A 57,671-nucleotide genomic window follows, 5' to 3' on the forward strand; every position below is an offset into this window, starting at 1 on the left:
GATCCATGAGTTCACAGAAGTAGTTCTCCGCACCGAAAATGTCGCGGAACTCCGATGCTGCTTCCAGGGCCTCACGGTACTGGCCAAGCCGCAGCCGGGTCTGGACTTCCCCGGACGGGCAGCCAGTAGTGGCGATCAGGCCTTCCGAGTACGTGTTCAGCAGCTCCCGGTCCAGCCGCGGCCACTTGCCGAAGACGGCGTCCAGGGATGCGATGGATGAGGCCCTGAAGAGATTGCGCATGCCGGCGTTGTTGTAGCTCAGCAGCGTCATGTGCGTGTAGGAGCCACCGCCGGAGATGTCATCCTTGCGCTGGTGTTCCTCGCCCCAGCGGACACGGCTCCTGTCGGTCCGTGCGGTGCCGGGCGTGACGTAGGCTTCGACGCCGATTATGGGCTTAATGCCTTGGTCCGTGGCACGTTTCCAAAAGTCGAAGGCGCCGAACAGGTACCCGTGGTCTGTGGTGGCGAGTGCCGGCATGCCAAGGCGTTCGGTCTCGTCGAAAAGCTCCCCCAGACGGGCTGCGCCGTCCAACATGGAGTATTCGGTGTGGTTGTGCAGGTGGACGAACGAGGCATTGCTGGAAGTCACCGCACTATTCTATGCGGCGGCCGGCCACTGAGTGGTCAGGCTTGCCCGGACTCGAGTACCTCCAGGGCAAAGGCGAGGTCCTGCGGGTAGTCGCTGGTGACGGTGACGCGCTCCCCCGTGACCGGATGATCGAAACCGAGCTGCCGGGCATGCAGCCATTGGCGCGTCAGCCCGAGGTTTGCCGCAAGCCGCGGGTCAGCACCGTACGTCAGGTCACCTGCGCAGGGGTGCCGCAAGGCGGAGAAGTGCACGCGGATCTGGTGCGTCCGCCCGGTCTCCAGGTGCACCTCAACGAGTGTCGCTTTGCCGAAGGCTTCCAGGACCTCATAGTGCGTGATTGAGGGCCTCCCGTCCTCGATGACGGCAAAGCGCCAGTCGTGCCCCGGATGCCGTCCGATGGGCGCGTCGATGGTACCTTCGAGCGGGTCGGGCAGGCCCTGGACCACGGCGTGGTAGACCTTGTCCACGCTGCGCTCCTTGAAGGCACGCTTCAGGACCGTGTAGGCCCTTTCGGTCTTGGCCACCACCATCACGCCGGACGTGCCGACGTCGAGCCTGTGCACGATGCCAGCCCGCTCCGGCGAGCCGGAGGTGGAGATACGGTAGCCGGCTCCGGCCAGGCCGCCGACGACGGTGGGTCCCACCCAGCCCGGAGACGGATGCGCGGCGACTCCCACCGGTTTGTCCACGACCACAAAGTCGTCATCGTCCAGCAGGATCTTCAGGCCTTCCACAACTTCCTCCACCACTTCGAGCGGGTCCCGCCGTTCAGGAACCGTGACGTCCAGGACGTCACCAGCCACCAGGCGCGCGGACTTACCCACTTTTTTTCCCCGGTTGACGACGTTGCCTTGGGCAATGAGCGTCGCCGCCAGGGAACGCGAAATCCCCATCAGGGCGGCGAGGCCCGCATCGGCCCGTACTCCGCCGAGGTCATCCGCGACTACAACCCGCTCAGGCATCGCCGGGCTTCTCCCGGGTGCCGGCGTGCCGTGCCCCGTCGATGGAGACACCCCGCAGCGTCAGGATGCAGATGATAGCAACCGCGGAAACCACGGCTGAATCGGCGATATTGAAGATGGCGAAGTTCGGCAGCTGGATGAAATCCACAACATGACCCATGCCGAACGACGGCTCGCGGAATAACCGGTCCGTCAGATTCCCCAGGGCCCCTCCCAGCAGGAGGCCAAGTGCCAGCGCCCACCAGGCAGAGCCCAGCCTGCGCACCTGGAACAGGATGGCAGCCGAGACGCCGGCCATGATGATGGAGAACACCCAGGTCACGTTCTCCCCGATCGAGAAAGCGGCCCCGGAGTTGCGGATGAAGTACCAATGCAGGAGGGGCGGCAGGACAGGGATGCGTTCGCCCTCCACCATGCTGGACGTGACCCAGAGCTTGGTGAGCTGGTCCAGCACATAGGCGAACACCGCAAATCCTGCAAAGAGGGAGAGCAGCACGGCCCGTCGGGGTCGCGGCGATGAGGGAGCGGGAGGTGCGGCGTCAGCGGCAAGTTCGTCAGTCATGGTGCTTTCATTGGGAAACCGATGTCAATCACAAAAGCCGGCGGCCGAGGAATCCCCAGCCACCGGCTTTCAGAATACGTGCTTGACACTCTAGTTTGGTTCGGCCTTGCTAGTTGGCTTCACTGACTTCCGGCGCAGCCACGGAACCGCGGGCATCAAGATCACGCAGCTGGCCCTCGATGTAGGCCTTCAGGCGTGAACGGTAGTCGCGTTCGAAGCCGCGCAGCTGCTCGACCTTGCGTTCCAGGACGGAGCGCTGCTGCTCGAGGGCACCCAGGATCTTGCGGGACTTCTCCTGGGCATCGTTGACCAGGCTGCTGGCTTCGATCTGGGCCTCGGCGATGATCTTGTCCTTTTGGGACTGACCCTCAGCCACGTGGCGGTCATGCATCTGCTGCGCCATGGCAAGGAGCCCGGCAGCGGATTCTGCAGAGGCGGTGCTGGAAGCCGGAACAGCAGCCGGAATGGTAGCCACAGGCGCGGCCTGCTCGGCTTCCTTCTTCTTGCTCGCTTCAGCTGCCTTGGCTTCGGCCTCGGCCTTGGCCCGGGCCTCGTCCTTGTCCGCCTTGACGGGCGCGGGGACCTTCTCGACGACCGGAGCCGCTGCCGCGGAGCTGGCAGGTACGGCGGAGCCGGCTTCTGCAAGCTTCTTGCGGAGCTCGTCGTTCTCCTGGTTCAGGCGCCGGAGCTCAACGACGATTTCGTCCAGGAAGTCATCAACTTCATCCTGGTCGTAGCCTTCGCGGAACTTGGTCGGCTGAAAGCGCTTGTTGACAACGTCTTCTGGCGTCAAAGCCATCTGGTCACCTCACTGGTCTAGTTAGTCAGTAGGCCTTCCGGCCGTCCAAACTACCGTACCTAAATATGGACTGGTTCCTCTAATTCAACACTGTGGTGTCAACCAGAGATTTCTTCGCCTTGCAGGCTTCCAGGTCCGTGCGGATCTGTGCCTGCGCTGCTAGGTCTAATCGAAAATTACGCGAAACTCCTGGTAAACGCCATCGCCACGCTCACGGCGATGAACAAAATCAGGAAGCCCAGGTCCAGCGAGATGCCGCCCAGCCTTAGCGGCGGGATCAGCCTCCGCAGGACCTTGAGCGGCGGATCGGTGATGGAGTACACGGTGTGGGCGGTCACCAGGGCAGCGCCCCGCGGGCGCCATTCCCTGGCAAACATCTGGACCCAGTCAAAGACCAGGCGGATGATCAGCGCCACGAAGAACAGCAGGAGGGCGAGATAGACAAGTCCGAAGACTATTCCCATGACTTAACTCATATCTCCATGATCATTCCGGATACCGCAGTGTCCTGCCAACGTTTCTTATCTATTTCAGCACAGATGCCAGACAGGTGTTCCTGCCTGGCACCAGGGGTAAGCCTTGTGACTAGCTTTGGTTGAAGAAGCTGGCCTGCGTCTCGCTGACCTTCTTGTCGTCGCCAATGACCTCAATGTACGACGGCGACAGGAGGAAAACCTTGTTGGTGACGCGCTCGATGCTCCCCCGAAGCCCGAAAACAAGCCCGGCGGAGAAGTCCACCAGGCGTTTTGCGTCCGCCTCGCCCATGTCCGTGACGTTCATGATCACGGGGATGCCATCCCGGAAGCTTTCGCCGATGAGCTTGGCGTCGTTGTAGGAGCGCGGATGGATCGTTGTGATCTGCCGGAGCCCGCTGGTCTCTTCGCGGCTCGACGCCGCACGCTTAATGGGGGTCACTGGTGCGCGGTATTCCTCTTCAGGGGCGTACGAGGTGTCGCGGCCGACATCGCGGACGGGTGCGGGTGCACGGCGTTCCTCGCGGTCAACTTCCATAGAATCGTCCTCGTCCCTACGTGTGGTGTGATGCTCGGACTCGTAGTGTTCATCGCCATCGGCGAGCCCAAGATAGATCATTGTCTTGCGCAGAGCGCCGGCCATGGTCGACTCCTAATCGTGTCCAACGGCGGGCCACGCTATGACTTGACAGCATCGGAAGTCCCCGCCATTCACTTCCAATAGTTTGACGCTACCCCACGGCAGGACGCGATCCGAGAATATCCGAACCGATTCGCAGGTGTGTCGCCCCGAACCGGATGGCCGCTTCAAGGTCCTGGCTCATGCCCGCCGAAATGGCCGTGGCAGAGGGATGGTCAGAGGCAAGCCGGGCGGAGATCACAGCCAATTTTTCGAACGAATCCTCCGGTCTGGCTCCAAGCGGAGCGACCGCCATGACGCCCGCCAGCACCAGCCCGTCGGCGGCGGCGAGCTGATCGGCCAGGACGGGGACTTCCGCCGGTGATGCCCCGCCCCGATGGGCCTCGGCGTCGTCGTCGAGACTGACCTGGATGAAGCAGTCCAGCGGTCCGCGGCCTGACGTCTCCTGTTCCCTGGCCACGGCGCGGGCCAGACTGTCAACGAGCTGCAGGCGGTCCACCGAATGGACTGCGTGGGCGTAGCGGACCACCGACTTGGCCTTCTTGCTTTGGAGCTGTCCCACGAAATGCCACCGGAGCCCGATCTCCGCCAGCTCCGCCGCTTTCGCCGAGGCTTCCTGGTCCCTGTTCTCCCCGACATCCAGAACGCCCAGGCCTGCCAGGCGCCGGATGTCCCCGGCCGGATGGAACTTGGTGACCACGATCAGCGTGGGCGGCTCCCCGGCCCTGCCCGCAGCGTCCATCGCGGATCCGATCCGGTCATGGACAGCAGCGAGGCGCTCTGACAGCTCGGCTACCCGGCCGGCGTCGTCCACTGCCCGGCTTGCCTCCATGCCGCCTTCATCCCTGTCATTCACATAGCTGTCGTTCATATGGCTGTCATTCATGCTGCCATACCAGCCCGGCGAACCGGCCTGTGCGGTTATTCCGGCGGTATGAAAAAAGGGACTCGTTCTCAAGGGTGCATGGTCCCGCATACTCAACCACGACGTCCGCCGCCTCCAGCTGGCTCCGCGCCCCGGCCGGAAGATCCAGCGCCGGCGTCCCCCACGTCGTGGTGGACAGCGTTGCCGGCACCGAGGCAGCCACAGTGGCCTGCAGCGCTGCCGGCACTTCGTAGCAGGAACCGCAGATCGATGGCCCAAGCCATGCCCGGATTCCGGACGCGCCGAGGGAGCGCATCCGGTCCACCACCGAAGGAATGATGGCATTGGCTATCCCCGGCCGTCCGGCGTGCACCGCGGCGAGGACAGGCCGGTCCGAGGCCTGGCCCACCAGCAGTACCGGAATGCAGTCAGCCACCATAACGGCCAGCGGCAGGCCTTTCGAAACCATGGCGTCGGCCTCGGGCGCAGGCATTCCGGCCTCCATCACGGCCACATGGGTGCCGTGCACCTGGTCCATGAATTGAAGGGAGCCGGGAGAGATGCCTGCTGACCGCTCCAGCCCCGCACGCCGGTGAATCACCTCAGCGGCGTTGTCCCCCACGTGCAGGGCCAGGTTTCCTGCGCCGGCGTCGGTGAATGCCACAGACACCCCGGGGAGGACTTCCGCCCGTGAGAAGAACAATCCGTGCCCTACTTCAGGAAGTCGGGAACATCCAGGTCATCGGCGTGGTGACCGGTGAGATCAGGCTCCACTACCGACGGCAGGTCGACGTCGAATCCCGAGTCTGCCGGAACGGCGGACTGACGCTGCTGGCCCCAGTTGCTAAGTCCTGACGCGCCGACTCCGGCGTGCACGGGCTGGACATTCATCTGGTGGCTGCCGCCCGGCGACGGTGCCTGGGCAGGGGCAGACGGAGCGGCAGGCCGCTGCGGCGCCACCTGGGGCTGTGACTGGTCCATGGACGGCGAGGTTGCCTTGACGTCGTCGAAACCGGCAGCGATGACCGTTACGCGGGCCTCGTCGCCGAGGGCGTCGTCAATGACGGCGCCGAAGATGATGTTGGCCTCGGGGTGGGCAACTTCCTGCACCAGGCGGGCCGCCTCGTTGATCTCGAACAGGCCAAGATCGGATCCGCCCTGGATGGAGAGCAGCACGCCGTGGGCGCCGTCGATGGAGGCTTCCAGCAGGGGTGAGGCGATGGCCAGCTCCGCAGCCTTGACGGCCCGGTCCTCGCCACGAGCGGAACCGATACCCATCAATGCCGAGCCCGCACCCTGCATGACGGATTTCACGTCGGCGAAGTCGAGGTTGATCAGGCCGGGAGTGGTGATGAGGTCCGTGATGCCCTGGACACCGGACAGCAGGACCTGGTCAGCGGAACGGAAGGCGTCCAGGACGGAGACGTTGCGGTCGCTGATCGAAAGGAGCCTGTCATTCGGGATGACGATCAGGGTGTCCACTTCGTCGCGGAGTGCGTCAATGCCAGCCTCGGCGGAGCCGGCGCGGCGGCGGCCTTCGAAGGTGAACGGCCGGGTGACGACGCCGATGGTGAGGGCGCCCAGGGAGCGGGCGATGCGCGCCACGACGGGGGCGCCGCCAGTACCCGTGCCGCCGCCTTCACCGGCCGTCACAAACACCATGTCTGCGCCGCGGATGACCTCTTCGATCTCGTCTGCGTGGTCCTCGGCAGCCTGCTTGCCCACCTCGGGGTTGGCTCCTGCGCCGAGTCCACGGGTCAGCTCGCGTCCGACGTCGAGCTTGACATCGGCATCACTCATCAGCAGTGCCTGGGCGTCGGTATTGATGGCGATGAATTCAACACCTCGAAGGCCGACCTCGATCATGCGGTTGACTGCGTTCACGCCACCGCCGCCGATGCCGACGACCTTGATGACGGCCAAGTAATTCTGCGGAGCTGCCACGTTACGTGTCCCTTGTTCGTGTTTGGTGCGAAAACTGATGGAGTCGGGCTTGAAGCTTGGAACCTTAACCTTCGAGTTGAAGGTTATAGTTATGTCAAGTAACTCATGTCTGTGACGCTATTTCCTCTGGTTCTGACATTCAATAACCGGGGCCGCGTGTCGTGGGAATACCGGGAAAATAAAGCATTTCATCGCGTCACGGGGTGCCGGGGAACGCTGACGTCGTACACCCGGACCGGGTTCTTCGGATCCGCGGGGACCTTCAGGAGTGCTTCCAGCACCCTGGCCTTCAGCTCCCGCTCCCCCGCGTTGCCCCAGACCACCGTCTGGCCGTCAATGAGCTTGAGTTCGACGGCGTCAACCGACTGGGCGGATGCGTTGGACAACTTGGCCAGGACTTCGGGCGGAAGCGCACCCAGGACCGCGGCTGTGGCCTGGAACAAGTCCTTGCCGATTGCCCCGGCTCCGCCGTCGATCACGGGCAGCGAAACCGATTCGGGATCGGTAATTGCGGCCAGCTGCACGCCGTCCACGTCCACCAGCTGATACTGCGCGCCCTGCTTGACCAGGGCCACCGGAACCCGTTCCCGGATCTTGACCACGAGCTCCGATGGCGGCCGTGCTTCCGTGGTAACTGACTTGACCTGGACCAGCGGTCCCAGGAGCCGGGAGACGTCGTCGTTGCTGACCTGCGGAAGGGGTTTGCCCTGTAGTGGTTTCAGCGCGGTCTGCACCTGCTCCGGGGTGAGGAGCTTGGTCCCCGAAACGGAAACCGTCGTAACGGCCAGGACGGGGGAAAAGACGGCGGCGGCCAGGAGCCCCGCGACGACAGCCAAGGTGACGCATGCCGTGATGAGGATGTTCCGTTTGAGGCGCCTGCCCTTGGGCTCGGGAAAGGCCAGCACATTGTCGCCAGCTGCCGGATTGCTGTCCCCGGACCGCCTGCCGGAACCCTTCGCCTTTTTCCGGCCGGAGGCTGGTGCAGCGGCGTCAGGTGCGCTCTTGGAGGCAGAGATGACGTCAGGCTCTTTTACCGGGGCGCCAGTGCCGCTTCCCGAGCCGCCACGCGAAGTGTAGGTCGGACGCCGCGGGCTAGCCATCCAGCGCCTCCACGATGCGCGGCCCGAAGGCGGTGACGTCGCCGGCGCCCACGGTCAGCACGATGTCACCGGCACCTGCCGCAGCTGCCAGTGCAGCCACCGCCTCGCCGCTTCCGACAAGGCGGCCGCCGGCATTCAGGTGCCGGGTAATGAGCTGGCTCGTGACGCCGGGAATGGGATCTTCGCGGGCCGGATAGATGTCCAGCACCAGGGCCGTGTCGGCCAGGTTCAGCGCCTCGGCGAACTCCCGCGCAAATTCCCTGGTGCGCGAGAACAGATGCGGCTGGAACAGCACGTGGACCTTGTGCTCCCCCGCTACGGAACGGGCCGCTGCCAAGGCTGCACGGACCTCGGTGGGATGGTGGGCGTAGTCGTCAAAGACGCGCACGCCGCGCGCAGCGCCTTTCAGTTCAAACCGCCTGGACGCACCGGAGAAGTGGGCCAGGGCCCGCGCGGCCGTCTCCGCATCTACTCCCAGCTCAAGGGCGACGGTGAAAGCGGCGGCGGCGTTCAGCGCGTTGTGCCGGCCCGGCACCTGCAGTTCGAGGCTGAACTGCCCCGCGGGTGACGTGACCGCCACGTCCCCCGGTCCGCCGTCGTGCAGCACCAGGTCCGAGCGGTCCGAGGTGCCGTACAGGACTACCCGGGTGTTGCCCCGCAGAAGGGTGCGTTCCGCGAGGGCGAGGGCGCCGGGATCGTCCGCGCAGGCGATCAGCACGCCGTCAGACGGAAGTAGCGCGGTGAACCGGTCAAAGGATTCGTAGACGGCTTCGGCGGTGCCGTAATGGTCCAGGTGGTCAGGTTCCACGTTGGTGACCACGGCCACTTTGGGCCGGTAGTTCAGGAACGACCCGTCGGATTCGTCCGCCTCCGCGACAAACACTCCGGAGGTCCCGTGGGCCGCGTTGACACCGAGGGCCGGCACATTGGCGCCGATGGCAAAGGAGGGGTCCAGCCCGGCGCCCTGGAGCAGGACGGTGATCATGGATGTGGTAGTGGACTTGCCGTGCGTGCCTGCGACCGTCACCACCAGGTCATCGCCCATCGTTGCCGCCAGCGCCTGCGAACGGTGCAGCACCGGCAGCCCGGCAGCACGTGCGGCGGCCAGCTCCGGGTTGTCCGCGCGGATTGCCGAACCGGCCACCACTGTCTGCGCGTCGCCAAGGTTCGCGGCGCTGTACCCTACGGCGATCCTCGCGCCCGCGTCCGCCAGATCCGCCATCACCGGCAGGTCCTTTGCGTCGGACCCGCTGACGGGAATCCCGCGCGCCACCATGATCCGGGCCACCGCGGACATGCCCACGCCGCCGATTCCGATGAAGTGGACGCGGCCAAGGGATTCCAGGCCGGGGACGCTGGCGGGAGTCATCGGGATACCGCTTCCAGTACAAGACCAGCCATGCGCTGATCGGCGTTTCTGATTCCAAGACGGTGTGAGCTGGCGGCCATGGCGGCCAGCCGACGGTTGTCGATGACCAGCGGGATGAGTTCGCTGCGGACCCAGTCAGGGGTGAAATCTCGGTCCTGGACGAGCAGGGCCCCGCCCGCATCCACCACTCCCGCAGCATTGAGTGCCTGTTCCCCGTTGCCGACCGGCAGCGGGACAAAGACCGCCGGCACGCCCACGGCTGCGACTTCACAAACCGTGGCGGCACCGGCCCGTGCGAGCAGCACATCCGCCGCGGCGTAGACCAGCTCCATGCCGTCGACATATTCAAGCTGGCGGTATCCGGGCAGCGCCAGGGCGCTTCCGTCGGGAGCCAGGACCGCCTTTCCGCGGCCTGTGATGTGGATTGTCTGGATCCCGGCCGCGGCCAGGTCCCCTACAGCCGCGGCCACGGTGCGGTTGATGCTCTGTGCGCCGGAGGATCCGCCAGTGACAATCAGTGTCGGCTTAATGGGATCAAGGCCCAGCGCCTTGCGTGCTGCCGTGCGGGCGGCAGCCCTGTCCAGTCCGGAAATTTCCGTGCGCATGGGCATTCCGACGTGCCGGGCATGACGGAGCCTGGTGGTATCAAAAGCGACGGCGACGTGCCGGGTCAGCAGGGACCCCACCCTGTTGGCCAGGCCGGGACGGGTGTTCGCCTCATGAATCACGATGGGGATGCGGCGGCGCCTGGCCGCGAGGTACATGGGCGTGCACACGTAGCCGCCTACCCCTACCAGGACGTCGGCGCCGGCGTCGTCCAGGATCCGGCCGGCCTGGCGCACCGCACCGGCGAGCCGGGAGGGCAGCCGCAACAGGTCCCGGGACGGCTTCCGGGGGAACGGAACACGCGGAATCGTGGCAAGTTCCACCCCCGCAGCGGGAACCAGCCTGGTCTCCATGCCCGACGGCGTGCCCACGGCAAGGAGGCTGGCCTCCGGTGCGGCTACGCGCAGTGCGGCGGCGATGGCCAGGAGCGGGCTGATGTGGCCGGCGGTACCGCCGCCCGCCAGGACAATGGACAGGTTTTTCGAAGTCATATGGTGCTAGGTACGCTTTCTGGCAGTCTGGTGGTGGCCTGTGGTTCCGCGGCCCTTGCGGGCACCGAATTTCAGCATCCGCTTTGGCCTGATGGCAGGGGCCATCTGCTCCCGGGCCAGCGACAGGACCACCCCGACGGCGCACAAAGACATGAGGAGTGCGGAACCGCCGTACGAAATGAAGGGCAGGGGGACGCCGATGACGGGCATCAGGCCCGTGACGACGGACATGTTGACCGTGGCCTGTCCAAGCAGCCACACCATGATGGTGCCGGCCAGCACCCGGTGGAAAATGAGCTCCTGAGCCACCACCACCCGGTAGATGGCCGCGCCCAGGATGGCGAACAGAATGAGGACCACGACGGTGCCCACCAGGCCAAGTTCCTCGCCGATGATGGCGAAGATGAAGTCGTTGTGGGCTTCCGGGATCCAGCTGTACTTCTGCCGGCTCTGTCCAAGGCCTACTCCGAACCAGCCGCCGGAGGCGAGTCCGTAGAGCCCGTTGGTGGCCTGGTAGTTGGCGTCGACACCGTCGGCGCAGGACTGCCCCGTCCACCATGATGTGATGCGGCACATCCGGTTTGAACTGGTGACTGCCATGACCGCTGTGCCGGCGGCGGCCACCAGGCCGGCGAATCCGAACAGGTAGAGCCGGACGCCGCCGAAGAAGAGTGCTGCGGCTGTGATCATCATGATGATCATCGCTGTGCCGAGGTCGTTCCCGAGCAGCACGAGTCCGATTACGGCCCCGGCCAGCGGGACTGCAGGGATCAGTGCGTGCTGCCAGCGCCGGAGCAGCTTTCCCTTGACCGCCAGGACGGTAGCCATCCACAGCGCCAATGCCAGCTTGGAGGCCTCTGAGGGCTGGAAGGTGATGCCGCCCAGGTCGATCCAGTTCTTGTTGCCGTTGACTTCAGTGCCCACGACCTGGACCAGGACCAGGAGGACCAGCGCGACGCCCAGAAGGGGCCAGGCCAGGCGCTTGAGCCAGACCACGTTGATGCGCGACAGAACGAACATGGTGAAGATTCCGATGGCGGCAAACATCCCCTGCTTCAGGGCATCGCCGTATGGCGATTTTCCTGCCGCGATGGATTCCACGCTTGAGGCGGAGAGCACCATCATGATGCCGATGGCGGTCAGCGCGAGGGTGGAGCCGAGGATGAGGTAGTAGGTGGACCCGTTCCGGGAGGTGCCGTTTCCTTCCAGCGCCGACCAGAAGCCGCGGTACCAGCCCCGGATGCGCGCCGGGGCTGTGGGTTTAGGCGCTGCGGGTTTTGCCGCCGTGGGCGTAGGCCGAGGGTGTGACGCTGGTTTCCCGGCGCGCGGATGTGCATCCCGCGGGCGGGTGGGCGTGCTGACCATTGTTACTCCTCGCCGCTCTGGGCCTGCCCTTCCACCAGCTCGCGGACAGCTTCGATAAAGGCGTCGCCTCGGTGAGCGTAGGAAGAGAACTGATCCATGGAAGCAGCTGCCGGAGCCATCAGCACAGTGTCCCCTGAAACGGCCAGCTGCGCCGCCGACGCAACGGCCCGGGACATCACGGCCTCCCCGGAATCCGGAGAGCTGCCCGCGATGGCTCCGCCCGTTGCGGCAGTCTGCATATTTTCAGTGTCGCCCGCCGGTGGTGCGATCACTGGCACATCCGGCGCGTGTCGCCTGAGGGCCTCGGCCAGCGGTGTTGTGTCACTGCCGATCAGCACCACTGCCTTGAGCCGCGCCGCATGATCCCGGACCAGTTCGTCGTAGCTGACACCCTTGGAGAGACCGCCGGCGATCCAGATCACGTTCTCGAAGGTCGCCAGTGAAGCGGACGCGGCGTGCGGGTTGGTGGCCTTGGAGTCGTTAACCCACAACACATCGTTCCTGCGTGCCACAGGCTGGATGCGGTGGTTTCCCGGTACGTAGGCCTGGATGCCTTGGCGCACCGCTTTGGGCTCCACGCCGTACGCCCTCACCAGGCCGGCGGCGGCAAGGGCGTTCGCCACCATATGCCGCGGGGCGAACGGCCCGAGGTCCGCCATCGAGGCGAGCTCGGCGGCGCTGTCCTTGCGCTCCTCGATGAAGGCGCGGTCCACCAGGAGGCCCTCCACCACACCCAGCATGCTGATGGCAGGGGTGAGCGTGGTGAAGCCGACGGCGCGGCAGCCCTCCACCACGTCGGCGTTCTCCACCATCCGCTCGGTCTCGATCTGCTCCGCGTTGTAGATGCAGGCCTTCTGCGTCCGCTCATAGACCTTGGCCTTGTCCGCCAGGTAGGACGCGTACGAGCCGTGCCAGTCCACGTGGTCTTCCGCCACGTTCAGGCAGACGCTGGCCACCGGCGACAGCGACTCGGACCAGTGGAGCTGGAAGCTGGACAGTTCAACGGCAAAAACGTCGTATTCGACCGGATCCCGGAGGGCATCGAGGATGGGCGTGCCGACGTTGCCCACGGCGATGGCCTTGAGGCCGGCCGCCTGCAACATCGCTTCGGTCAGGCCGACCGTCGTCGTTTTGCCGTTAGTCCCCGTAATGGTCAGCCAGTCGGCGGTCTTGCGCCCCGCCCGCTGTCGCAGGCGCCAGGCGAGTTCGACGTCGCCCCACACCGGGATGTGGGCACGTGCGGCGGCTGCCAGGAGCGCTTGGTCCGGTCGCCAGCCCGGCGACGTCACGATCAGCTCGGGCAGGGTGCCATCTATCCTCGGAATCCGGCTGACGGCGCCGGGCCCCAGGATGACGTCTTCCGCGCCGACGATCTTCAAGGTGTCGGCCTGGGCCTTCGCCGTTTCGCTCGTGGCGGCATCGACCACCACTACTCGGGCACCGAGTTCGATGAGGGTGTCTGCGGCGGCGAAGCCTGAAACCCCGATGCCTGTTACGACGACGCGCAATCCGGCCCAGTCGGAATCCCAGCTGACGAGGCCCTGAAGGCGTGCGGAAACAGTCACAGCAGCACAACCCATTCAGCGTAGAAGACACCAAGTCCCACGGCCACGAAGAGCCCGCCCAGGATCCAGAACCGCACCACCACGGTGACTTCGGCCCAGCCCTTGAGTTCGAAGTGATGCTGCAGCGGTGCCATCTTGAAGAAGCGTTTGCCTCCGGTGGCTTTGAAGTAGCCCACCTGGATGATCACGGACAGGGTGATCAGGACGAAGAGGCCGCCGATGATGGCCAGGAGCAGTTCTGTCCTGGACAGGATGGCGAAGCCGGCAATGGCGCCGCCGATCGCCAGTGAACCGGTGTCACCCATGAAGAGTTTGGCGGGTGACGTGTTCCACCAGAGGAAGCCGACAAGGGCTGCGCTCATGATGGCTGCCAGGAGCGCCAGGTCAAGGGGGTCCCGGACCGAATAACACCCGCTGCCTGCCTCGCGTGGTGATCCGCAGGCCTGGTTGCTTTGCCAGATCCCCATGAGCGTGTAGGCGCCGAACACCATGATCGAGGCGCCGGCGGCCAGGCCGTCCAGCCCGTCCGTGAGGTTCACCCCGTTCGTGGCGGCGGTGACGATCAGGTTCGACCACACGACAAAGAGGATGGCGCCCACGACTGTCCCGGCGAACGCCAGGTCCAGCCAGGGAACATCGCGCACCAGGGAGATCTTGGTGGACGCGGGCGTGACGCCCTGCGCGTCCGGAAAATTGAGGGCCAGGATGGCGAAGATGACGCCCACGCCGCCCTGGAGAATGAGTTTGGCCTTGGCGTCCAGGCCCAGGCTCCGCTGGCGGGAAATCTTGATGAAGTCATCCAGGAACCCCACCATGCCCATGCCCACCATGAGGAACAGCAGGATGAGGGCCGACGCGGAAGGACCCGGCGAACCGGGGTTCATCATCCACATGATCAGGTGGGTCAGGCCGTAACTCAGCAGGACCGCGCATACCACCACGGTTCCGCCCATGGTGGGGGTGCCGCGCTTGGTGTGGTGGGAGGTGGGTCCATCATCCCGGATGAACTGGCCATAGCTCCTGCTGACAAGCAAACGGATGAACAGCGGGGTACCGACGAGGGCGCACAACAGGGCAAGGCCGGCGCCGATAAGCAGTGCAATCACGGCAGCTCCCTCCCTTCGGTGGCGGGTACCGGGGCTGGAGGCAATGCTATCCGATCGCCCAAATGCCTCAGTCCCACACTGTTGGAGGATTTGAAAAGCACCAGGTCGCCGGGTTCCAGTTCTGCACTCAGGAGTTCGTAAGCCTCATCGGGCGTCTCCGCGAAGACGCATTCGTCCCCCCAGGAGCCTTCCTGTACGGCGGATACATAAAGGGCACGCGCTTCGCGGCCTACCACGACCAGGCGGGAGATATTCAGCCGCACCACCTGTGTGCCCACGGCTGTGTGTTCACGGATGGAGTCGGGGCCCAGCTCCAGCATGGCGCCCAGGACGGCCCAGGTGCGGCGGCCTCGGCCAAGGTCTGCCAGGGTGCGCAGGGCCGCCCGCATGGATTCCGGGTTGGCGTTGTAGGCGTCGTTGATGATGGTGACGCCGTCGGGCCGCTCGGTGCGCTCCATCCGCCAGCGGCTGGCGGCTGTCTGGCTGCTCAGCGAGGCGGCGATCTCAGGGCCGGGGATTCCCGCGGCGAAAGCGGCAGCAGCGGCGGCCAGCAGGTTGCCCGTATGGTGGGAGCCGATAAGCCTGCTGCTGACGTGCAGGTCCGGTTCGCCGCCGGGAAGAATAAGGTCGAACTCCGGGTTTCCCAGGGCGTTCGTGTCAGGCCGGGCAGCCAGCACCGCAGCTTCCCTGTGGCCGTCGGCGGTGAATCCGACCACGGTGGCCCGGGTACGGGCCCGCATGGCGGCGACCCTGTCGTCGTCGAGGTTGATGATCGCGGTCCCGGTATCCGGGAGGGCTTCCAGCAGTTCGCCCTTGGCGCGTGCGATGTTCTCGACACCGCCGAACTCGCCGGCGTGGGCGGTTCCGACACAGAGAACGACTCCGATGTCCGGCGTCACCATGTCGGCCAGGTACCGGATGTGGCCGATACCGGTGGCTCCCATTTCGATCACGAGGTAGCGGGTATCCGTACCGGCGCGGAACACGGTGAGCGGCACGCCGACCTCACCGTTATACGAACCCTGCGGAGCAACCGTGGATCCATGCCGGGCGAGGATGCCCGCCAGCAGGTCCTTGGTGGTGGTTTTCCCGGCCGAACCGGTGATTCCTATCACGGTCAGGGCGTCGCCCTCCGCCAGACGCGCTGCCCGGATCCGGCGCACTGCTTCGGCAGCCAGCTTCCCCATGGCCAGGACGGCGTCCTGGACGAGCACCGCAGGAAAGTTGACGCCGTCAGGCCCTGCCACTGCCCGCTCGGCGAGGACCAGGGTTGCACCGTTGTCGAAGGCGGCTGCGACGAAGTCGTGACCGTCGGCATGCTCACCGCGTTTCGCAACATAGAGCGATCCGGCGGTGGCTTCCCGGGAATCCGTGACCACCGAGGCAGGGGTGATCCCGGCGTCGGCATCCAGGCGGCCGTGTGTGATTTCGGCGATTTCCGCCGCAGTAAATGCAATCATCTCGGTCTAGGACTCTATCCGGTCGTCTTGGAGAACGGTGAATCCCTTTGCTGTCAAGGCGTCCCGCAGTTCCACCCTGTCATCAAGGGCAAGGTTGACGCCCTTGACTTCCTGCCAGACCTCATGGCCGCGGCCCGCCACCAGGATGGTGTCCGCCGGTCCTGCCAGCTTAACGGCCTGCCGGATCGCGGCGTCCCGGGGAAAGGCCTCCAGGATGGCGCAGTCCAGGGAATCCTTTTCCTTCGCGGCACGGGCGCCTGCGAGGACATCTGCCCTGATGGCTGCGGCGTCCTCGTCGTGGGGGTCGTCATCCGTGACGATGACCGTGTCCGCGAGGCGGGCCGCGATCGCTCCCATGGCCGGGCGTTTGCCTTGGTCCCGCTGGCCGGTGGCGCCGAACACGACAATCAGCTGTGAATCCGGCCGCCGCACTGCTTCCAAGGCGCGGGCCAGCGCATCGGTGTTGTGGGCAAAGTCCACCACGGCAGCCGGCTCCTCAGAGACCAGCTGCATCCGCCCCGGCACTGCCACAGTGAACGGGTCATCGCGGTCCAGGGCCGCCTGGACAGCGGCGACCTCCGCCCCGCCGGTGATGACCATGACGGCCGCCAGCGCAGCATTGGCCACGTTGAAGCCGCCGGGCAGTCCGGTGTGGACCTTGAGGAAGTTGCCGCCGGGTCCACGCAGGGTGAAGTCCGTTCCCAGCCCCCGTGCGGCAGTGTCTGTGACCGTCCAGTCGGCCGGCTGTCCGGCGGGAGTTGTGGCGAGGGTAGTGACAGGAATCTCCGCAGTAGAGGCAAGCCGGCGGCCCCAGTCGTCGTCGACTGTTACGACGGCGGCGCGGGCACGGCGCGGTGTAAAGAGATCGGACTTGGTGTTGAAGTACTCCTCCATGGTGCCGTGCAGGTCGAGATGGTCCTGGGTGAGGTTGGTGAAGCCGGCGACGTCGAAGACCACACCGTCCACTCGTTGGAACGAAACAGCGTGCGACGATACCTCCATCGACGCGGCTTCCAGCCCCCGTTCCCGCATGAGCGCCAGCAGCCCGTGCAAGTCAGTGGATTCCGGTGTCGTGAGCAGGCTGGGAATGGGTTCGCCGCCGGCCAGGATTTCGATGGTTCCGACCAGGCCTGTCTTCTGGCCCAGGGCGCGCAGCAGCGCGTTGATGAAGTAGGTGGTGGTGGTCTTGCCGTTGGTTCCGGTCACTCCGAACAGCTGTGGCGAGCCGCCGCTGGAAGGCTGGCTGCGGTAGATCATGGCGGAAAGCGGGCCCACGACATTCCTCGGCGCATCCACTACCAGCACCGGGACGGCAATTTCTGTTGACAGTGCCAACTGGCGTGCCCCGGCGTCGTCGGTCAGGATGGCTGCCGCGCCGGCCGCAAGGGCCTGCGGAACAAAGTCCGCTCCGTGGCGCAAGGCACCGGGCAAGGCTACGTATAGGTCGCCAGGTTCCACTGATCGGGAGTTGAGGGAGATTCCGGTGACGGTGACGGCGGCGGATGGGTCCGGGACGGGAACTCCGATGGATTCGCCGATGCTGTCCAGGCGGACCGCGGCCACTGCTGTCGGCCTGAAACGGCCGGTTGCCGCTCCCCCGGCCGGGGCAGCGGCATTGCCGGGTGCATTGTGCTCTGACAAGGGGATCTCCGATGGCGCTAGTGGATCGGGCCCGCACGGAAACTTCCATGGCGGGCGTCGTGGGGAATGCCGGGCTGTTGCTACTTGGCGTACTGCGGCAGCCTGGCCGGGGTACCTGTGGACGGCTGGACGTTGTAGGTCCGGAGTACCTGGCTCATGACCGAGCGGAAGACCGGCCCGTTCGTGATGCCGTAGATGTTGCCCTGCGGCCGCTGCAGTATCACCTCCACAATAAACCGGGGATCGTCCATCGGCGCCATCCCCACAATGGACGCGGTGTAGCCGCAGTAGCCTGGCTTTCCGTCGTCGCAGGGCGATTCTGAGGTCCCGGTCTTGGCGCCGACCCGATACCCGTCAATGGCCGCATCCTTGATTTCGCCCTCGGTCACGGCGCTTTCCAGGATGTCGCGCATCTGCTGTGCTGTGTTCTTTGAAACCACCTGCCGCGAATCCTGGACGGGTGTCTTCTCCTCCGTGCCGTCGGCGTTAACAAAGCCGTCGATCAGCCGTGGCTGGAGCATGACGCCGTCATTGGCGATGCTCTGGTAGGCCCGCACCGTCTGCACCGTTGACTGGGATACCCCTTGCCCGAAGAGCACTGTGTACTGCTGGCGGTCATCCCACTGGTCCGCGGGGGTGAGGATGCCGGCGGCCTCTGCCGGAAGCCCGATGTCCGGTGCCTGGCCGATGCCGAACTTCTGCAGCCAGTCGTGACGCTTTTCCTTGCTCAGCCGCTGCCCGACCATCACGGTCCCGGTGTTCATGGAGTATCCGATGATGCCGGCCAGAGTTCGTTGCTCGGTGCCGTGGGTAAAGGCGTCGCTGAACGTCTGGTTGTCAACGGTGTAGGTAGGCGGAATAGTGAACCGGTCCAGGGGACTGGACGTCCCCTCCTCGATCGCGGAGGCGGCGGTAATCATCTTCTCCACGGAGCCTGGTTCGTAGGCGGCGGTCACTGCCCGGACACCGCGGTCCTTCGCTGCCACTCTGCCGGGATCATTCGGGTCCGGGGCGTTGGTGTCCGCCATGGCGATGAGGTTGCCGGTCTTGGCATCCATCACGACAATGGTTCCCCACTCCGCCCCCTGCTTGTCCGACTGGCTTTGGATGGCCTGCTGCGCGAAGTACTGGATGTCAGAATTGATGGTGAGTTTCACGTCCTTGCCGTTCTGCGGCGGCGTGAGTTGATCCATACCGACCGGGATCCTCAGGCCGTCGGCGCCGGTCTCGAACAGCCGCTTGCCGTCCGTTCCCTTCAGGATGCCGTCCTGGGTCTGCTCAATTCCGGCCTGGCCGGTGGTGCCGTCCTGCAGGAAGCCAACGATCCCGCCTGCAACCGAACCGTTCGGATATACGCGCTTGCTCACGCCTTCGGTGCCGACGCCGGGGACCAGCAGCTTCGTGACACGGTCCTCGACGTCGGGCTTCAGGTCCTTTGCCACAATGTAGTAGCGCTGGTTGCCGGTCACGGCCTTCCTGACGTCTTCCGTTGCCATTCCCAGCGCGGAGGCGAGTTCGCTGATGCCCTGGTCCCGGGTCACGTCAACCAGCTTTTCCTGGCCGTCCACCGTTTCCAGGCGCTGGAACTTGTCGGTCTTGGTGTTGACGGTCTGGTCCACCACCACGTTGTACCGGATCACGCTGTTGGCCAGGACAGTGCCGTTGGCGTCAAGGATGCTTCCACGTTCGGCAGGAAGGACCGTCTCTTTCATCCGTTTGTTGAGCGCCGCTTCGGCCATCCCGCCGACGTCCAGGCCCTGGACCAGGAAGAGCTTGCCGCCCACCACGAGCAGGAGCGTCAGCATGATCCCCAGGCCCAGGCGCAAGCGCTTCCTGGCGTTAGGCACCTTCCCGCTCTTTGCCTTACCGGTACTCTGCGCCACCGTGAATCCCTTGCTGCTCGCCTTTTGTTGCCTGTTGTGTTGCCTGCTTATTTCCTCTGAGCTTGCCCGTGATGTCGTTGTTCAAGCGGCAGTCAATTACTGCCCGGGCGCCTTCTGCTCCGGAGCCGGAACGGAACCGCCGTGGAGCTCCACGGACGGGCCGGGCGCTGGTGCCGAGGCGGCGTGCGCCGCTGGCGTCTGCGCCGGCGGGCCTCCCGGATTCTGGCCAGGCGCACCTTCCGAAGCAGCCGCCGGTGGTGCGGCAGGATCCTTGCCGGCCGGCTTACGGCTGGCCGCAGGATCTGCCGCATTGACAGGAGGAACCACAGCGAGCAGACCGGCAACTGCAGGCGCCGGGATGATGGCTCCGACGGCACCGCCTTGCACGGCCGGCGTCGCCTTGCCAGTAACGCTGAGGGTCGAAAGATCGATCTGGCCTTTAACAGTGGAAGGCACCATTCCCAGGGCTGTCGCCTTCGCGGCCAGGTTCTGCGGAGCTTCGAAGTTCTGGACCTGCTGCGTCAGATCCTGGTTCTGCTTGGTCAGGGTGCTCTGCTTGCTGCGCAGTTCGACGAGCTGGTACTGGGCGGTGGAGACCGAGATGTTCAAGACCAGCACCGTGACCAGGGCCACGGCCAGCAAGGCGAAGCACAGGACCACAAACGGGGCGCGGCGCTTGGCGGGGGCGGAGCGCACGACGGACAGCGGCGTGCGGGCCTTTCGACCACCGCCGGGCGCGCCTGCCGGGCTGGTCCTGAAAGCCGGAGCGGCGCTGCCGGAGACGACGGGAAAGTTCTTGGCGGCGGTGCTCATGCGGCCCTCCTGGCTCTGATTCGTTCCACGGCGCGGAGCCTTGCGGAAGCGGCGCGGGGATTCTCGGCGATCTCGACGGCGGTCGGCACTTCAGTGCCTTTGGTCAGGGTCTTGAGTTCGGCCTTGTGCTCTTCAAGCTCTACAGGGAATCCGAGCGGAGCCGAGGACTTGGAGCGCGCCTGGAAGACGCTCTTGACGATCTTGTCTTCCAGGGAGTGATAGGACATGACCACGATGCGCCCGGCGAGGGCGATGGCGTCCACGGCGGCGGGCACAGCCCGTTCCAGAACGTCGAGTTCCTCGTTGACCTCGATCCGCAGCGCCTGGAATGTCCGCTTGGCCGGGTGGCCACCCGACTTGGCTGCAGCGGCCGGAACCACCGCCCGGATCTGCTCGACAAGCTCTCCGGTGGTAGTGAAGGGCTTAACGGCGCGGGTTGCCACAATCCTGTTGGCAATCCGGCCGGCGAATTTCTCCTCGCCCCATTTCCGGATAATCCTTACCAGTTCGTCCTCGCTGTAGTTGTTAACCACATCAGCGGCGGTCTGGCCGCGGCTGGTGTCCATCCGCATGTCCAATGGAGCGTCAAATGAATAGGCAAAGCCACGCTCACGCTCGTCCAACTGCAGCGAGGAGACGCCCAGGTCCATCAGGATGCCGTGGACTTCACGTACGCCCAGGTCAGCAAGGACATCGCCGATTTCATCGTAGACAGCATGGACCAGGTCGGTCCGTGACGAGAAGGGTTCGAGGCGTTCGCCAGCAAGGGCAAGGGCCTCTTCGTCGCGGTCGATACCGATCAGGTGCAGGTCCGGGAATCGTTTCAGCATGGCTTCGGAGTGGCCACCCATGCCAAGGGTCGCGTCAACGGCCACCGGAGTTTCACCGCGGAGGCGGGCGGCTTCAAATCCTGGTGCCAACAAATTGATGCACCGGTCCCTCAGGACAGGCACGTGGCGTTCAGACGTCGGCTTCGGTTGATCGTTCATGCCTTCGTCCTTTCCTGCCCTGAATACTTGCTGGTGGCTTCTTGGGCCAGATCCCCATCCGCGCCTGTCTTCGTGCCCGCCTGGCTCCGGGGAAGTGAGCCAGGTTGACCGTCCGATGGGCGGCTGGAGATCTCGTTCAAGAAGCCGTCCGCCGTCGTGTCCCGATGATCACAGGATCCCCGGAATAGCGTCGTCGGTTTCGGAGAATGCGGTCTCCTTCTCTGCCAGGTACTCATTCCAGGCCTGGGCATCCCAGATCTCGGCGCGGGTTCCTGCTCCGATGACGGCCAGTTCCCTGCCGAGGCCTGCGTACTCCCGGAGCGCTGGTGGTATGGTTACGCGCCCCTGCTTGTCAGGTACCTCGTCCGAGGCTCCAGAGAGAAAGACGCGGATGTAATCCCGTGCCTGCTTGGAGGAAATAGGCGCCTCCCGCATTTGCTCGTGAACCCGCGCAAATTCCTGCTCGCTGAAGACGTAGATGCAGCGCTCCTGGCCTCTTGTGAGAACCAGGCCGCTGGCAAGTTCCTCACGGAACTTAGCGGGGAGGATAATCCGGCCCTTTTCGTCCAGACGCGGCGAGTGTGTGCCCAGAAACACTGGCCCACCGCCTGTCTGCCGTCAGGAACTGCATATCCCCCATGCTGCAACTACCCTCTTATGTCCTCCACATTACTCCACTTTCCCCCACAGTCAACGCAAGATCGACTGCTATTCCCCCATTTGATGGAAGATATCCGCATAAATCAGCGGGAACTGCCCGTGGTGGGAAGTGGAGGGCTTCGGCACGAGCCCTCTTTCCGCAGGGCTTTCTGCCGGCGGAATCAGCCCTTAAATGCAAAAGACCCGCCGTAGCGGGTCTTTTTTGCTGGTTCTCAGATGCCAGTGGTGGAAAATGGAGGACGCCAAGCTTTCCTTGGCGGGGTTTCCAGGCCAGCGCGATGGCGCCGACCTCCCGGGGCCGACCTCCCTGTGAGGATCGCGCCTTAGGACTCGCCCCGGCGCCGTTCGTCCCAGCGTTCTTCCAGGTTGTTCATAAAGGAACTGCGGGACTTGCCACTCTTGGCCGCCCCGCCGGAACGCTGCTTCCGGCCCGCGGAGTTACGCATCGTGGCGAAGTAGACGCCGCCTCCCATCACGACGAATCCCAATACTCCGACAAAGATGTTCTGGAGCGTGACGCCCACGAGAAGGAGGAAAATTCCCGCGAGGGCGCAAAGGACGCCGATCACCACATGCCTGGTGGACCATGAGCGGCTCGGGTCCGAACCCATGGAATTAGCGAACTTCGGATCGTCCTCGTGCAGCTGCTTCTCCAACTGCTCCAGCAGCTTCTGTTCGTGCTCCGAGAGCGGCATCACGACCTCCTTAAGTAGGCCAACGTCCGGGCTGGTCCCAGTCGATGCTTCTGCTCCGATAACGACCGGCATACCGTAGAGGTTCCCGGTCCGCCGGCGATGGCGGAACTGGATTCCCACGGCATCTGGCGCAAGAGCAGCAGCATGTCCAAGAGGTCCGGCAATGTCTGAAACTATGTACCTCTAAGGATAGTTTGTTGCGGGCCGTTCTGAAAGACGGCACTGACTTTCCGGATCCCTCTTGGAGGCCTGAAATCCCGCCTATCCCGGCCCGTTTCCGGAATCCAGCAAGCGGGCGGGAAGAACAGATTTGTTGCCGAATTTTCGGCTCACTCTGTCCAGCGCCTGCTCGGCTGCGCGCCAGTTGTCATCCCTCCGGTCAAAGCTCAATTGAAGCGATGTCCGGGCTGCGTCTTCCAGCTGTTCCGCCCGGATACCGACCAGCCGGACTGTCATGGTCCTGTCCCCGAGCGCGTCGAGAAGCTGGAGGGCCACCTCATAGATCAGTTGGGCAGTGTCCACAGGGGTTTGGACCGTGCGGCTGCGCGTGATCGTGGAAAAATCCGCGTAGCGGACCTTCAAGGCCACCGTCCTCGCCACCATCCCCGAGCTGCGCAGACGCTCCGCTGTCCGGTGGGAGAGCCGAAGCAGCTCGCGGTGGAGAATGGCATCGTCGCCGGTGTCCACGGCAAAGGTCTCCTCCGCTCCGATGCTCTTTTCCAATCGCACCGGCGTCACAGGCCGGGGATCGATGCCCCACGACAGCCGATGGACGTGCTCTCCGGTAGTGCCAAGCACCTTTTTGAGCGTGGGTAAAGGCGTGGCCGCCACGTCAGCAACCGTCCTGATGCCCATCCGGGCGAGAATCTCTGCGGTTTTGGTTCCGACTCCCCACAAGGCGCCCACCGGAAGGCTCTGCAGGTAGGGCACCGTTTCCTCGGGTCCGATCACCAGGAGCCCGTCCGGCTTGCAGCGGGTGGATGCAATCTTGGCCACAAACTTGCTGGCCGCGATGCCCACCGACGCCGTAATGCCGAGCTCGCTGGCTACCCGGCGCCTGATCAGTTCGCCGATTTCCCGCGGCGGGCCCAGCCGCCGGACCGCGCCGCCAACATCCAGGAAGGCTTCGTCAACGCTGAGCGGCTCCACCAGGTCGGTAATCGATTCAAAAATGCCCATAATCCGGGCGGAGACCTCGTAGTACAGTTTGTGCCGCGGTTCGATGATGACGGCCTGAGGGCACATGCGCGCAGCGATCGCCATGGGCATGGCTGATTTAACTCCGAACGCGCGGGCCTCATACGAGGCCGAGAGGACCACCGAACGGTCGGCCGGGTAACCGACGATGACCGGCTTGCCGCGGAGCTGCGGCCGCGTACGTAACTCTACGGACACAAAGAACGCGTCCATGTCCACGTGCATGATGCAGCTGCGCCTGAGCTCCCGAAGACCTGCTTCGGTTGGCTGGTTGATCCGCTCAGGCCCCACGACTGCAATCCTAGCCGTTGCTACTGACTAAACTGGAGGCTGAATCCGGCATCAACACCAGGAGGAATGTCCCTGTGACGGTCATTGGAAATCTTAAGCCAGCACGTTTGGCCGCTCTTGCGGCCGGCACCGTGCTGGTGCTCGCCGCCTGCAGTCCGGCGGCTCCCGAAGTGACCGGCTCGTCCACGGGTACCTCATCGCAGGCTACAAGCCAATCCACCACAGTGTCGGCCAGCCCTTCCGCTTCCCCGGGCACCTCAGCTACCGTCGGGGCGCTGGTCGCCGACTTCCCGCAAAAGCTCCTGCCGGTGATGCCGGGCGCCACCGTAGTCTCCAGCAGCTTTGACAAAGGGGCGACGCCAGCAACGGTGGCTCTGGTGGCCAGCATCACGTCCCCCACTGCCGCCGTCGTCGACTATTACACCAAGCAGCTGGAGGCCCAGGGTTTCAAGGCGGTGCCCGGTGAGGCTGTCGGCTCGGTGGCTTCGAAGGACTTTGTGCGGGGCGACAACGAGACAGTCAATCTCGCAGTGGTGGAAGCGGCCGGTGTGTCCACGTTCACTGTCGGCGCGAACGTGGCAGCTGAGTCAGCCAAGTGACGGTCGCTGAGCAGCTGCGCCTCGAACAGACGGCATTTGTGGCCGCTGTGGCCGGCGAACTCACCGACTTTCTGGCCACCCGGCAGTCGGTGATGACGGGCATCTCGCCCGATATCGACCCCATCATGGGTTCCATCTCCAATCTCGTAACGGGCGGCAAGAGGCTCCGTGCGCTGATGTGCTACTGGGGCTGGCGCGGTGCTGGCGGGGATCCGGGTGCCCAACAGATTGTGACGGCAGGATCAGCGCTCGAGCTTTTCCAGGCCGCGGCCCTGATCCATGACGACATCATTGACCGTTCAGACACCAGACGCGGCGGCCCCAGCGTGCACCGCCGATTCAGCCAGCTCCACGACGCGCAGGGATGGGCGCTCGACCGTGAACGGTTCGGGCATGCCGCCGCCATCCTTACAGGGGACTTATGCCTGTCCTTCAGCGAGGAAGCCTTCACCGACATCGGCGAACAGGCAGCTTCCGGGAGCCGGGCACGGCTGATCTTCAACCTCATGCGGGCCGAAGTGATGGCCGGGCAGTACCTGGACATCCTGGAGGAAGTGGCCGGGCCTGTCCGGGATCGGGCAGGGGCAGTCACCCGTGCCCAGTCCATCATCAGGTTCAAGTCGGCCAAGTACTCCACCGAGCACCCGCTGGCCCTGGGCGGCGCCCTGGCCGGGGCATCGGACGGGTTGCTCAGGGGTTATTCGGCTTTCGCACTGCCACTCGGTGAAGCCTTTCAGCTCCGCGACGACATCCTGGGGGTCTTCGGTGATCCTGTCGCCACCGGAAAACCTGCCGGCGATGATCTCCGCGAAGGCAAGAGGACGGTGCTGGTGGCGCTGGCACTGGACCAGGCGTCAGCCGACGAATCCGCATTTATTGACGCCAAACTAGGCAGCCCGGATCTTGGTGATGAAGACGTGGCTGAAATCCGCCGCATCATCGAGGAGTCAGGCGCCCTGCAGGCGACCGAAGTGCTTATCGGAGAATTCGGCACCGAGGCATTTGACGCTTTGGAAATGCTGCCGCTGGACGAATTGCCCAAGACAGCGCTTCGCAGACTTGCAGAAGCGACAGTCAGCCGCGCCTCCTGATCGAGGCCATTATCGGCAATTACCAGGCCAGGGTCTGTGCCCTGCGCCGAATTTCCGTTTTGCGGCCTTCACGCAGCGCATCAATGGGACGCCCCCGCAATGACTCGTCCGCCGTGAACAGCCAGACAATCAGTTCCTCATCGGAGTAGCCGGCGTCTGCCAGGACCACGATGGTGCCCTTGAGGCTGTCGACAACCTCGCCATCCTGGATAAAGGCGGCTGGAACGGACCGGATCCGTCGCTCCCCCACGCGTAGGGCGGCCAGGGCACGCTCATCCAGGAGGCCGTGGACTTTCGTAATGGAAACGTCCAACAACTGTGCCACATCGGGCAAAGGCAACCACTCGCCAACAAGGCTCTCTACATTACTCACGGATCAAGATTGCCATGGCGGGCCCCCCGGAGCCTAGTCCGTGCAATATCCGGACTGATGGTGAAACCAGGCCCGCTGACAACTATGGGGCGACACTCCAAAAAGGTTCCTCTTGCGGGGAATGCCGGGATTGTTGTGCTAATTGGAATTTCGTGAGACATTCACATAGATCACATTCGTAACAGCAATAACTTAAGTAACACTAGTATCAGTAATCACATTGCATCGCCGCACGCGCAGTTGAGAAGAGGATTCCTTCCATGACGACGTCCCGCTCGCCCCAGCCTCCCAGGCCGAGTCTGCCTTTGATCGCTGCTACTACGGCTGCGTTGCCGGCTGTGGTCCTGTCGTCCCTCGCCCTCGCCCAGCCCGCGACTGCGGAGCCGCTTCCTCGCGCTGTTCCGGCCACCCTCGCCGCTGCAATGCAGGCACAGGCCTCGGTCTCCACCACTTCCCTCATTCCGGCAGCCTCGGTCTCGACCACGATTCCCGCGGCATTCCGCCCGGCCCAGCAGTCGGCCCCCACTGAATACACCATTGCCCGCGGAGACACCATCAGCAGCGTCGCGGCCAAATACGGACTCAACACTTACGAAGTCCTCAAGCTCAACGGCCTCCAGCCCAACACCATCATTTACCCGGGCCAGAAGATCACCTTGACAGGCTCGGGACCCGCCCCTGCAGCTGCACCGGCAACTCCAGCCCCCGCCGCTCAGGCCGGCTCCGGTGCCAGCTACACGGTGAAGGGCGGCGACACACTGTCCGCCATTGCTGCCCGGCACGGGGTGAAGCTTTCGGACGTATTCAGCTGGAACGGCCTGAATATGCGCTCCATCATCCACCCGGGCCAGAAAGTCAAGGTCAGCTCCGGCGAAGCCGCCCCCGCCCCTGCCCCGGCTTCCTCAGTTCAGCCTGCGTCGGTTCCGGCCGCCCCGGCACCGTCGGCACCGGCGGCACCGGCGGCACCGGCCGCTCCTGCCCCGGCCCCCGCAACCGGCGGTTCGTACACCGTCAAGGCAGGCGATACCTTGTCCGCCATCGCCTCCAGGCACGGTGTCAAGCTTTCGGACATCCTGTCGGCCAACCAGCTCAGCATGACAACTGTCATCTACCCCGGCAACAAACTGGTCATCCCCGGAGCTTCGGTACAGCCTGCCTCAAGCCAGCCGGCCGCCAGCGTCACCCCGCTCGTACCAAGTTCCTTCCTCGGTTTCAGCTATCCGGCAGCCGTAGTCAGCTCGGCGAACGAGAACAAGGCCTTGCTTAATGCGTCCCCGGTTCCGTCCAGGGACGAGATGCGGAACATCGTTTCGGACACCGCCCGCCAGATGGGCGTTGAGCCGTCCCTTGCCTTGGCGTTCGCCTATCAGGAATCAGGGTTCAACCAGCGGGCGGTGTCTCCCGCGAACGCCATCGGAGCCATGCAGGTGATCCCGGCATCCGGCCAGTGGGCCTCGGACCTGGTGGGCCGCAACCTCAACCTGCTTGATCCCTATGACAATGCGACCGCAGGGGTGGCCATCATCCGCCAGCTGATTGCCACGAGCAAGGACCTGGACAACGCGATCGCCGGTTACTACCAGGGCCAGTACTCCGTGAGCAAGAACGGAATGTACGACGATACAAAGGAATACGTGGCAGCCATCAAGGCCCACCAGGAAAACTTCCCCTGAGCCATCCCAAACAAGCCTCCGCCCCCGAGTGGCGTGCGGCCGGGATAACGAAACGGGTCTGGATCACATGGGTGATTCGGACCCGTTTCGCTGCGGCATTAGGATCGTAGGGTGCAGGAACATGTGTCTGACCGACTAGTCGGGACGCTGGTGGATGACCGCTACGCCGTCCGGTCCAGACTGGCGCGCGGCGGCATGTCCACTGTGTACCTTGCCACCGACCAACGGCTGGAACGCGATGTTGCCCTCAAGGTGCTGCATCCCCATCTGGCTACTGACGACACCTTCCTTGACAGGCTTGGACGCGAAGCCAAGTCGGCGGCCAGGCTCTCCCATCCCCACGTTGTTGGCGTGCTGGATCAAGGCAACGACGGCCAGACGGCGTACCTGGTCATGGAATACATCAAGGGGCACACCCTCAGGGACGTCATCAATGCCAAAGGTGCCCTGCCCCCCAGGCTTGCCCTTGCACTCATTGACCCCGTGGTGGAGGGGCTTGGAGCCGCGCATGCTGCCGGGCTGATCCACCGCGACGTCAAGCCGGAGAACGTCCTGATTGCCGACGACGGCCGCATCAAGGTCGGCGACTTCGGCCTGGCCCGTGCCGTCACTACTTCCACCAGCACCGGTGCGCTCATCGGTACCGTGGCCTATCTCTCCCCCGAGCTCGTGCTGGGGAAGCAGGCTGATGCCCGCAGCGACATCTACTCGGTCGGGATCATGCTGTACGAGATGATCACCGGCCAGCAGCCGTTCGACGGCGATGTCCCCATCCAGGTTGCCTATCAGCACGTCAACGGCACCGTCGGTCTGCCCTCCGCCCTCGTGCCCGGGCTGGCGGCGGAGGTGGACGAGCTGGTCCAATGGTGCACCTCCAACGATCCCGAGAACCGGCCGGTGGACGGTAACGCCCTGCTTCAGGAGTTGCGCCATATCCGCACCAACCTCACTGACTCCGAGCTGGATCTTCGGCCACCGGCGGCCTTGGCGGCAGGCGCGCAGAACCCCACAGAAGTAATTGCACGCACCAGCAATCCCACCGCCGTCATGTCGCCCTTCGCCCAACCCCGGCAGCAGCCGGTGGCCGGGATGCAGTCCCCGCCCGCCGGGCAGCCGACGTCGTTCCTTCCCGGTCCTGACTATCCCGGGGCGCAGCAGGGTTCGGGCTATGACGGATACATTCCGCCCACGCCGGCGCCTCTGAGTAAGCGTGCCCGGCGCAAAGCCGACCTGGAAGATGAGAGAGCCAGGTCCAGGGCGGCCGCGACCCCCGTGCGGAGCCTCCGGGAAGGCAACCCGCGCCGCCGCGGTGTGCTCTGGGTGGTGATTCTCATCATCGCCGTCCTCCTCGCCACGGGGGCCGGCTGGTTCTTCGGCATGGGCCCGGGATCACCCGCAACGGTTCCCGCTGTCGCCAACAAGACTGTGGCCCAGGCCCAGCAGCTGCTTGCTGAGGCGGGCTTCCAGTCCCGGACCAGCGATGTTTTCGACGACGTCGTCCCGTCCGGGCTCGTCGTCGGTTCCCAACCGGAAGCCGGGACCGAAATCAGGAAATTCCAACCCGTGGCATTGCTTGTCTCCAAGGGACCTGAACTGTTTGGCCTGCCCGAACTGACGGGCAAGACACTGGATCAAGCCAAGGACGCACTCAACAAGGCCGAAATGGCGCTGGGAAAAATCACCGAAAAGTTCGATGAGGTGGCGGCAGCCGGCGTTGTGCTGGCCCAGGATCCCGCATCCGGAACGCCTTCAAGGCACGGAACGCCGGTGAACCTCACCGTCTCCAAGGGACCGCAGCCGATCCCCGTTCCCTCGGTCGTCGGCCAGGGGCAGGACGACGCCGTACAGGCTATCGAAGCGGCCGGGCTCAAAGCGGTCATCGCGCCGGACAGAGTGAATGACAAGAAGATCCCCAAGGGGGCAGTGGCCAGCCAGTCGCCGGCATCCGGGACGCTGACCAAGGGCGGCACGGTGACCCTGACGGTATCGGACGGCCCCAAGCTCGTGAATGTTCCCAGCTACATCGGCAAGCAGGCCTCCGACGCCCGCAAAGCACTCGAGAAGCTCGGATTCGAAGTCAAGGTGAACAACATTCTGGGTGGCTTCTTCGGGACTGTCCGGGACCAGGATCCCGTCAACACAGCCGTACCCGAAGGCTCAGTCATCACCCTGACAGTGGTGTAGCCGGTTCTCAACCGGCCACACCACCGGGACGGTTTGGTGTAGCTCAGTTCTTGGCGAGGGCTCCAGCCACCAGGAAAGCCATTTCAAGCGACTGCATATGGTTCAGCCGCGGGTCGCAGACCGACTCATAGCGGTCCAGGAACGCCTCCTGGTCCACGGGGTCCGCACCGCCGAGGCACTCGGCGACGTCGTCGCCGGTCATTTCGACGTGCAGGCCGCCAGGCACCGTTCCCAAGGCGTGGTGCACTTCGAAGAACCCGCGCACCTCGTCAATCACGTCGTCGAAATTCCGGGTCTTGTAGCCGTTGGGTGAGGTGACGGTGTTGCCGTGCATCGGATCCGTCACCCAGAGAACCTGCGCCCCGGAGGCGGTAACCTTCTCCACCACCGCGGGCAGCTTCTCGCGGATGTTTCCGGCGCCCATGCGGGTGATAAACGTGAGGCGGCCGGGTTCACGTTCCGGATCCAGCTTGTCGATCAGGCGCAGTGCGTCGTCGCCGGTAGTAGAAGGGCCGAGCTTGACGCCGATGGGGTTGCGGACCCTCGAGAGGAAATCGACGTGGGCGTCGTCAAGCCCTCTGGTCCGCTCCCCGATCCAGAGGAAGTGCGCCGAGGTGTCATAGGGGAACCCGGTGCGGGAATCGATCCGGGTCAGCGCCCGCTCGTAGTCCAGCAGCAGAGCCTCATGGCTGGCGAAGAACTCCACGCGCTTGAGGGCCTCGAAGTCCGCACCGCAGGACGCCATGAACTGGATTGCCCTGTCGATGTCACGGGCAAGGGACTCGTAACGGGCGTGGGCCGGGTTCTCGGTGAAGCCCTTGTTCCAGTGGTGCACGAGGCGAAGGTCGGCAAAGCCGCCCTGCGTGAACGCCCTGATCAGGTTCAGGGTCGAAGCCGAGGTGTGGTACGCCTTGAGCATCCGGGCGGCATCGTGGCCTCGGGATTCGGGCGTGAAGTCGTAGCCGTTGACAATGTCGCCACGGTAGGCCGGAAGGGTCACGCCGTCGCGGGTCTCATCGTTGGAGGACCGCGGCTTGGCAAACTGGCCGGCCATCCGGCCCATCTTGATGACGGGCATCGCCGCACCGTAGGTGAGCACGACCGCCATCTGCAGGATGGTCTTGACGCGCGCACTGATTTTGTCCGCGGTCGCGGCATCGAACGTCTCCGCGCAGTCACCGCCCTGCAGCAGGAAAGCTTTGCCCTGTGCAGCAGCGGCCAGCCGCTCACGCAGGATGTCTACCTCACCGGCAAAAACCAGCGGCGGGAGGATGGACAGTTCCTTGACCGAAGCGTCGAACACATCCTTGTCCTGCCAGCTGGGCTGCTGGGAAACAGGAAGGTCCCTCCAGTCGTCAAGGCCTGGATAGTTGGCGGCTCCGCTCTGGGCCGTGCTGGACAGCGAGAAGGCGGGTCTTGCAGATAGCTCAGTCACCCTCTAAGACTAATGGGCCTCAGGGGCAACGGGACACCTCGCCGTCACGCGTCAGGAGAGGACCGTCACAGTCATCCGGTGGCGGAGGCCCCGCCTTCGCCGCCGCTTTCCGGCTCCGGCTGCTTTCCCGCGAGCCGGAGTTTCACCACCGCAGCATATTCGTCCACGTATTCCTGGCCGGAAAGACGCATGAGCTCGAACATAATCTCGTCGGTTACTTTGCGTTGCACCAGCCGGTCCTCGGCTTCTCCGTAGTACCTGCTGAAATCCAGCGGCTCCCCGAAAATCATGCCGATCCGGCGGATGTTAGGCAGCCTCTTTCCGATCGGCTGGACCTTGTCCGTCCCGATCATCGCCACAGGAATGACAGGCACACCCGCCTCCAGCGCGAGCCGGGCGACTCCCACTTTGCCCCGGTAGAGGCGCCCGTCGGGGCTTCGGGTCCCTTCGGGGTAGATCCCCAGCAGTCCGCCGCCCCGGAGGACCTCCATGCCCGCATCGAGTGAAGCTGCCGAGGCTGCCCCGCCGGACCTGTCCATGGGCAGCTGGTTCGTCAGGCGGAAAAAGAGTGCCGTGAGGCGTCCTTTGAGCCCGGTGCCCGTGAAGTACTCGGCTTTGGCCAGGAATACGACGGGCCTGGACACCATCAACGGCATGAAAATTGAATCCGAAAATGACAGATGGTTGGAGGCGATAATCGCCGGGCCCTCCGCCGGCACATTGTCCAGGCCTTTAACCCAAGGACGGAAAAGAAGCCCCAAAACCGGACCCAGGAAGATCCTTTTCATGACCCAATAGAACACGTGACGAACCTCTCCCCAAGACGCCTGACGGGCCCTGCGTCGGGCCTGACCAGCACTCCAGTGCAACCCTACTCTAGTGAGATTTGCCCCGAACAGTGACACGATGGTGTCATGACAGAGAGCAGCATTCCGCCCCGGCCTGCCGCTTTCAGCTACCCCGGCCACGGATCCAATGCGAGGACCGGAATTGCCATCTGCCACGGCTTTACCGGCAGCCCGCTCAGTGTCCTGCCATGGGCCGAACACCTTGCCGCCCAGGGCTTTGCAGTATCAGTCCCCCTCCTGCCCGGGCACGGAACGGACTGGAAGCAGCTCGAGCTCTCCGACTGGCATGACTGGCACGGAACCTTCGAAGCCGCCTATCTTGAGCTTGCGGCACGGACTGATGATTGTTTCGTGGCTGGCCTGTCCATGGGCGGTGCCATTGCCTTGCTGACGGCCTCCCAGCATCCTGTCGCCGGTGTGTCAGTGGTGAATCCTGGCCTCAGCTTCTATGACCGCCGGGTGCGGGTGATCGGGGTTCTCAAGTACTTCCAGCGCACCACGCTACCCATCCAGGAGGAGCAACCGACCGCTCCCCCCACCCAGGACGGCGACTACTCGCGGACCCCGCTCGCTGCCGTGCACCAGCTCAAGAAACTCTTCGGCGCAGCCATCCGCGCGCTCCCCCGCGTGTCAGCGCCCGTGCAGGTTTTCAAGTCCCGTGCTGACGCCGTCGTGCCGCCTACCTCACTAGTGCTGCTGACGCGGCGCCTTGGCCCGCTCTTGGAGGAAGTAGTGGACCTCCCCGCGAGCGGCCATGTGGCTACGCTGGACGTTGATGCCCCCGAGATTTTTTCCAGATCCACCGCGTTCTTCCTCAAACATGCGTCCGCAAACGCCGCACGCCATAACATCAGGTCGGAGACACCATGACGCAGCTTCCGGACCACAGCCCCTTCAGCAGCACTTTCCGGGGCGACGGGCCGCGGATCGGAGTGGTCCTTTCGCATGGCTTCACGGGCAGTCCGCACGGCCTGCGCGCCTGGGCGCGCTCATTGGCCGATGCCGGTTTTGCCGTACGAATGCCTTTGCTTCCGGGCCATGGCACCAGCTGGCAGGAACTGGCCCGGACACGCTGGGCGCAATGGCACGAAGCACTCGACGAGTGCTATCGGGAACTGGACGAGCAGTGTGATTCCGTGTTCGCTGCCGGATTGAGCATGGGCGGGGCCCTGGCGTTAAGGATCGCAGCGACACGGCCGGTCAGCGGCGTAGTCCTGGTAAATCCCGCACTGGTCATCGACGACCCCCGAGCACCCCTCGCCGGCATCCTCAAGCTGGTGCTCAAAAGCACCCCCGCCATCGCCAACGACATCCTGAAGCCAGGCATGGACGAAGGCGCGTACCCGCGCACCCCTGTGGCCGCCGCCCATGAGATGAACAAGATGTTCAAGGACACTATCCGGCTTCTCCCCCGGGTCACGGCACCGGTGCGGGTCTTCCGCTCCACAGTGGACCATGTGGTCTCCGACTCCAGCATCGCGGCCTTGCGCCGCGGACTGACGAACGCGCCTTTGGAGTTGACGAGCCTGGAAAACAGCTACCACGTCGCAACGCTGGACAACGACGCAGGTAAAATATTCCGTGGATCCGTCGGGTTCATCCGCTCAGTGGTCTCCGGCGCCTTGCCGCCCGCGGCCAGCCAGGCTCCTCCCGCGCTTGATGCAGCCGCCACCTCCCAGGAAGGCCCCGCCAATGCCTAGGCCAGACTCAGGCTCCCCCGACCAGAGCGCCAACCAGGACGACGCCGTCTGGCTGGACCTCGTGGCACGCCTCGAAGGCGACTCGCCGAGGATCAACGATGCCCCTGACGGGGCAGGCGGCGCAGACGCCACCGCCACAACCTACCCGTTGGGCGCGAAGGATCCGGGCACGTCCAAGACGTCACCGGGAGCCTCGGACACCGCCGGAAAATCAGCCGGTTTCCGGGACTTCGATCCGCTCGGCCTGGCGGGCTCCGCCCCCACCGAACTGTCAGCGGCCGAGCGGCAGGCGGCCTCACCTGCCGGCTCCGGTCAAGCAGGCGAGGAGCCGGCCGGGACCCCCTCGGCAGGACCCAGGGACTACAGTGCCGAGGATGACGACGGCGCTTTTGTCCCGGAGGAGCCTCCGAGCCTCGCAGGCACCGATCCGCTGACCATGCTTGCCTGGCTTGGTGCACTCGGCGGCCCGGTGGCGCTGCTCCTGTCCTCCATGTTCTGGCGCTCGGCGCCGCTGCTTGCCGTCCTGGGGATCGTGGCTGTCTTCGTCCTCGCTGTGGTCTACCTGATCATGAAGCTTCCGCAGGAGAAGGATGACAACGACGACGGCGCCCGCGTCTAAGTAGGTCCCGTCGCAGTGTGGGGCCTCATTTTAAGGCCCGGGGTCAGCTGCGCAGCCGGCTGCTGACCCGGGAAAGATCAGCGGCGCCGATCAGGCCCGCGTTAGGTCCGAGTGCGGCCAGCGCGATGCCTGCTGCCGGGCGGAAGCCGCGGCCGGTCAGGTTCCTGGCGAAAGCCTTGCGGGCAGGTTCCACCAGCAGGTCACCGGCGGAACAAAGACCGCCGCCGATCACGAACAGACCCGGGTCCAAAGCCGCCGCCAGGTTCGCCAGGCCCAGCCCCAGCCATTCGCCAACTTCATCCAGAAGCTCACGGGAGGCAGCGTCGCCAGCCAGGGCAAGCTCGGTCACAATGGCTCCGGTGATCGCTTCGGTGTCTCCGTCAACGGCTACAAGGAGCTCCTGGGCCACGGGCGAGTTGGCGCGTGCCAGGATCCTCGCTTCCCGCCCGAGCGCATTTCCCGATGCGTACTGCTCCCAGCACCCCCGGTTTCCGCACTCGCAGCGGTGGCCGCCAGGCATGATGATCTGGTGCCCGAATTCCCCGGCAACGCCAAAGCGGCCGCGCTCGACGCGCCCGTCCATCACCATGGCACCGCCGATTCCGGTGCCGAGAGTGATGCAGACAAGACGGTCCTGGCCCCGGCCCGCCCCAAAGCGCCATTCCGCCCATGCGGCAGCATCGGCGTCGTTGGTCAGGAGCACAGGCCGGCGCAGCAGGCGCTGCAGGTTGGCCCGCAACGGCTCGTTGCGCCAGGCCAGGTGCGGACTGAACAGCACCGTGCCGCCGTCGAGGTCCATCCACCCTGCCGCCCCGATTCCCACGGACCAGATGCGATGGCCGGCGCCGAGTTCCTCCACCAGTTCAACGATCACCCGTTCGACGGCGCGCGGATCGCTTCCGGGAGTGGAGCGACGCGCTTCGCTGAGAATCCTCCCGTCCGCATCCACCACGCCGGCCGCAACTTTTGTCCCGCCGATATCGATGCCGATGGCCAGGCCTTTCCGGCCGAGCCGGAGGTGCTCGCGGAACCCTTCCCCGTGCCGTTGCCTGGCCTGAAGAGTCGGAGGCCGGCGGCGCCACGGAGCCGGCCGCCTGAGAGGTCCGGCCTGTTCGCCGGGCGGCGGTGCATACATAGTTCCTCATTCTAGGCGGGCGGGAGGCACGCCCCCGCAGGCACTCCGGGCAAGGCCCGTCCTGCTCTTTGACTACTAAGTTACCCGCCAGTAGGTTTGATACTGCACGGCCTGAAAAACGGGCGTACTAGTCTTAGACATACCCCGTGCGGGTCTTCGGATATCAAAGGAGCTATAGTGCGCGAATTCAGTGTTCCGCCGCTGGTTGTTGTCCCACCGGAAACCAACATCACTGACCTTGTACTGCGGCAGGCCGCTAAGCCCAGCAATCCGGCGCTTTTTTCGCGGCTCGATGCCTCAGGCACCTGGCAGGACGTCTCAGCCACCGATTTCCTGGCTGACGTGAAAGCGCTGGCGAAAGGCCTCATAGCCAGTGGTGTGGGCGCCGGAGAGCGCGTGGGGATCATGTCCCGCACCCGGTATGAATGGGCACTGGTCGACTTCGCCATCTGGTTCGCCGGAGGCGTTTCCGTTCCCATCTACGAGACGTCGTCCCCCTCACAGGTTGCCTGGAACCTCGGCGACTCAGGAGCAGTCGCCGCGTTCGGCGAAGCCGCCCATCACGAGGACATCATCCGCCAGGCAGCGGCGTCTGAGGGGCTCACCGGCCTCCGCCACGTCTGGCAGCTGGAAGGCCAGGGACTTGAGGCCCTTCGCCAGGCCGGACTTGACGTCAGCGACGCCTATCTCGAGGAACGCCGCAGCCTCGCCAACCTCGATGACGTTGCCACGATCATCTACACATCCGGTACTACCGGCAGGCCCAAGGGCTGCGAGCTGACGCACGGCAACTTTGTGGAACTCTCCGATAACGCGCTGGCCATCATCGGCGAGATCGTCCATGAAAACGCGAAGACCATTATGTTCCTGCCCCTCGCGCACGTCTTCGCCCGCTTCATCTCCGTGCTGGCCATGGCCGCGGGCACCACTGTGGCCCACACCCCTGACATCAAGCACCTGCTGGCTGACCTGCAAAGCTACGAGCCCACGTTTATCCTGGCCGTGCCGCGCGTTTTCGAGAAGGTCTACAACTCGGCACTGACCAAAGCAGAGGACGGCGGCAAGGGAGCCATCTTCCACAAAGCTGCCGAGACCGCCATCGCTTTCTCCAAGGCACGCCAGGAGGGCAGGGTGGGACTGGGCCTGAAGCTCCGCCACGCACTCTTTGACCGGCTGGTGTACGGCAAACTGCGCGCCGCCATGGGCGGACATGTCGCACACGCAGTATCAGGAGGCGGCCCGCTGGGCGAACGCCTGGGCCACTTTTTCCAAGGCATCGGCCTGCAGGTCCTGGAGGGTTACGGCCTCACCGAAACGACGGCCCCCATTTCCGTCAATACGCCGTCGCTGATCAAGATCGGGTCGGTGGGCAAGCCATTGCCGGGGAACGCTGTCCGGATTGCCGAGGACGGCGAGATCCTCGCCAAGGGAGCCTGCGTCATGCGCGGCTACTACAAACGGGAGGACCTCACTGCGGAGACTTTCGCCGACGGCTGGTTCCGGACCGGGGATATCGGCCGCCTGGACGACGACGGCTTTCTGTGGATCACCGGCCGAAAGAAGGAGATCATTGTCACCGCGGGCGGCAAAAACGTCATCCCTGCATTGCTGGAGGACCAGATCCGCGCCGACGCCCTGGTCTCCCAAGTCCTGGTGGTGGGAGACAACCGGCCCTTCATCGGCGCCTTGGTGACGCTTGACCAGGAAGCGCTCCCGGGCTGGATGCAGCGGCACGGGCTGCCCGCCGCCGGGTCGCCCGAGGAAGCGGCGAGCAATCCGGTCGTCAACGCGGCCGTGCAGGACCTCATCACCCGTGCCAATGCCTCCGTTTCACAGGCTGAAGCCATCAAATCATTCCGGATCGTCCCCTCCGACTTCACGGAGGCGTCAGGCCACCTGACCCCGTCCATGAAGGTCAAGAGGGCGCAGGTGATGAAGGACTTTGACGCGGTCATCGAGGAAATGTACGCCGCGCGTCGCCCAGCCAACCGCTAAAACAGCAACGCGGGGTCACTTCGCGCCCGTCCGAGGCCTTCGGATGGGCGGGAAGTGACCCCGCGTTGCTGTTGTCCTACTCCACTACGAGCAGCAAGTCCCCGCCCTGGACCTGCTCCACCGCGGAAATGGCGATCCTGGTGACCTTGCCGCCCACCGGCGTCGTGATGGATGCTTCCATCTTCATCGCCTCGATGGTGGCCACCGTATCGCCGGCGTTGACGGTATCGCCGGGTTTGACAGTGACGGTGACCGCCCCAGCGAACGGCGCCGCCACGTGCCCCTGCTGCGCGGGATCCGCCTTCTCGGCAGCTTTGACGTTGCTGACGACTGAACGGTCCCGGACGACTACCGGCCTGGACTGACCGTTCAGGGTGCACATAACGGTGCGCATGCCCTTTTCATCCGGCTCCGAGACGGCTTCCAGCGAAGCGATCAGGCGGACGCCCTTCTCCAGCTGGATCTCGTGCTCAGCCCCGCGCTGCAAACCGTACAGGTAGTCCCGGGTGTCCAGGACGGAGATGTTCCCGTACGTTTCGACGCTCTTGAGGTAATCCTTGGTGGGGCCATCGAAGAGCAGCCGGTTCAGCGTCCGCTGGCGGGTCCTCGAGTCGCCCTTGAGGGCGGCGCTGTCCTCCGGGCTGAGCTCGACATCCCGCACCTTGATGCTCCGGCCCTGGAGCGCCTTGGTACGGAACGGTTCGGGCCAGCCGCCCGGAGGATCGCCCAGTTCGCCTGACAGGAAGCCGATGACCGAATCGGGGATGTCGTAGTTCTGCGGGTTCTCGTTGAAATCAGCGGGATCGGCGTTGAGGCCCACCAGGTGCAGGGCGAGGTCGCCCACCACCTTTGAGGACGGGGTGACTTTCACCAGGCGCCCCAGAATGCGGTCCGCAGCGGTGTACATGTCCTCGATGGCCTCGAAGCGTTCGCCCAGGCCCAGGGCCATGGCCTGCTGGCGCAGGTTGGAGAGCTGTCCGCCCGGAATCTCGTGCTGGTAAACGCGGCCTGTGGGGCCCGGCAGCCCTGACTCGAACGGCGCGTAGACCCGCCGCACGGCTTCCCAGTACGGCTCCAGTGAGCTGACGGCGGCCAGGCTGAGGCCGGTGTCCCGCGGGGTGTGGGCCAGTGCTGCCACCAGGGCGGAAGCAGACGGCTGGCTGGTGGTTCCTGCCAGTGAAGCGGCGGCGACGTCCACGGCGTCGACCCCAGCCTCCACGGCGGCCAGCAGCGTGGCCAGCTGGCCCCCTGCGGTGTCGTGGGTGTGGAGGTGGACCGGAAGGTCGAACCGATCACGGAGCGCGGCGACAAGCCGGGCTGCCGCGGCCGGACGGAGCAGGCCGGCCATGTCCTTGATTGCCAGGATATGGGCGCCGGCGTCAACGATCTTCTGGGCCAGCTCCAGGTAGTAGTCCAGCGTGTAGAGCTTCTCGTCCGGGTCCAGCATGTCCCCGGTGTAGCACAAAGCCACTTCCGCCACGGCTGTACCGGTCGCGCGAACGGCCCTGATGGCCGGAGCCATCTGGTTGACGTCGTTGAGCGCATCGAAAATACGGAAAATGTCGATGCCGGTTGCGGCTGCTTCATTGACGAAGGCTTCGGTGACTTCCTCCGGGTACGGCGTGTAGCCCACCGTATTGCGGCCGCGGAGCAGCATCTGCAGACAGACGTTGGGCAGCGCCTTCCGCAGGGCGGCCAGACGGTCCCAGGGGTCCTCGCCCAGGAATCGCAGCGCGACGTCATAAGTGGCACCGCCCCACGCCTCGACCGAGAGCAGTTCGGGAAGCAGCGCCGAGACCGCCGGGCCGGCAGCCACCAGGTCGCGGGTCCGGACCCGGGTGGCCAGCAGCGACTGGTGCGCGTCCCTGAAGGTGGTGTCGGTGACAGCCACCGCGTTCTGTTCACGCAGCGCCCTGGCAAAGCCTTCGGGTCCCAGCTCCAGCAGACGCTGCCGCGATCCCGGAGCCAGTTGTCGGTCCGGGACCGCGGGCAGCTTTGCCGCCGGATCCGAATGGACTTTGAGCTCGCCGTTGGGCTTGTTCACCGTCACTTCGGCCAGCCAGGTGAGCAGTTTGGTGCCACGGTCAGCAGGGACACGGGCCTTCAGCAGCTCCGGGCGTTCGTCAATGAAGGACGTGGCAACGTCGCCGGCGATGAAGTCGGCGTCGTCCAGGACGGCCTGCAGGAAGGAGATGTTGGTGGAAACGCCACGAATACGGAATTCGGCCAGGGAGCGCCGTGCCCGTGCGACGGCGGCCGGGTAGTCGCGTCCGCGGCAGGTCAGCTTCACGAGCATGGAATCGAAGTGCGGGCTGATTTCGGCTCCGGAGTAGACGGTTCCGCCGTCGAGCCTGACGCCGGCACCGCCGGCGGACCGGTAGGCCGTGATCTTGCCGACGTCGGGCCGGAAGCCGTTGGCCGGATCCTCGGTAGTGATGCGGCACTGCAGCGCCGCTCCCTTGAGCTGGACAGTTTCCTGGGACAGGCCCAGGTCCGCAAGGGTCGCACCGGCCGCGATCCGCAACTGGGCCTGCACCAGGTCCACATCCGTCACTTCTTCGGTGACGGTGTGCTCCACCTGGATCCGGGGGTTCATCTCGATGAACACGTGCTGGCCGGCCCGTTCGCCGACCGTGTCCACCAGGAACTCGACGGTACCGGCATTCACGTAGTTCAGGGCCTTGGCGAACTTGACTGCGTCGCGGTAGAGGGCCTGCCGGATGCCGTCGTCCAGATTGGGGGCGGGCGCGATCTCGATGACCTTCTGGTGGCGCCGCTGGATGGAGCAGTCACGCTCGAACAGGTGGATGACGTTGCCTTCGGCATCGGCCAGGATCTGGACCTCGATGTGCCGCGGGCGGAGGACGGCCTGTTCCAGGAACATGGTGGGATCACCGAACGCGGCGTCCGCCTCGCGCATAGCCGACTGGAGTGCTTCCGGAAGGGCTTCGCGGGTGTCCACCCGGCGCATGCCGCGCCCGCCACCACCGGCAACGGCTTTGGCAAAGATCGGGAATCCGATGACGTCGGCAGCAGCGATCAGCTCGTCGAGGTCCTTGGAGGGCTGGCTCGACTTCAGGACGGGGACGCCTGCCTCACGTGCAGCCTTCAGCGCTGCGACCTTGTTTCCGGCGAGCTCCAGCACCTCAGCCGGCGGGCCGACGAACGTGATGCCAGCTTCCTTCGCCGCCCTTGCCAGGTCCGGATTCTCCGACAGGAACCCGTATCCCGGGTAGATGGCGTCCGCGCCGGACTCCTTGGCCACGCGCACTACCTCAGCCACGTCCAGGTAGGCCCGCACGGGGTGGCCCTCTTCGCCGATCAGATATGCCTCATCGGCCTTCTGGCGGTGAATTGAGTTTCGGTCCTCATGGGGGAAAACGGCAACCGTCTTGGCGCCCAGCTCGTAGCCGGCGCGGAAGGCCCTGATCGCGATTTCGCCGCGATTGGCCACCAGAATCTTGGAAAACATACTTCTCCTGCATCATTGCGGGTGTATCGGTAAGTGGTCACAGTGTCTAAGACGTTCGCTGACAAACACAAACGATTGTGGCCACCATCACAGAATCGTCCGTCATGTCCAGCACGGTCAAAGCATGACCTGACGAAACCAGCCGCACGCATCGTCCGCAGTGCCATGCCGGAGCCCGATAAGGCGGGATTCACAGGCGCATCAACATATGATGAGTAGGGCGGCAGGAGCCGCCCGGCTTCGGCACTGCCGGAGCAAACACTACCCCCACCACGGCAGCCGGCGTTAGGTTTTGGTCTCTCAAGTGCAAGTAGTCAGCATCAGCAGCCTTAAAGGCGGAGTCGGCAAGACTTCCGTTACCACCGGATTAGCCTCTGCGGCGCTTGCCGCAGGCATCCCCACCCTGGTGGTGGACCTGGATCCCCACGCGGACGCGACCACCGCCCTGGGCGTTCAGCCCGGCGAGCAGCTGGACATCGGCCGGATGCTCAAGAGCCCGCGGAGGGCGAAGCTGGCGGACAACGTGGTGGGCAGCAGCTGGACGGCCCGCGCACATTCAAACGGGTCCGGTCCCGCCGTCCTGGACGTGGCAGTGGGTTCGGCCTACACCGGAATCTACGACCGGCCCGACCTGGGCCGCCGCGACCTCCGCCGGCTGTCCTTGGTTCTGGCCGGAGCCGAGGAATACCAGCTGGTGCTGATCGACTGTCCGCCCTCGCTTAACGGCCTGACCCGGATGGCATGGTCCGCCAGCGACAAGGTGGCCCTTGTCGCCGAGCCTGGCCTGTTCTCCGTGGCCGGGACGGAGCGGACCATGCGGGCTATCCAGCTCTTCCGGCAGGAATTCGCGCCCAATCTTTCGCCTGCAGGAATTGTGGCCAACCGCGTCCGCAGCGGGTCTTCGGAACACACCTACCGGCTGGCCGAAATGGAATCGATGTTCGGCGATCTCCTGCTGAGTCCCAGGATCCCGGAGCAGGCCAACTGGCAGCAGATCCAGGGCGCCGCCCACCCCGTGCACCACTGGCCCGGCGACTCCGCGAAGTCAGCTGCCGTCCTCTTTGATAACCTGCTGGCCAACCTTCTCGCAGTCGGCAGCGGACTCCGCTCCCGGAGCGCCCGCTAACCGCAGCGGACCGATCGAAACAGCGGAGGCCACCTTCCCGGGGAAGGTGGCCTCCGCTGTTAATCGTGTTCAGGGGCCGGCCGGGTTCGGAACGGCCCTGGCGGAAATCAGCCGATCTTGCGTGCGGCGCGCCGCTTGCTCAGTTCGTCGTCCGGAAAGGACTGCTCCGCGGCGTGCTCGCTCGGAAGGGAAGCCAAGCTGCCCTCCACCTCTCGCCAGACGCGGCCCACGGCGATGCCGAAGACGCCCTGCCCGCCCTGCACCAGATCGATGACTTCGTCAGCGGAGGTGCATTCGTAAACGCTGGCGCCATCGCTCATGAGGGTGATCTGTGCCAGGTCCTCCACGCCGCGTTCACGCAGGTGTTCCACCGCGGAGCGGATCTGCTGGAGGGATACGCCGGTGTCCAGGAGCCTCTTGACGACCTTGAGGACCAGGATGTCCCGGAAGCCGTAGAGACGTTGTGAACCCGATCCGGCGGCTCCCCGAACGGCAGGTTCAACGAGGCCGGTGCGGGCCCAGTAGTCCAGCTGGCGGTAGGTGATGCCGGCCGCCTTGCAGGCCGTGGGTCCGCGGTAGCCCGCGTCCTCGTCCAGTACGGGAAGGTCCTCGGTAAAGAGGAGGCCCTGGGCACCGCTCGCGGGCACAGCAACACCAGCCGTGGTGGGCTGTTTCAGCTCGCCTGCTTCGCCTTTGGGACTCACCTGGATCCTCCTTGTCTTAAACTCCCGGGAAAACTGCAACAGCCGGTGCAGGCATGAAGTCCATGCATGTAATTTCGCGGGGTCGCACTTTACAGTGTGACTTGCGCGGCTGCCGTAAGCAATGGGAGCTTGATATCTTCGACGTTAGGCCTGCCGGGTCCCAAGGTCAAAGATCTAGGGCCCTTGGGAGGGGCGTGTCGAAACTTTCATGCTCAACTTTAACCTTAGCGTGACCTTAGCCGTCGAAATCCTCAGGCTCCACGTCGTCGAGGAACTCACGGAAACGGCGCAGTTCACGCTCCTCATCCACGGTGGGGCCAGGCTCGGTGTCCTCGCCTTCGTCATGCTCCGTGATGCGGACGCCGGCCTCGTCCATGACCGAGTCGGCACACCAGATGCGGCACTTTGCCCGCAGCGCGATGGCCAGGGCATCGGATGCCCGTGAACTGACGGTGGTGCCGTTCTCGAACTGAAGCTGGCCGTAGAAGATGTTGTCCTCCACCGCCACGATATTGACGCTCACCACTGAGTGGCCCAGTGATTCCACGACGTCCACCAGGAGATCGTGTGTCATGGGGCGGGGCGGCACTACGCCTTGCTGGGCCAGGGCAATGGCGCTGGCTTCCGGCGTGCCGATCCAGATGGGCACATGGCGTTCACCGTGGATCTCGCGAAGGAGTACAAGGGGCTGGTTCGACGGCAGTTCGATCCGAACGCCTACGATCTCTACTTCGATCATCAGATGTCCATGCGTGAGATATGGTCCTGCACCAGGGCCCGGTGCAGTGTAAGGCAGAGGTCACTGATTTCGCGGGCAGCTTCCGCCGCCCGCGCCTGGGATGCCGAATCCCTGCGCGAAGCCAGCGGGGCAACCACACGTTCCACAAGTCCGAACTCGCGTTCAGCTGCTGCCTGGAACGGCCGGAGATGCCGCGGCTCCAGGCCATGGCTTTCCAACTGCACGCAGGCCCGGGCCACTTGAAGGGCATGCTCATCGAACTGGCCGTTGCTGTGGCTGATCAGCCCGAAGCTCAGCAAAGACTGGAGCAACGGGACGCTTGCCCCGGACTCGGTCCGGAGCTGCTCTTCGCTAAGCCTCCGCCCGCGGTTCTGGAGTTCGGCCGCCAGTTCGTCGGAGACGATGCGTGGCGAAACCACGACGCCGGGAGGCAGGTTCTCCGGGCGCTCTCCCCTGTCGATCGCATCAAGGTAGTCCTTGATCACCTTGAGTGGAAGGTACTGGTCGCGTTGCAGGGCCAACACAAAACGGAGCCGCTCGACATCGCTGTCTGAGTATTGCCGGTAACCAGCCGGAGTACGGCGCGGGTTGATCAGTCCCTTTTCCTCAAGGAACCTGATCTTCGACGCGGTCATTCCGGGAAAGTCGCCGCTTAACTGGGCGAGGACTTCCCCGATGTTCAGGACCTGGGGCCCCCGGCGTTCCGCTTGTGCCATTGCCACAGGCAATTGCCCCGGAATCAGGCGCGGCCTGCTGCGCGGGCAGGGCTCAGGTAGAAGGTGAGACGGAATTTGCCGATCTGGACTTCGCTTCCGGATTTCAATTCCACGCTGTCCACGCGGTCGTGGTTGACATAGGTGCCGTTGAGGCTGCCGGTGTCCACCACTTCGAAGCTCCGTGCGGTGCGGCGGAATTCAACGTGACGGCGGGAAACTGTCACGTCGTCGAGGAAGATGTCGGCGTCGGGGTGGCGTCCGGCCGTGGTGACGTCCGAGTCCAGAAGGAACCGTGCACCCGCGTTCGGGCCGCTATGGGCGACCAGGAGCGCAGATCCGGCCGGAAGGGCCTCAACGGACGCGTACTCGTCCCTTGAAAGCCTGGGGGCAATCGTGGGCTCGTCGGCGACGGGCGTGAGATTGATGGAAGTAGTCTCGGAGGCCCTGGCCGTACCCTTACCGTAATCACCATCGGCAGGGTGATGTTTGTGGCCAACCATGGATTCCTCCTCTTCCGCTGCAGCTCGCGCCCGCATTCGACATGTACCCTCCGGACAAGCCTCGCACGTCCGGTGCCGGGCCAGCGATCCAGCCGCTGACGTGCGAAGACGCTTCGCGGCCGGACCGGATGAACCGGTTAGCTTTAGCCTACCTGCTGTTCGTACTCGGATGCACTGAGCAGCGACTCCACGGCATCGGCTTCGGCGAGTTTGACTTCGATCAGCCAGCCATCACCGTACGGATCAGTGTTGATCAGTGCCGAATCGGTGTCCAGCGAATCGTTGCGGGCCACTACTTCGCCGCTGACCGGGGCGTAGATGTCGCTCACGCTCTTGGTGGATTCCACTTCGCCCACGACTTCATTCGCGGTGATCTTCGTGCCGATCTCCGGCATCTGCGCGTAAACAACATCTCCGAGTGCGTCCTGGGCGAAGTCGGTGATGCCCACCCGGACCACGCCGTCGGAATTCGGGGCTGATACCCACTCGTGTTCGGCCGTGTAGGACAGGTCTTCGGGAATGTTGCTCATCAGGGGCCTTTCATCGGGTCAAACACCAATGTCAACGGGGCCTGGGAAACAAGCCGCCGCTGAAAGTATAGGCACAACTCGGCGGGCGTTCGAGGAGGATTCTGACATGATGGGCGGATGAGAGATCATGCTAACGGCCAGGCCCCGGCGGGCGCCGACAGCCGGGACTGCAGCAGGTAATCCATGCCCGAACTTCCCGAAGTCGCAGGCCTGGCCGGTTTCCTGGATGAGCAGCTTAGGGGAAGCGTGTTCAGCAAAGTCCAGATCGTCTCCTTCGCCGTGCTGAAGACGGCGGATCCGCCGTACTCCGCCCTGCAGGGCAGGACCGTGACGGGGGTGCGGCGCTTCGGGAAGTTCGTCAGCATTGATGCCGGCGGCCTGTCCTTCGTTTTCCACCTCGCCAAGGCCGGCTGGGTCCGGTTTACCGACTCCCCTACCGACACCCAGCTGAGAATGGGTAAGAGCCACATTGCCGCCCGTCTGTCCTTCAACGGCGAGACGGGCCCTCACGGCATGGATCTTACCGAGGCCGGAACCAAGAAGAGCCTGGCCGTCTATGTGGTGGGCGACCCGCAGGATGTTCCTGGCATCGCCACGCTGGGCCCGGATCCGTTCACCGAGGCGTTCGACGCCGACATGCTGGCGGAGATCCTCGCCGGCAGTTCCCAGCAGATCAAGGGGCTCCTGAGGAGTCAGAGCGTTATCGCCGGGATCGGGAACGCCTACAGCGACGAGATCCTGCACGCGGCCAGGATTTCCCCCTTTGCGATTTCCAAGTCACTGGACCGGGATTCAGTGCAGATCCTCTACGACGCGATCCACAGCATCCTGGGAACCGCGCTCAGGGAAGCGCACGGCAAGCCTCCCAGCGAGCTCAAGGACACTAAGCGGAGCCATATGAGGGTCCATGCCCGGACCGGCCAGGCCTGCCCGGTGTGCGGCGACACGGTCCGTGAAGTGTCGTTCGCAGACACGGCCCTGCAGTACTGCCCCACCTGCCAGACCAAGGGAAAGATCCTCGCGGACCGCCGGACGTCGAAGTTCCTGAAATAGCGGAAAAGAGAAGCAGAAAGAGAAGCCAAAACAGAAGCGCCCCGGAGAGAATTCTCCGGGGCGCTTCTGTTTTGGTCGGGCTGACAGGATTTGAACCTGCGACCCCTTGACCCCCAGTCAAGTGCGCTACCAAGCTGCGCTACAGCCCGTCAGTTCTGCCGTTCTCCGCTGCATGTCATCGCTGAAACCTCCAGCAATTTCACTCAGCAGTCCGGCCGAACCACCTCCAAAAGCTTACACGATTCCGGAGGGTGCCTGTGACATTTACGAAGCACCACAGGCATGGTGTGTCCCAATTAACGCTTCTTGCCGCGCTTTTCGCGTACCCGCATGTTGACCTCGATGGGGGTGCCCTCGAAACCGAACGTTTCACGCAGCCGGCGGGTGATGAACCGGCGGTAGCCGGGGTCCAGGAAGCCGGTGGTGAACAGCACGAACTTCGGCGGACGGCTCGATGCCTGGGTTCCGAACAGGATGCGCGGCTGTTTTCCGCCGCGCACGGGGTGCGGGTGGGCGGCCACGAGCTCGCCGAGGAAGGCGTTGAGCCTGCCCGTCGGGATGCGCTTGTCCCAGTTCTCCAGGGCCAGGTCCAGGGCGGGAACCAGGCGGTCCTTATGCCAGCCCGTCAGCGCCGAAATGTTGACACGCGGGGCCCACGCCACGTGGGCCAGGTCCTGCTCAATCTCCCGCTCCAGGTAGGTGCGGCGTTCGTCGTCCAGCAGGTCCCACTTGTTGAAGGCAAGGACCAGGGCACGGCCGGATTCGATGGCCAGCTGAAGGATCCGGACGTCCTGCTCGCTCAGGACTTCGTCGACGGCAAGGAGCACGACGGCGACCTCCGCCTTTTCCAGCGCGGCCTGGGTCCGGAGCGAGGCGTAGTAGTCCGCGCCCTGGGCCATATGCTGGCGGCGCCGTATTCCGGCAGTGTCAACAAAGCGCCAGGTGCGGCCGCCCAGTTCGATGAATTCGTCCACGGGGTCGCGGGTAGTGCCGGCCGTGTTGTCCACGACAACCCGCTCCGAGCCCGCGAGTTTGTTCAGCAGAGAGGACTTGCCCACGTTTGGGCGACCGATCAGGGCGATGCGCCGCGGACCACCGGAGCGCTCGAGGCCCTCGATGGTGGAGAATTCCGGCAGCGTGTCCATCACATGGTCCAGGAGGTCAGCGACCCCGCGCCCGTGGAGGGCCGAAACCGGGTACGGCTCGCCGAAGCCAAGGCCCCACAGGGTGGCCGAGTCTGCTTCCTGGGCGAAGTCGTCCACCTTGTTGGCCACCATGATGACCGGCTTCTTGCTCTTGCGGAGCATCTTCATGACGCCCTCGTCCGTCGCGGTTGCTCCCACGGCAGAATCAACGACGAAGAGAACTGCATCGGCCAGTTCCACGGCCATCTCAGCCTGTTCGGCTACCCGGGCGTGGATGCCGCGGGCGTCGTGCTCCCATCCGCCGGTGTCCACCAGCGTGAAGTTGCGCCCGTTCCAGTGCGCCGAGTACATCACGCGGTCGCGGGTGACGCCGGGGGTATCCTCCACCACGGCTTCGCGGCGGCCCAGGATGCGGTTCACGAGGGTGGATTTGCCGACGTTGGGGCGGCCGATGATTGCCAGGACCGGGTCCAGCTTGACCGGACCGTCGAAGTCCTCGTCGCTGTACTCCCCGCTGAGCAGCGCGGCATCGTCTTCATCGAGTTCGTAGTCTTCAAGGCCCGCGCGGAGGGACGCGGCGCGCATCTCCGCTTCGTCGTCGTCAAGGGCAGCCAGCCGTTCGGCCACCTGGTCCGTGCCGGTGGGCGTGTATTCGTCTTCGCCGGCGCCGGAATGGCCGGAGGTTTGAGTCGTATCGCTCATTGCACTTTCCTTAGTGGTGATCTGCCGGCGTCCCGGCTACTGCTGTGAAATTCATGCGGGAAATCCGCGTGGGGCAAAGGCTGCCCACTGTGTTGGATTGCGTCCTGGACATGCCCGGCCAGGGCAGCGCGGATTTCCATTCCCGCCCTGTCCATTGAAGCACGGCCTGTCTCGCCGGGATTTCGGCTGATCGTCAGGGCGTTGCCGAAACTGATGTGGAAGCGCCGGCCAGGCCTGGGCACTGTGTCGAGGTGCTCGCTGCCGGTCCGGGTGCCGAGGATCGCGACCGGAACCACGGGCGCTCCCGAGTTCAGCGCCAGCCAGGCCACCCCGTTGTTGATGTCCGTAGCCTGCCCGCTCCCCCGGCTGCCTTCCGGGAGGATCCCGACGCAACGGCCGGCGTCGAGCACGTGCTTGCTGAGCAGCAGCGCTGCACGGTCCCCGGAACGGTCCACGGGGACCTGCCCGGAGGCCCTGAGCACCCGTCCGAGGAATCCCTTGAACATTTCCTGTTTGACGAGGATGTGCATGGGACGAGGCGAAGCGCCGAACATGACCGGCCCGTCCAGGAAGCTGATGTGGTTCCCGGCAAAGATCACCGGGCCGCCGCTCGGAACGTTGTCCCGGCCGGTGATGGACGTCCTGTACACCAGGTGGTTCAGGACCCAGCCCACGGGCCGGCTCCAGGTCATGGTCCAGCCGGACGGAAGCCTGGCGGCGCGATCAGTCACGGTTGAGGACCTTCGTGACGATCACCAGGGCGGCATCCACCGTTTCATCAAAATCCAGTTCAGAGGAATCCAGCGTGACGACGCCGTCGGCGGCCTGGGTGAAATTCACCACCGTGGAGTCCTTGGCATCGCGCTGGGTCACCTGGGCAGCCAGTTGCTCCGCGTTCTGCGTTCCGCCCATCTGGATGCCCCGGCGCCGGAGCCGTGCTTCCTCGCTGGCTGTCAGCAGCATCCTGACTTCGGCCCCGGGCGCGACGACGGTCGTGATGTCCCGTCCTTCCACCACCATCCGGCGGTGGTGCTTTTCGATCAGTTCCCGCTGGCGGCGGATCAGCTCCGTCCTGGCGCCCAGGGTGGTGGCGACGATGCTTACTGCCGAGGAAATCTCCGGTTCCCTGATGGCAGCCGTGACGTCTGCCCCGTCCACCCGCACGTATTCCTCCTGCGGGGTGGTGCTCACGTCCAGGACAAGGTCCCTGGCGGCCTGCTCGACGGAAGCTGCATCATTGAGGTCGATGCCTGTGTTGATGCAAAACCAGGTCAGTGCCCGGTACATGGCACCGGTGTCCAGGTAGGCGAGCCGGAGCCTGCGGGCCACTTCCTTGCTGACGCTGGATTTGCCCGAGCCGGAAGGGCCGTCGATGGCCACCACGAGGGGTCTGCCGACGCGCAGTGCGGGCAGGGTGTCAAGGAGTTCCTGTGTCATTACTGCAGTACCCGCCATCCGCGGTCGTTGAGTGCTTCGATCAGGTGGTCGTGCTTGTCGGGCAGCACGGATAGCTCCACCATGCCCACGTTCTGGCCGGACGAATGGTCAAGCCGAAGGTCCTCTACGTTCACGCCGATCTCACCAATTTCAGTGAGGAGCAGTGCGATCTGACCGGGTTTGTCATCCACCAGGACGGTAAGCCAGGAGTACGCCTGCGGAGGTCCGCCGTGCTTGCCCGGAATGCGGGCCTGGCCGGCGTTGCCTTCGCTGATCAGCTGGGCAAGGTCAAGCCGGGCTCCGGGTGCCGCCGGTGCCTCGAGCGTGCCGATGAGGCGGTTGAGGTCCTCACGTACGTGATAGAGGATCTCCACCACCTTCTGTGCGTTGCCACCGAGGATCTGGACCCACAAAGTGGGATCACTTGCTGCAATCCGGGTGACGTCCCGCAGCCCGTTGCCTGCCAGCGACAGCGCGTGAAGCGGTGTTCCCTGGAGGCGGCTGGCCAGTAGTGACGACATGACCTGGGGCAGGTGCGACACCAGAGCCACCGCCTCGTCGTGCTCCTCCGGCGTGAACTGCGAAACAACGGCGCCAAGATCCGTTGCCAGGGCCTGGGCCGCCTGGAGGGCATCAGGTGAGGTTTCCTCGGCCGGGCAGATCACCCACGGCATGGATGTGAAGAGTTCACCGCGGGCAGCGACAGGCCCCGATTTCTCCCGGCCTGCCATGGGATGGGTACCCACATAACGGGTAAGGTCCGCACCACGGTTCCGCAGGTCGTCAAGAATGGCAGCCTTGACGCTGGCAATATCGACCACCACGGACTCCGGGTAGTCGGCCAGCGCCTTCGCCGCCACGTCGGCCGTCACGTCCGGCGGTGCAGCCACCACCACCAGCTCGGGCGTCCCGTCTCCGAGCTCGGCTAAAGGCAGGCCGGCGCCAATATCGACGGCAACAGCCTGGTTGGTGGGCGAAGGGTCAGACAGGAACACGGGCACGCCGCGGCCCCGCAGCCCCAGCCCGATGCTGGCGCCGAGCAGGCCGGTGCCGATCACTACCACGGGCCCGTCCAGGTGTCCGCGGCCGTGCGTGCGAAATGCGGACATGCCTCAGAGCCCTACGGATGCCAGCAGGTGGCCGACTTCCTGCTTGCCCAGGTTGCGGATGCTGCCCTGGCGCTGGTCGCCAAGGCCGATGGGTCCCACCTTCACACGCACCAGGCGCAGGACCGGGAAACCCACAGCATCGAACAGGCGCCGGACAATCCGGTTCTTGCCCGAGTGCAGCACCACTTCGATCAGCACGTGGCCGGGGGTGGAGTCCACCAGCTTGAAGGAGTCAACAGAGGCGATGCCGTCCTCCAGCTCCACACCTGCCCTCAGCTGCGCTCCAACGCCGTGGGGGAAAGGTCCCCGGACCTGGACCAGGTATGTCTTGGGCACTTCATACGAGGGGTGCGTCAGACGGTTGGCCAGTTCGCCGTCGTTCGTCAGCAGCAGCAGGCCCTCGGTGGCAACGTCCAGCCGGCCCACATGGAACAGGCGTTCTCCCTGGTGGGTCTTCCGCACGAAGTCGCTGATGCAGGGGCGCCCGTCGGGGTCCTCCATGGTGGACACCACACCCTTGGGCTTGTTGAAGACCATGTAGACAAGGTTGTCGTCCAGCTGGATCCGCAGGCCGTCGACGTGAATGACAGCCGTTTTGGGGTCAACGCGTACACCCAATTCGGTAACCACCTGGCCGTCCACTTCCACGCGGCCCTCAGCGATCATCTCTTCACAGACACGGCGGGAAGCCACGCCGGCCTGGGCCATGACCTTTTGCAGGCGGACTCCGTCGGCATCGTGCAGTTCAGATTGCGGAACATCGCCGCGCGGACCACGCTTGCGCGTGGGCTTGCGGACCGGGCCCAGGTTCTGGCCGAAGCGTTCGCTGCCGAAGGCGCGTGATGCTGCGGCGCCGGGAGCACCGGTGCGCGGCTTGGGCTTGAGGGCTCCGGGAGTTCCCGGCGCTTTTTTGGCGCCCGGTTTGCGGGCAGCCGGCTTACGTGAGGAAGGCTTTGCGCCGGGCTTCCAATCGGACGTGGCCCGTACCTCCTGGGCAGCCGGTGCCTCATCCGGATCAACGAAGCGCTCCTCACGGGCCTTCGGTGCTTTATGCGGCCGGTCGCCGCCGCCGAAGCCGGCGCGCTTGCCTGCAGCGCCGCGGAATCCGCCCTGCGTGCCCCCGCGGCTGCCGCCGGCGTGTGAGGCGCCCTGAGCTGAGTTGCGTTCTGAACTGTTGCGTCCTGAACTGTTACGTGGTGAACCCTGGCGTCCCGCCTGTGTCATGACCCGTCCTTCGATATGTGGCGGCAAGTTGTCCAAGAACAACCTTAACCAGCCATGCAGAATATATCTGCCCTTATGAATACTCTTGCAGCAGGCGGGCTTTCCCGCCTACATTCTTCCGGCGTCGTAGAACTCCTCGATGCCTTCCAGCCCCGGAAGATGGGGAGAGAGCTGAGGAAGTTCGGCCACGGAGCCGATGCCTATCCGTTCAAGGAAATACGACGTGGTCCGGTAGAGGATAGCTCCGGACTCAGGATCGGTTCCCGAATCTTCGATCAGTCCGCGCTGGGCCAGTGTCCGTACGACCGAATCAACGTTGACTCCACGAATCGCGGACACGCGGGCCCTCGAAACTGGCTGCCGGTACGCGATCACGGCCAATGTCTCAAGGGCCGCCTGCGTGAGCCTGGCTGTTTGACCTTCCAGCACGAACCGGCCGACGACGTCGGCAAAATCGGTGCGTGAGTAGATCCGCCAGCCACCGGCGATGTTCCGCAATTCAAAACCCCGGGGGCTGGAGCTGAAGCCGGCATCGCTGGCAACGTCCGTGTCCGGGGCTTTAACAGTATAGCCGCTATACTCGCGCTGCAGTTCCGCCAGCAGCTGCTCGACGACGGCGACTGTCAGGTTGAGGCCAGCGGCCAGTTCGGTGGCGGTGGCCGGCTGGTCCAGCACCATCAGTACCGCTTCAATGGCGGCCTTGGCCCCGCCCGGCAGGTCCCGGACATCATGCCCTTCTGCCAGGGCACTTGCTGCGCCGTCAGGCGGAAGATCAGCAAGGGGAAGGTCATTGTTCATGGCTGCTCCTCATACTCTTCGCTCAGATTCCCGGTGGACCAGTCCTGGCCTTCTGCTATCCAGTGCACGGTGAGATCGCCAAGCGGGGAGAGCTGGTCAAAGGACACGACTTTGTCCCGGAACATCTCCAGCAGGGCAAGGAACCGGGCAACTACCACCAGCGTGGACGCGGCATCGGCGATCAGCGCACGGAAGGACAACGGCTTCCCCAGTTGCAGCCGGAGGCCAAGGATCTCGGCCTGCTCCTTCACGCTGACCGCGCTGGCATGCAGGTGGCCCAGGCCCACTTCCGTGGGATGGGGAGTTTTGGGTTTCAACGCAGTTTCCGCCAGCCTGGCAAACTGCTCCGGCGTGTGCTTCCACACCAGCTCGGGGAGCATGGCTGCGAAATGCTCTTCCAGCGCAACCTGACGCGGAAACCTTTTCGACTCCTGCTCCAGCGTGGCACCAAGAAGGCCCGCCACTTCTTTGAAGGCCTTGTATTGGAGCAGCCGGGCAAAAAGCAGGTCGCGGGCTTCCAGTAGCGCGATGTCTTCATCGTCCTCGACTTCGCCGGCGGGCAGCAGCCGGGCAGCCTTCAGGTCAAGGAGGGTGGCGGCGATAACCAGGAACTCGCTGGCTTCGTCCAGGGCCCACTCCTCGCCCAGCTTCTGGAGTTTCCTGATGTATTTGATGAACTCGTCGGTGACGGTGGCGATGGCCACTTCGGTGATGTCGAGCTGGTGCTTCGCGATGAGGCCAAGCAGGAGGTCGAACGGCCCGGTGAAGTTAGCCAGCCGCACCTCAAAACCTGGCCTGGTTTCAGCCACTGCTTGCTACGGTGCGCCGCCGCGCGAAATCAGCTCTTTGGCCAGGCGGCGGTAGGCATCTGCCCCGATGTGGTTGCCTGCGTAGGTGGTAATCGGTTCGGCGGCCACTGTCGCGTCGGCAAACTTGATGGACCGCTTGATGACGGTCTCGAAGACCTTGTCACCAAAGGCTTCAACCAGGCGGGTGATGACTTCACGGCTGTGCAGGGTGCGGGCGTCGTACATCGTGGCAAGCACCCCGTCCACCTGCAGCCGCGGGTTCAGGCGGTCCTGGACCTTGTCGATGGTCTCCACCAGCAGGGCGACGGCGCGGAGGGCAAAGAATTCACAGATCAGGGGAATGATGACGCCGTGGGCGGCGGTCAGGGCATTGACCGTCAGGAGGCCCAGCGAGGGCTGGCAGTCGATGAGGACGACGTCGTAGTCGTCCTCCACCTTCTTCAGCGCGCGGTCCAGGACCTGTTCCCGCGCTACCTCGTTGACCAGCTGGACTTCCGCCGCGGAGAGGTCGATGTTCGCAGGCAGCAGGTCCACGTTCTCAACGCCGGTCTGGTGGATGGCGTCGCGGATGTCAACCTTGCGGTCCATGAGGACGTTATAGACCGTGAGGTCGAGTTCGTGCGGGTTCACGCCCAGGCCAGCCGACAGTGCGCCCTGGGGATCGAAATCAACCAGCAGGACCCGGCGTCCGTACTCCGCCAGTGCCGCAGCCAGGTTGATGGTGGACGTGGTCTTGCCGACACCGCCCTTTTGGTTGACCATCGCAATGACGCGGGCCGGACCGTGGGACGACAAAGGCGCTGGCTCCGGAAATTCGCGGTAGGGACGGCCGGTAGGACCCATCACGGCGTCTTCCAGGTCGAGTTCCGTGCCTTCCAGAGTTGCTGAACCCTGTTCGCTGCTCACGTATCTATCCACACTTTCGATGACGGTGATTTTCCTGCCACATTTCTTGCCAACTTCTTGACACCTTCTTGACTGGATATCCAGCGCCCGAAGTTACTTTCCACCTAGGCTACAGCGCCCGACACGGTATTTGCCGGAACTTGACTTTGCTTGCCTCCTGAGCCTTGACCTTCTAGTTGAGGTGCAAGGTTGGGCCGATTCAGAACAAAACCGCCCGTGCAGCGTGGGCTGCACGGGCGGTTTTAGGGATGCGTTGCGATCCCCGCCGATCTAGGCGTGGGCGGGCAGCGTGCCGGTCTCCGACGTGCTGCCAAAGTGGTCGCTGTGGCCGGCCATCATAGTCAGTTCATCGAAGGGCTCCTGGCCGGACAGCACCCGGTCAACCTGTTCGCCGTCGATTTCCTTCACCCAGGTGCCGACGAGGACGGTGGCTACTGCATTGCCGGTGAAGTTGGTCAGGGCGCGGGCCTCGGACATGAAACGGTCGATTCCGACGATGATGCCCATGCCGCCGAGGAGCTCGGGCCGGTGGGCCTGCAGGCCGGCAGCAAGGGTTGCCAGTCCGGCACCGGTGACGCCGGCGGCGCCCTTGGAGGCAATGATCATGAAGATCAGGAGGGAGATCTGTGCCCCAAGGTCAAGCGGTGTGCCCATGGCGTTGGCCACGAACAGGGAGGCCATGGTCAGGTAGATGGCGGTGCCGTCCAGGTTGAAGGAGTAACCCGTGGGGACGGTGACGCCGACGACCGGCTTGGACACACCCAGGTGCTCCATTTTGGCGATGAGGCGCGGGAGTGCGGCCTCGGAAGAGGACGTGGAGAAGATCAGGAGGTATTCGCGGGCAAGGTACCGCATCAGCTTGAAGATGTTCACACCGGCAACAACCTGCAGGAGTCCGCCGAGGATCACGACGATGAACAGGGCACAGGTGATGTAGAACGCCACCATGAGGGTAAACATGCTCACGATTGCCGCTACGCCGGTGGCTCCGACGACGGCTGCGATGGCACCGAAAGCGCCGACCGGCGCGAGCCACATGATCATGATCAGGATGCGGAACACGAGCGCCTGGGCGTGGCCGATGGCCTTGAGGATCGGCGCGCCCTGGGTTCCCATCTTCTGCAGTGCGAAGCCGACGAGAATCGCTGCCAGCAGCGTGGGCAGCACGGGGATGTCACTGGGGATGATGCCCAGCAGGAAGTCCACGGTGCTGTCCGTGGCGGCCTTCTTGTTCGGATCGTACGCGGCGAGCTTGAGGCCCTCACCCGGGTGGATGATGTTGCCGACGACCAGGCCGATGGCCAGGGCGAAGGTGGACATGACAATGAAGTAGCCCAGGGCCAGTCCGCCGACCTTGCCCACCGTGGCGGCCTTGGCGATGGAGCCGATGCCGAGCACGATGGTGCAGAAGATGATCGGCGCGATCATCATCTTGATGAGTTTGATGAACCCGTCACCGAGTGGCTTGAGGTTCTTGCCGACCTCCGGGAACACCAGGCCAACCACGGCGCCCAGGATCACGGCGGCAATGACTGCCATGTAGAGGTAGTGGGATTTGTCGAGGCCCTTGCGGCCTGCCTTGGCAGGCGCTGGTGACTCTCCTCGTTGAGAAGCCATGATGTGTCTCCTTATAGATAATCTGGTAGACGCTGCGGCACAGTCTCTGGGCTCATCACGTCCGTCCGGTGTGATATCCATCATTGGGTACACAGTGACTCAGATCACCGTTGCGTTCATATTGGTCATGAAAGGCACAGATGATGCACCGCTGGAGTATCGCCCGAAGGCTGTTTGTGGCGAACCTGCTGATCGTGCTGGCCTTCACCGCCATCGTGGGCACCGCAACATTCATCGATGCCCGGGACCACGCCTACGAGGAAGCCGGCAGGAGGATGACGGCCGTGGCAGCAGCCGTTGCCGCCAATCCCCTGGTGCTCCAGGCCGCGGAAGGACCTGACCCCTCAGCCACACTTCAGCCGTATGCGCTGCAGGTCATGGCGAACGCCGGCGCGGACTTCGTCACCATCATGGCGCCCGACAGGACCCGCTGGACACACCCGCGGGAGGAGGAACTGGGCAAGCCGTACATCGGCTCGATCGATGCAGCGCTCCGCGGTGAGGTGTTCACCGAAGTCACGGCCGGAACGCTGGGCCCGTCGGTGCGCACGATCGTCCCGGTCAAGGATGCGAACGGAAACGTCAAGGCCCTGGTCGCCGCCGGTGTCACCGTTCGCACGGTTGATGTGGCCTTTTCCGGCCGGCTGCCCGTACTCCTGGCCATTGCACTGGCACTGCTCCTGGGAGGCTCGGTGGCTTCCTGGCTGCTGGGCAGGTACCTCCGCAGGGTTACCAGGGGATGGGGCCCCGAACAACTGGCTCAGCTGTTTGCCTACTACGAATCTGTTCTGCACTCCGTCCGCGAGGGGCTGATCCTGATCGACACCAAAGGCAGGGTGGTCATGTACAACGACCAGGCTGCCGAGCTGCTTGGGCTTGAGCCCCGCAGGTCGTTGGACGATCCATCCCACCCGCCGCACCTCGCAGAGCTCCCTCTGGCCGCGAGCCTGAAGGACCTCTTTGAATCCGGCCGCGAAGCCCATGACGAAATCCATCTGACCGGGCCCCGGATTGTCGTGGTGAACCAGGGGCCGGCCCTTGCGCCGGGCTCCCCCGGCGGCCGCCGCCCCGCCGTGTTCGGGACGGTGGCGACCATCCGTGACCGCACGGAAATTGAGTCCCTTGGCAGTGAGCTCGAAACCATGCGGACGCTCTCCGATGCACTCCGGGCACAGACCCACGAACATGCCAACCGGCTGCACACCATGGTGTCCCTGCTTGAGCTGGGCCGGACCGGCGAAGCCCTGGAGTTCGCCACCAAGGATCTTGAACTCAGCCAGAAGCTCACGGATGAAATGGTCAGCTCCGTGGACGAGCCGGTGCTCAGCGCGCTCATCATGGGCAAGGCTTCAGAGGCCAATGAACGG

52 protein-coding genes, 1 tRNA gene and 1 pseudogene (2 of these 54 cut by a window edge) are annotated in these 57,671 nt (G+C 64.6%); 11 read left to right on the forward strand and 43 right to left on the reverse strand.

Going from position 1 to position 57,671, the window contains the following annotated elements:
- The 23 genes from dnaE to dinB all read right to left on the reverse strand — a co-directional run.
- On the reverse strand, positions 1–589 hold the 5' portion of the coding sequence (dnaE, locus tag QFZ40_RS12095) for a DNA polymerase III subunit alpha (RefSeq protein WP_306904614.1). Its footprint begins 2,969 nt before the window's first position; 589 of the gene's 3,558 nt are visible here — the first part of the coding sequence; the start codon lies at positions 587–589; the stop codon falls past the left edge of the window.
- A 35-nt stretch (positions 590–624) separates the two neighbouring features.
- Positions 625–1,551 (reverse strand): RluA family pseudouridine synthase, encoded by a 927-nt coding sequence (locus QFZ40_RS12100; RefSeq protein WP_306904615.1) that lies wholly within the window; start codon positions 1,549–1,551, stop codon positions 625–627.
- Positions 1,544–2,113, reverse strand: coding sequence for a signal peptidase II (gene lspA, locus QFZ40_RS12105; protein ID WP_306904616.1), 570 nt, complete (start codon positions 2,111–2,113; stop codon positions 1,544–1,546). Before lspA ends, QFZ40_RS12100 begins: the two co-directional genes overlap by 8 nt.
- Positions 2,114–2,222: 109 nt before the next feature.
- Positions 2,223–2,912, reverse strand: a complete 690-nt coding sequence (locus QFZ40_RS12110; RefSeq protein WP_306904617.1) for a DivIVA domain-containing protein — start codon at positions 2,910–2,912, stop codon at positions 2,223–2,225.
- A 176-nt stretch (positions 2,913–3,088) separates the two neighbouring features.
- On the reverse strand, positions 3,089–3,376 hold the full coding sequence (locus QFZ40_RS12115; protein ID WP_306904618.1) for a YggT family protein: 288 nt from the start codon (positions 3,374–3,376) through the stop codon (positions 3,089–3,091).
- A 121-nt stretch (positions 3,377–3,497) separates the two neighbouring features.
- Entirely contained in the window at positions 3,498–4,028 is a 531-nt protein-coding gene (locus QFZ40_RS12120; RefSeq protein WP_306904619.1) for a cell division protein SepF, read from the reverse strand.
- Positions 4,029–4,116: 88 nt separating this feature from the next.
- Entirely contained in the window at positions 4,117–4,857 is a 741-nt protein-coding gene (locus QFZ40_RS12125; RefSeq protein WP_306906910.1) for a YggS family pyridoxal phosphate-dependent enzyme, read from the reverse strand.
- Positions 4,858–4,903: 46 nt separating this feature from the next.
- Positions 4,904–5,593 carry a polyphenol oxidase family protein gene (locus QFZ40_RS12130; protein ID WP_306904620.1) on the reverse strand — a complete coding sequence of 230 codons (690 nt, stop codon included), beginning with the start codon at positions 5,591–5,593 and terminating at the stop codon, positions 4,904–4,906.
- Between the two features lie 8 nt (positions 5,594–5,601).
- Positions 5,602–6,834, reverse strand: a complete 1,233-nt coding sequence (gene ftsZ, locus QFZ40_RS12135; protein ID WP_306904621.1) for a cell division protein FtsZ — start codon at positions 6,832–6,834, stop codon at positions 5,602–5,604.
- 188 nt (positions 6,835–7,022) lie between these two features.
- A complete protein-coding gene (locus tag QFZ40_RS12140; RefSeq protein WP_306904622.1) occupies positions 7,023–7,934 on the reverse strand; it encodes a cell division protein FtsQ/DivIB in 912 nt (303 codons plus the stop codon).
- On the reverse strand, positions 7,927–9,303 hold the full coding sequence (gene murC, locus QFZ40_RS12145; RefSeq protein ID WP_306904623.1) for a UDP-N-acetylmuramate--L-alanine ligase: 1,377 nt from the start codon (positions 9,301–9,303) through the stop codon (positions 7,927–7,929). The genes QFZ40_RS12140 and murC overlap by 8 nt, the downstream gene beginning before the upstream one ends.
- Positions 9,300–10,400, reverse strand: coding sequence for an undecaprenyldiphospho-muramoylpentapeptide beta-N-acetylglucosaminyltransferase (gene murG / locus QFZ40_RS12150; protein WP_306904624.1), 1,101 nt, complete (start codon positions 10,398–10,400; stop codon positions 9,300–9,302). Before murG ends, murC begins: the two co-directional genes overlap by 4 nt.
- Positions 10,401–10,406: 6 nt before the next feature.
- On the reverse strand, positions 10,407–11,765 hold the full coding sequence (ftsW, locus tag QFZ40_RS12155; protein ID WP_306904625.1) for a putative lipid II flippase FtsW: 1,359 nt from the start codon (positions 11,763–11,765) through the stop codon (positions 10,407–10,409).
- A gap of 2 nt (positions 11,766–11,767) precedes the next feature.
- Positions 11,768–13,345, reverse strand: a complete 1,578-nt coding sequence (gene murD, locus QFZ40_RS12160) for a UDP-N-acetylmuramoyl-L-alanine--D-glutamate ligase (protein ID WP_306904626.1) — start codon at positions 13,343–13,345, stop codon at positions 11,768–11,770.
- A complete protein-coding gene (gene mraY / locus QFZ40_RS12165; protein WP_306904627.1) occupies positions 13,327–14,436 on the reverse strand; it encodes a phospho-N-acetylmuramoyl-pentapeptide-transferase in 1,110 nt (369 codons plus the stop codon). The genes murD and mraY overlap by 19 nt, the downstream gene beginning before the upstream one ends.
- Positions 14,433–15,896 (reverse strand): UDP-N-acetylmuramoyl-tripeptide--D-alanyl-D-alanine ligase, encoded by a 1,464-nt coding sequence (locus QFZ40_RS12170; protein ID WP_306904628.1) that lies wholly within the window; start codon positions 15,894–15,896, stop codon positions 14,433–14,435. The genes mraY and QFZ40_RS12170 overlap by 4 nt, the downstream gene beginning before the upstream one ends.
- A gap of 6 nt (positions 15,897–15,902) precedes the next feature.
- A complete protein-coding gene (locus QFZ40_RS12175) occupies positions 15,903–17,537 on the reverse strand; it encodes a UDP-N-acetylmuramoyl-L-alanyl-D-glutamate--2,6-diaminopimelate ligase (protein ID WP_306904629.1) in 1,635 nt (544 codons plus the stop codon).
- An 80-nt stretch (positions 17,538–17,617) separates the two neighbouring features.
- The gene (locus tag QFZ40_RS12180; RefSeq protein WP_306904631.1) at positions 17,618–19,420 is read right to left on the reverse strand and encodes a peptidoglycan D,D-transpeptidase FtsI family protein; all 1,803 of its coding nucleotides are present in this window, start codon (positions 19,418–19,420) and stop codon (positions 17,618–17,620) included.
- Between the two features lie 96 nt (positions 19,421–19,516).
- On the reverse strand, positions 19,517–20,233 hold the full coding sequence (locus tag QFZ40_RS12185; RefSeq protein WP_306904633.1) for a hypothetical protein: 717 nt from the start codon (positions 20,231–20,233) through the stop codon (positions 19,517–19,519).
- Positions 20,230–21,222 carry a 16S rRNA (cytosine(1402)-N(4))-methyltransferase RsmH gene (rsmH, locus tag QFZ40_RS12190; protein ID WP_306904635.1) on the reverse strand — a complete coding sequence of 331 codons (993 nt, stop codon included), beginning with the start codon at positions 21,220–21,222 and terminating at the stop codon, positions 20,230–20,232. The genes QFZ40_RS12185 and rsmH overlap by 4 nt, the downstream gene beginning before the upstream one ends.
- Positions 21,223–21,390: 168 nt before the next feature.
- Positions 21,391–21,819, reverse strand: coding sequence for a division/cell wall cluster transcriptional repressor MraZ (gene mraZ / locus QFZ40_RS12195; protein ID WP_306904637.1), 429 nt, complete (start codon positions 21,817–21,819; stop codon positions 21,391–21,393).
- 386 nt (positions 21,820–22,205) lie between these two features.
- Positions 22,206–22,577 carry a DUF3040 domain-containing protein gene (locus QFZ40_RS12200; RefSeq protein WP_306904639.1) on the reverse strand — a complete coding sequence of 124 codons (372 nt, stop codon included), beginning with the start codon at positions 22,575–22,577 and terminating at the stop codon, positions 22,206–22,208.
- 261 nt (positions 22,578–22,838) lie between these two features.
- The gene (dinB, locus tag QFZ40_RS12205) at positions 22,839–24,065 is read right to left on the reverse strand and encodes a DNA polymerase IV (RefSeq protein ID WP_306904641.1); all 1,227 of its coding nucleotides are present in this window, start codon (positions 24,063–24,065) and stop codon (positions 22,839–22,841) included.
- A gap of 74 nt (positions 24,066–24,139) precedes the next feature.
- On the opposite strand from dinB, the gene QFZ40_RS12210 reads away from it, so the two are divergent.
- Together QFZ40_RS12210 and QFZ40_RS12215 are read left to right on the forward strand one after the other, a co-directional pair.
- Positions 24,140–24,664 (forward strand): hypothetical protein, encoded by a 525-nt coding sequence (locus QFZ40_RS12210; protein ID WP_306904643.1) that lies wholly within the window; start codon positions 24,140–24,142, stop codon positions 24,662–24,664.
- The gene (locus QFZ40_RS12215; protein WP_306904645.1) at positions 24,661–25,755 is read left to right on the forward strand and encodes a polyprenyl synthetase family protein; all 1,095 of its coding nucleotides are present in this window, start codon (positions 24,661–24,663) and stop codon (positions 25,753–25,755) included. The genes QFZ40_RS12210 and QFZ40_RS12215 overlap by 4 nt, the downstream gene beginning before the upstream one ends.
- 19 nt (positions 25,756–25,774) lie before the next feature.
- Here QFZ40_RS12215 and QFZ40_RS12220 read toward each other — a convergent pair whose 3' ends face one another.
- Positions 25,775–26,128, reverse strand: coding sequence for an Rv2175c family DNA-binding protein (locus QFZ40_RS12220; RefSeq protein ID WP_306904646.1), 354 nt, complete (start codon positions 26,126–26,128; stop codon positions 25,775–25,777).
- 260 nt (positions 26,129–26,388) lie between these two features.
- Here QFZ40_RS12220 and QFZ40_RS12225 point away from each other — a divergent pair, with 260 nt between their 5' ends.
- Positions 26,389–27,801, forward strand: coding sequence for a lytic transglycosylase domain-containing protein (locus QFZ40_RS12225; RefSeq protein ID WP_306904648.1), 1,413 nt, complete (start codon positions 26,389–26,391; stop codon positions 27,799–27,801).
- A gap of 111 nt (positions 27,802–27,912) precedes the next feature.
- On the forward strand, positions 27,913–29,985 hold the full coding sequence (pknB, locus tag QFZ40_RS12230; RefSeq protein WP_306904651.1) for a Stk1 family PASTA domain-containing Ser/Thr kinase: 2,073 nt from the start codon (positions 27,913–27,915) through the stop codon (positions 29,983–29,985).
- 43 nt (positions 29,986–30,028) lie between these two features.
- Here pknB and QFZ40_RS12235 read toward each other — a convergent pair whose 3' ends face one another.
- Both QFZ40_RS12235 and QFZ40_RS12240 read right to left on the reverse strand, forming a co-directional pair.
- Positions 30,029–31,420: a class II 3-deoxy-7-phosphoheptulonate synthase gene (locus QFZ40_RS12235; protein WP_306904653.1), complete on the reverse strand. Its 1,392-nt coding sequence runs from the start codon at positions 31,418–31,420 to the stop codon at positions 30,029–30,031.
- 71 nt (positions 31,421–31,491) lie between these two features.
- Positions 31,492–32,223: a lysophospholipid acyltransferase family protein gene (locus QFZ40_RS12240; protein ID WP_306904655.1), complete on the reverse strand. Its 732-nt coding sequence runs from the start codon at positions 32,221–32,223 to the stop codon at positions 31,492–31,494.
- Positions 32,224–32,334: 111 nt separating this feature from the next.
- Here QFZ40_RS12240 and QFZ40_RS12245 point away from each other — a divergent pair, with 111 nt between their 5' ends.
- From QFZ40_RS12245 to QFZ40_RS12255, 3 genes are read left to right on the forward strand one after another with little or no spacing between them, the layout of a single operon-like run.
- A complete protein-coding gene (locus QFZ40_RS12245; RefSeq protein WP_306904657.1) occupies positions 32,335–33,138 on the forward strand; it encodes an alpha/beta hydrolase in 804 nt (267 codons plus the stop codon).
- A complete protein-coding gene (locus QFZ40_RS12250; protein ID WP_306904659.1) occupies positions 33,135–33,968 on the forward strand; it encodes an alpha/beta hydrolase in 834 nt (277 codons plus the stop codon). Before QFZ40_RS12245 ends, QFZ40_RS12250 begins: the two co-directional genes overlap by 4 nt.
- Positions 33,961–34,587, forward strand: coding sequence for a hypothetical protein (locus tag QFZ40_RS12255; RefSeq protein WP_306904660.1), 627 nt, complete (start codon positions 33,961–33,963; stop codon positions 34,585–34,587). Before QFZ40_RS12250 ends, QFZ40_RS12255 begins: the two co-directional genes overlap by 8 nt.
- A gap of 43 nt (positions 34,588–34,630) precedes the next feature.
- On the opposite strand, the gene QFZ40_RS12260 is transcribed toward QFZ40_RS12255, so the two are convergent.
- Entirely contained in the window at positions 34,631–35,722 is a 1,092-nt protein-coding gene (locus QFZ40_RS12260; protein WP_306904662.1) for an ROK family glucokinase, read from the reverse strand.
- A gap of 177 nt (positions 35,723–35,899) precedes the next feature.
- On the opposite strand from QFZ40_RS12260, the gene QFZ40_RS12265 reads away from it, so the two are divergent.
- On the forward strand, positions 35,900–37,717 hold the full coding sequence (locus tag QFZ40_RS12265; protein WP_306904664.1) for an AMP-dependent synthetase/ligase: 1,818 nt from the start codon (positions 35,900–35,902) through the stop codon (positions 37,715–37,717).
- Positions 37,718–37,793: 76 nt separating this feature from the next.
- On the opposite strand, the gene QFZ40_RS12270 is transcribed toward QFZ40_RS12265, so the two are convergent.
- Positions 37,794–41,189, reverse strand: coding sequence for a pyruvate carboxylase (locus QFZ40_RS12270; protein ID WP_306904666.1), 3,396 nt, complete (start codon positions 41,187–41,189; stop codon positions 37,794–37,796).
- 304 nt (positions 41,190–41,493) lie between these two features.
- Between QFZ40_RS12270 and QFZ40_RS12275 the strand changes: the two genes are divergently transcribed.
- Positions 41,494–42,315 (forward strand): ParA family protein, encoded by an 822-nt coding sequence (locus QFZ40_RS12275; protein WP_306904668.1) that lies wholly within the window; start codon positions 41,494–41,496, stop codon positions 42,313–42,315.
- Between the two features lie 107 nt (positions 42,316–42,422).
- On the opposite strand, the gene QFZ40_RS12280 is transcribed toward QFZ40_RS12275, so the two are convergent.
- From QFZ40_RS12280 to gcvH, 5 genes are all read right to left on the reverse strand, one after another.
- The gene (locus QFZ40_RS12280) at positions 42,423–43,019 is read right to left on the reverse strand and encodes a MerR family transcriptional regulator (RefSeq protein ID WP_214962407.1); all 597 of its coding nucleotides are present in this window, start codon (positions 43,017–43,019) and stop codon (positions 42,423–42,425) included.
- A 235-nt stretch (positions 43,020–43,254) separates the two neighbouring features.
- Positions 43,255–43,758 (reverse strand): bifunctional nuclease family protein, encoded by a 504-nt coding sequence (locus tag QFZ40_RS12285; RefSeq protein ID WP_066285823.1) that lies wholly within the window; start codon positions 43,756–43,758, stop codon positions 43,255–43,257.
- A complete protein-coding gene (gene ftsR, locus QFZ40_RS12290; RefSeq protein WP_306904674.1) occupies positions 43,758–44,474 on the reverse strand; it encodes a transcriptional regulator FtsR in 717 nt (238 codons plus the stop codon). The genes QFZ40_RS12285 and ftsR overlap by 1 nt, the downstream gene beginning before the upstream one ends.
- 23 nt (positions 44,475–44,497) lie before the next feature.
- On the reverse strand, positions 44,498–44,974 hold the full coding sequence (locus QFZ40_RS12295; RefSeq protein WP_306904677.1) for an FHA domain-containing protein: 477 nt from the start codon (positions 44,972–44,974) through the stop codon (positions 44,498–44,500).
- 143 nt (positions 44,975–45,117) lie between these two features.
- A complete protein-coding gene (gcvH, locus tag QFZ40_RS12300; protein ID WP_214962412.1) occupies positions 45,118–45,504 on the reverse strand; it encodes a glycine cleavage system protein GcvH in 387 nt (128 codons plus the stop codon).
- 183 nt (positions 45,505–45,687) lie between these two features.
- On the opposite strand from gcvH, the gene QFZ40_RS12305 reads away from it, so the two are divergent.
- Positions 45,688–46,557, forward strand: coding sequence for an Fpg/Nei family DNA glycosylase (locus tag QFZ40_RS12305; RefSeq protein ID WP_306904680.1), 870 nt, complete (start codon positions 45,688–45,690; stop codon positions 46,555–46,557).
- 72 nt (positions 46,558–46,629) lie between these two features.
- Here QFZ40_RS12305 and QFZ40_RS12310 read toward each other — a convergent pair.
- From QFZ40_RS12310 to QFZ40_RS12355, 10 genes and pseudogenes are all read right to left on the reverse strand, one after another.
- Positions 46,630–46,706, reverse strand: a tRNA-Pro gene (locus tag QFZ40_RS12310).
- A gap of 147 nt (positions 46,707–46,853) precedes the next feature.
- Complete coding sequence (gene der / locus QFZ40_RS12315; protein ID WP_306904682.1) at positions 46,854–48,404, reverse strand: ribosome biogenesis GTPase Der; 1,551 nt, start codon at positions 48,402–48,404, stop codon at positions 46,854–46,856.
- A 10-nt stretch (positions 48,405–48,414) separates the two neighbouring features.
- Positions 48,415–49,096: pseudogene (locus tag QFZ40_RS12320) on the reverse strand (lysophospholipid acyltransferase family protein).
- A gap of 31 nt (positions 49,097–49,127) precedes the next feature.
- Positions 49,128–49,841, reverse strand: a complete 714-nt coding sequence (gene cmk / locus QFZ40_RS12325; RefSeq protein ID WP_306904684.1) for a (d)CMP kinase — start codon at positions 49,839–49,841, stop codon at positions 49,128–49,130.
- Complete coding sequence (locus tag QFZ40_RS12330) at positions 49,841–50,950, reverse strand: prephenate dehydrogenase (protein WP_306904686.1); 1,110 nt, start codon at positions 50,948–50,950, stop codon at positions 49,841–49,843. The genes cmk and QFZ40_RS12330 overlap by 1 nt, the downstream gene beginning before the upstream one ends.
- Positions 50,951–50,953: 3 nt before the next feature.
- Complete coding sequence (locus tag QFZ40_RS12335; protein ID WP_306904689.1) at positions 50,954–52,174, reverse strand: pseudouridine synthase; 1,221 nt, start codon at positions 52,172–52,174, stop codon at positions 50,954–50,956.
- Between the two features lie 108 nt (positions 52,175–52,282).
- Complete coding sequence (gene scpB / locus QFZ40_RS12340; protein ID WP_306904692.1) at positions 52,283–52,972, reverse strand: SMC-Scp complex subunit ScpB; 690 nt, start codon at positions 52,970–52,972, stop codon at positions 52,283–52,285.
- Positions 52,969–53,781 carry a segregation and condensation protein A gene (locus tag QFZ40_RS12345; RefSeq protein WP_306904693.1) on the reverse strand — a complete coding sequence of 271 codons (813 nt, stop codon included), beginning with the start codon at positions 53,779–53,781 and terminating at the stop codon, positions 52,969–52,971. Before QFZ40_RS12345 ends, scpB begins: the two co-directional genes overlap by 4 nt.
- A gap of 6 nt (positions 53,782–53,787) precedes the next feature.
- Positions 53,788–54,687: a ParA family protein gene (locus QFZ40_RS12350; protein ID WP_306904695.1), complete on the reverse strand. Its 900-nt coding sequence runs from the start codon at positions 54,685–54,687 to the stop codon at positions 53,788–53,790.
- Between the two features lie 270 nt (positions 54,688–54,957).
- A complete protein-coding gene (locus QFZ40_RS12355; RefSeq protein WP_306904697.1) occupies positions 54,958–56,304 on the reverse strand; it encodes a cation:dicarboxylate symporter family transporter in 1,347 nt (448 codons plus the stop codon).
- A 140-nt stretch (positions 56,305–56,444) separates the two neighbouring features.
- Here QFZ40_RS12355 and QFZ40_RS12360 point away from each other — a divergent pair, with 140 nt between their 5' ends.
- Positions 56,445–57,671, forward strand: partial view of a sensor histidine kinase gene (locus QFZ40_RS12360; protein ID WP_306904699.1) — the 5' portion only. The gene runs 414 nt beyond the window's last position; 1,227 of the gene's 1,641 nt are visible here — the first part of the coding sequence; the start codon lies at positions 56,445–56,447; the stop codon falls past the right edge of the window.

It is taken from the genome of Arthrobacter pascens, from assembly GCF_030816475.1.
GTDB lineage: Bacteria > Actinomycetota > Actinomycetes > Actinomycetales > Micrococcaceae > Arthrobacter > Arthrobacter pascens_B.

Bases quoted from the DNA above. Each gene is read 5' to 3' on its own strand.
- QFZ40_RS12115 (WP_306904618.1), bottom strand. From the start codon at position 3,376: ATGGGAATAGTCTTCGGACTTGTCTATCTCGCCCTCCTGCTGTTCTTC.
- lspA (WP_306904616.1), bottom strand. From the start codon at position 2,113: ATGACTGACGAACTTGCCGCTGACGCCGCACCTCCCGCTCCCTCATCG.
- QFZ40_RS12120 (WP_306904619.1), bottom strand. From the start codon at position 4,028: ATGGCCGGCGCTCTGCGCAAGACAATGATCTATCTTGGGCTCGCCGAT.
- QFZ40_RS12305 (WP_306904680.1), top strand. From the start codon at position 45,688: ATGCCCGAACTTCCCGAAGTCGCAGGCCTGGCCGGTTTCCTGGATGAG.
- der (WP_306904682.1), bottom strand. From the start codon at position 48,404: ATGAGCGATACGACTCAAACCTCCGGCCATTCCGGCGCCGGCGAAGAC.
- QFZ40_RS12335 (WP_306904689.1), bottom strand. From the start codon at position 52,174: ATGACACAGGCGGGACGCCAGGGTTCACCACGTAACAGTTCAGGACGC.
- ftsR (WP_306904674.1), bottom strand. From the start codon at position 44,474: ATGGCACAAGCGGAACGCCGGGGGCCCCAGGTCCTGAACATCGGGGAA.
- rsmH (WP_306904635.1), bottom strand. From the start codon at position 21,222: ATGAACGATCAACCGAAGCCGACGTCTGAACGCCACGTGCCTGTCCTG.
- murC (WP_306904623.1), bottom strand. From the start codon at position 9,303: ATGACTCCCGCCAGCGTCCCCGGCCTGGAATCCCTTGGCCGCGTCCAC.
- QFZ40_RS12185 (WP_306904633.1), bottom strand. From the start codon at position 20,233: ATGAGCACCGCCGCCAAGAACTTTCCCGTCGTCTCCGGCAGCGCCGCT.
- QFZ40_RS12100 (WP_306904615.1), bottom strand. From the start codon at position 1,551: ATGCCTGAGCGGGTTGTAGTCGCGGATGACCTCGGCGGAGTACGGGCC.
- QFZ40_RS12225 (WP_306904648.1), top strand. From the start codon at position 26,389: ATGACGACGTCCCGCTCGCCCCAGCCTCCCAGGCCGAGTCTGCCTTTG.
- QFZ40_RS12260 (WP_306904662.1), bottom strand. From the start codon at position 35,722: ATGTATGCACCGCCGCCCGGCGAACAGGCCGGACCTCTCAGGCGGCCG.
- scpB (WP_306904692.1), bottom strand. From the start codon at position 52,972: ATGAACAATGACCTTCCCCTTGCTGATCTTCCGCCTGACGGCGCAGCA.
- QFZ40_RS12170 (WP_306904628.1), bottom strand. From the start codon at position 15,896: ATGATTGCATTTACTGCGGCGGAAATCGCCGAAATCACACACGGCCGC.
- QFZ40_RS12250 (WP_306904659.1), top strand. From the start codon at position 33,135: ATGACGCAGCTTCCGGACCACAGCCCCTTCAGCAGCACTTTCCGGGGC.
- murD (WP_306904626.1), bottom strand. From the start codon at position 13,345: ATGGGTTGTGCTGCTGTGACTGTTTCCGCACGCCTTCAGGGCCTCGTC.
- QFZ40_RS12245 (WP_306904657.1), top strand. From the start codon at position 32,335: ATGACAGAGAGCAGCATTCCGCCCCGGCCTGCCGCTTTCAGCTACCCC.
- murG (WP_306904624.1), bottom strand. From the start codon at position 10,400: ATGACTTCGAAAAACCTGTCCATTGTCCTGGCGGGCGGCGGTACCGCC.
- ftsW (WP_306904625.1), bottom strand. From the start codon at position 11,765: ATGGTCAGCACGCCCACCCGCCCGCGGGATGCACATCCGCGCGCCGGG.
- QFZ40_RS12285 (WP_066285823.1), bottom strand. From the start codon at position 43,758: ATGATCGAAGTAGAGATCGTAGGCGTTCGGATCGAACTGCCGTCGAAC.
- QFZ40_RS12330 (WP_306904686.1), bottom strand. From the start codon at position 50,950: ATGTCCGCATTTCGCACGCACGGCCGCGGACACCTGGACGGGCCCGTG.
- QFZ40_RS12125 (WP_306906910.1), bottom strand. From the start codon at position 4,857: ATGGAGGCAAGCCGGGCAGTGGACGACGCCGGCCGGGTAGCCGAGCTG.
- QFZ40_RS12270 (WP_306904666.1), bottom strand. From the start codon at position 41,189: ATGTTTTCCAAGATTCTGGTGGCCAATCGCGGCGAAATCGCGATCAGG.
- QFZ40_RS12140 (WP_306904622.1), bottom strand. From the start codon at position 7,934: ATGGCTAGCCCGCGGCGTCCGACCTACACTTCGCGTGGCGGCTCGGGA.
- QFZ40_RS12355 (WP_306904697.1), bottom strand. From the start codon at position 56,304: ATGGCTTCTCAACGAGGAGAGTCACCAGCGCCTGCCAAGGCAGGCCGC.
- cmk (WP_306904684.1), bottom strand. From the start codon at position 49,841: ATGACACAGGAACTCCTTGACACCCTGCCCGCACTGCGCGTCGGCAGA.
- QFZ40_RS12200 (WP_306904639.1), bottom strand. From the start codon at position 22,577: ATGCCGCTCTCGGAGCACGAACAGAAGCTGCTGGAGCAGTTGGAGAAG.
- gcvH (WP_214962412.1), bottom strand. From the start codon at position 45,504: ATGAGCAACATTCCCGAAGACCTGTCCTACACGGCCGAACACGAGTGG.
- QFZ40_RS12295 (WP_306904677.1), bottom strand. From the start codon at position 44,974: ATGGTTGGCCACAAACATCACCCTGCCGATGGTGATTACGGTAAGGGT.
- QFZ40_RS12255 (WP_306904660.1), top strand. From the start codon at position 33,961: ATGCCTAGGCCAGACTCAGGCTCCCCCGACCAGAGCGCCAACCAGGAC.
- QFZ40_RS12110 (WP_306904617.1), bottom strand. From the start codon at position 2,912: ATGGCTTTGACGCCAGAAGACGTTGTCAACAAGCGCTTTCAGCCGACC.